Origin of the sequence: Actinomadura chibensis NBRC 106107, assembly GCF_001552135.1 — a bacterium.
GTDB classification, from domain to species: domain Bacteria; phylum Actinomycetota; class Actinomycetes; order Streptosporangiales; family Streptosporangiaceae; genus Spirillospora; species Spirillospora chibensis.
This window is the reverse complement of the sequence record NZ_BCQP01000072.1, coordinates 1-55,658: the sequence shown is the minus strand read 5'-3', so window position 1 is coordinate 55,658 and position 55,658 is coordinate 1. Positions and strand designations below refer to the sequence as shown.

General features: G+C 72.6%; 57 protein-coding genes and 1 tRNA gene (1 of these 58 running past the window's edge). 29 read left to right on the top strand and 29 right to left on the bottom strand.

The window, feature by feature from the left end:
• On the top strand, positions 1-597 hold the 3' portion of the coding sequence (locus tag ACH01S_RS36225) for a sulfurtransferase (protein WP_067903005.1). 234 nt of this gene lie to the left of the window's left edge; only the last 597 of its 831 coding nucleotides appear in the window; its start codon lies off the left edge, out of view; its stop codon occupies positions 595-597.
• A 68-nt stretch (positions 598-665) separates the two neighbouring features.
• On the opposite strand, the gene ACH01S_RS36220 is transcribed toward ACH01S_RS36225, so the two are convergent.
• From ACH01S_RS36220 to ACH01S_RS36205, 4 genes are read right to left on the bottom strand one after another with little or no spacing between them, the layout of a single operon-like run.
• Entirely contained in the window at positions 666-3,197 is a 2,532-nt protein-coding gene (locus ACH01S_RS36220) for a CHAT domain-containing protein (protein ID WP_246237233.1), read from the bottom strand.
• Entirely contained in the window at positions 3,194-3,649 is a 456-nt protein-coding gene (locus tag ACH01S_RS36215; RefSeq protein ID WP_067903002.1) for a hypothetical protein, read from the bottom strand. Before ACH01S_RS36215 ends, ACH01S_RS36220 begins: the two co-directional genes overlap by 4 nt.
• A complete protein-coding gene (locus ACH01S_RS36210; RefSeq protein WP_067902999.1) occupies positions 3,646-4,173 on the bottom strand; it encodes an RNA polymerase sigma factor in 528 nt (175 codons plus the stop codon). The genes ACH01S_RS36215 and ACH01S_RS36210 overlap by 4 nt, the downstream gene beginning before the upstream one ends.
• Before the next feature lie 52 nt (positions 4,174-4,225).
• A complete protein-coding gene (locus ACH01S_RS36205) occupies positions 4,226-5,485 on the bottom strand; it encodes a S8 family peptidase (protein WP_067902996.1) in 1,260 nt (419 codons plus the stop codon).
• A 318-nt stretch (positions 5,486-5,803) separates the two neighbouring features.
• Between ACH01S_RS36205 and ACH01S_RS36200 the strand changes: the two genes are divergently transcribed.
• A complete protein-coding gene (locus tag ACH01S_RS36200) occupies positions 5,804-6,298 on the top strand; it encodes a DUF3145 domain-containing protein (RefSeq protein ID WP_067902992.1) in 495 nt (164 codons plus the stop codon).
• A gap of 181 nt (positions 6,299-6,479) precedes the next feature.
• On the opposite strand, the gene ACH01S_RS36195 is transcribed toward ACH01S_RS36200, so the two are convergent.
• The 11 genes from ACH01S_RS36195 to ACH01S_RS36145 all read right to left on the bottom strand — a co-directional run bounded on the left by ACH01S_RS36195 (position 6,480) and on the right by ACH01S_RS36145 (position 17,535).
• Positions 6,480-7,787: a beta-ketoacyl-[acyl-carrier-protein] synthase family protein gene (locus ACH01S_RS36195; RefSeq protein WP_067902988.1), complete on the bottom strand. Its 1,308-nt coding sequence runs from the start codon at positions 7,785-7,787 to the stop codon at positions 6,480-6,482.
• Positions 7,788-7,893: 106 nt separating this feature from the next.
• Positions 7,894-8,163 (bottom strand): acyl carrier protein, encoded by a 270-nt coding sequence (locus ACH01S_RS36190; RefSeq protein ID WP_067902982.1) that lies wholly within the window; start codon positions 8,161-8,163, stop codon positions 7,894-7,896.
• A gap of 56 nt (positions 8,164-8,219) precedes the next feature.
• Positions 8,220-9,194, bottom strand: coding sequence for a beta-ketoacyl-ACP synthase III (locus tag ACH01S_RS36185; RefSeq protein ID WP_067902977.1), 975 nt, complete (start codon positions 9,192-9,194; stop codon positions 8,220-8,222).
• A 73-nt stretch (positions 9,195-9,267) separates the two neighbouring features.
• A complete protein-coding gene (locus ACH01S_RS36180) occupies positions 9,268-10,185 on the bottom strand; it encodes an ACP S-malonyltransferase (protein ID WP_067902971.1) in 918 nt (305 codons plus the stop codon).
• Between the two features lie 168 nt (positions 10,186-10,353).
• Positions 10,354-11,463, bottom strand: coding sequence for a PucR family transcriptional regulator (locus tag ACH01S_RS36175; protein WP_370671600.1), 1,110 nt, complete (start codon positions 11,461-11,463; stop codon positions 10,354-10,356).
• A 114-nt stretch (positions 11,464-11,577) separates the two neighbouring features.
• Entirely contained in the window at positions 11,578-12,585 is a 1,008-nt protein-coding gene (locus ACH01S_RS36170; RefSeq protein WP_246237234.1) for an alpha/beta hydrolase, read from the bottom strand.
• A 219-nt stretch (positions 12,586-12,804) separates the two neighbouring features.
• Positions 12,805-13,743 carry an alpha/beta hydrolase gene (locus ACH01S_RS36165; protein WP_067902961.1) on the bottom strand — a complete coding sequence of 313 codons (939 nt, stop codon included), beginning with the start codon at positions 13,741-13,743 and terminating at the stop codon, positions 12,805-12,807.
• 160 nt (positions 13,744-13,903) lie between these two features.
• Positions 13,904-14,569 carry a response regulator gene (locus ACH01S_RS36160; RefSeq protein WP_083981542.1) on the bottom strand — a complete coding sequence of 222 codons (666 nt, stop codon included), beginning with the start codon at positions 14,567-14,569 and terminating at the stop codon, positions 13,904-13,906.
• Positions 14,566-15,864, bottom strand: a complete 1,299-nt coding sequence (locus tag ACH01S_RS36155) for a sensor histidine kinase (RefSeq protein ID WP_067902955.1) — start codon at positions 15,862-15,864, stop codon at positions 14,566-14,568. The genes ACH01S_RS36160 and ACH01S_RS36155 overlap by 4 nt, the downstream gene beginning before the upstream one ends.
• Before the next feature lie 91 nt (positions 15,865-15,955).
• On the bottom strand, positions 15,956-17,167 hold the full coding sequence (locus ACH01S_RS36150) for an RNA polymerase sigma factor (RefSeq protein ID WP_067902952.1): 1,212 nt from the start codon (positions 17,165-17,167) through the stop codon (positions 15,956-15,958).
• Complete coding sequence (locus ACH01S_RS36145; protein WP_067902948.1) at positions 17,164-17,535, bottom strand: YciI family protein; 372 nt, start codon at positions 17,533-17,535, stop codon at positions 17,164-17,166. Before ACH01S_RS36145 ends, ACH01S_RS36150 begins: the two co-directional genes overlap by 4 nt.
• 214 nt (positions 17,536-17,749) lie before the next feature.
• Between ACH01S_RS36145 and ACH01S_RS36140 the strand changes: the two genes are divergently transcribed.
• From ACH01S_RS36140 to ACH01S_RS36115, 6 genes are all read left to right on the top strand, one after another.
• Complete coding sequence (locus ACH01S_RS36140; protein WP_067902945.1) at positions 17,750-19,246, top strand: MFS transporter; 1,497 nt, start codon at positions 17,750-17,752, stop codon at positions 19,244-19,246.
• Between the two features lie 25 nt (positions 19,247-19,271).
• Positions 19,272-20,300, top strand: coding sequence for a PHP domain-containing protein (locus ACH01S_RS36135; RefSeq protein ID WP_067902942.1), 1,029 nt, complete (start codon positions 19,272-19,274; stop codon positions 20,298-20,300).
• Positions 20,301-20,621: 321 nt separating this feature from the next.
• Positions 20,622-21,710 (top strand): TraB/GumN family protein, encoded by a 1,089-nt coding sequence (locus tag ACH01S_RS36130; protein ID WP_148344830.1) that lies wholly within the window; start codon positions 20,622-20,624, stop codon positions 21,708-21,710.
• 55 nt (positions 21,711-21,765) lie between these two features.
• Positions 21,766-22,482, top strand: a complete 717-nt coding sequence (locus tag ACH01S_RS36125; protein ID WP_067902936.1) for a helix-turn-helix transcriptional regulator — start codon at positions 21,766-21,768, stop codon at positions 22,480-22,482.
• Positions 22,483-22,642: 160 nt separating this feature from the next.
• Positions 22,643-23,044, top strand: a complete 402-nt coding sequence (locus ACH01S_RS36120) for a hypothetical protein (protein WP_067902933.1) — start codon at positions 22,643-22,645, stop codon at positions 23,042-23,044.
• Positions 23,045-23,247: 203 nt separating this feature from the next.
• Complete coding sequence (locus ACH01S_RS36115; RefSeq protein WP_067902930.1) at positions 23,248-23,886, top strand: DUF4360 domain-containing protein; 639 nt, start codon at positions 23,248-23,250, stop codon at positions 23,884-23,886.
• Here the strand turns inward: ACH01S_RS36115 and ACH01S_RS42925 are convergent.
• Genes ACH01S_RS42925 through ACH01S_RS36105 form a run of 3 tightly spaced genes read right to left on the bottom strand, consistent with a single transcriptional unit; the run spans position 23,864 to position 25,073 of the window.
• Entirely contained in the window at positions 23,864-24,067 is a 204-nt protein-coding gene (locus ACH01S_RS42925; RefSeq protein WP_083981541.1) for a DUF397 domain-containing protein, read from the bottom strand. The two genes, ACH01S_RS36115 and ACH01S_RS42925, sit on opposite strands and share 23 nt — an antisense overlap.
• Entirely contained in the window at positions 24,064-24,261 is a 198-nt protein-coding gene (locus tag ACH01S_RS36110) for a DUF397 domain-containing protein (RefSeq protein ID WP_067902927.1), read from the bottom strand. The genes ACH01S_RS42925 and ACH01S_RS36110 overlap by 4 nt, the downstream gene beginning before the upstream one ends.
• A complete protein-coding gene (locus tag ACH01S_RS36105) occupies positions 24,258-25,073 on the bottom strand; it encodes a Scr1 family TA system antitoxin-like transcriptional regulator (protein WP_255220375.1) in 816 nt (271 codons plus the stop codon). The genes ACH01S_RS36110 and ACH01S_RS36105 overlap by 4 nt, the downstream gene beginning before the upstream one ends.
• Before the next feature lie 269 nt (positions 25,074-25,342).
• On the opposite strand from ACH01S_RS36105, the gene ACH01S_RS36100 reads away from it, so the two are divergent.
• Positions 25,343-25,837, top strand: a complete 495-nt coding sequence (locus ACH01S_RS36100; RefSeq protein ID WP_148344831.1) for an ATP-binding protein — start codon at positions 25,343-25,345, stop codon at positions 25,835-25,837.
• The gene (locus ACH01S_RS36095; protein WP_067902918.1) at positions 25,834-26,202 is read left to right on the top strand and encodes a VOC family protein; all 369 of its coding nucleotides are present in this window, start codon (positions 25,834-25,836) and stop codon (positions 26,200-26,202) included. The genes ACH01S_RS36100 and ACH01S_RS36095 overlap by 4 nt, the downstream gene beginning before the upstream one ends.
• Before the next feature lie 264 nt (positions 26,203-26,466).
• On the opposite strand, the gene aceE is transcribed toward ACH01S_RS36095, so the two are convergent.
• A complete protein-coding gene (aceE, locus tag ACH01S_RS36090) occupies positions 26,467-29,256 on the bottom strand; it encodes a pyruvate dehydrogenase (acetyl-transferring), homodimeric type (RefSeq protein WP_067902914.1) in 2,790 nt (929 codons plus the stop codon).
• A gap of 310 nt (positions 29,257-29,566) precedes the next feature.
• Between aceE and ACH01S_RS36085 the strand changes: the two genes are divergently transcribed.
• The 9 genes from ACH01S_RS36085 (at position 29,567) to ACH01S_RS36045 (ending at position 36,222) form a co-directional block, all read left to right on the top strand.
• Complete coding sequence (locus ACH01S_RS36085; protein WP_067902912.1) at positions 29,567-29,764, top strand: DUF1918 domain-containing protein; 198 nt, start codon at positions 29,567-29,569, stop codon at positions 29,762-29,764.
• Between the two features lie 29 nt (positions 29,765-29,793).
• Positions 29,794-30,201 (top strand): YjbQ family protein, encoded by a 408-nt coding sequence (locus ACH01S_RS36080; protein WP_067902909.1) that lies wholly within the window; start codon positions 29,794-29,796, stop codon positions 30,199-30,201.
• A gap of 206 nt (positions 30,202-30,407) precedes the next feature.
• Entirely contained in the window at positions 30,408-30,836 is a 429-nt protein-coding gene (locus ACH01S_RS36075; RefSeq protein ID WP_067902905.1) for a DUF3052 domain-containing protein, read from the top strand.
• A 112-nt stretch (positions 30,837-30,948) separates the two neighbouring features.
• Positions 30,949-31,410, top strand: coding sequence for a peroxiredoxin (locus ACH01S_RS36070; protein WP_067902902.1), 462 nt, complete (start codon positions 30,949-30,951; stop codon positions 31,408-31,410).
• Between the two features lie 89 nt (positions 31,411-31,499).
• Complete coding sequence (locus ACH01S_RS36065; RefSeq protein ID WP_067902899.1) at positions 31,500-31,841, top strand: hypothetical protein; 342 nt, start codon at positions 31,500-31,502, stop codon at positions 31,839-31,841.
• Between the two features lie 116 nt (positions 31,842-31,957).
• The gene (locus ACH01S_RS36060) at positions 31,958-33,019 is read left to right on the top strand and encodes a potassium channel family protein (RefSeq protein WP_067902895.1); all 1,062 of its coding nucleotides are present in this window, start codon (positions 31,958-31,960) and stop codon (positions 33,017-33,019) included.
• Positions 33,020-33,143: 124 nt separating this feature from the next.
• The gene (locus ACH01S_RS36055) at positions 33,144-34,424 is read left to right on the top strand and encodes an ABC transporter substrate-binding protein (protein WP_067902891.1); all 1,281 of its coding nucleotides are present in this window, start codon (positions 33,144-33,146) and stop codon (positions 34,422-34,424) included.
• Complete coding sequence (locus tag ACH01S_RS36050; RefSeq protein WP_067902888.1) at positions 34,421-35,362, top strand: carbohydrate ABC transporter permease; 942 nt, start codon at positions 34,421-34,423, stop codon at positions 35,360-35,362. Before ACH01S_RS36055 ends, ACH01S_RS36050 begins: the two co-directional genes overlap by 4 nt.
• Entirely contained in the window at positions 35,359-36,222 is an 864-nt protein-coding gene (locus tag ACH01S_RS36045; RefSeq protein WP_067902884.1) for a carbohydrate ABC transporter permease, read from the top strand. Before ACH01S_RS36050 ends, ACH01S_RS36045 begins: the two co-directional genes overlap by 4 nt.
• An 18-nt stretch (positions 36,223-36,240) precedes the next feature.
• On the opposite strand, the gene ACH01S_RS36040 is transcribed toward ACH01S_RS36045, so the two are convergent.
• The 5 genes from ACH01S_RS36040 to ACH01S_RS36020 form a co-directional block, all read right to left on the bottom strand.
• Positions 36,241-37,266, bottom strand: a complete 1,026-nt coding sequence (locus ACH01S_RS36040; protein ID WP_067902879.1) for an amidohydrolase family protein — start codon at positions 37,264-37,266, stop codon at positions 36,241-36,243.
• 10 nt (positions 37,267-37,276) lie between these two features.
• Entirely contained in the window at positions 37,277-38,575 is a 1,299-nt protein-coding gene (locus tag ACH01S_RS44105) for an alpha-glucosidase/alpha-galactosidase (RefSeq protein ID WP_067902874.1), read from the bottom strand.
• 12 nt (positions 38,576-38,587) lie between these two features.
• Complete coding sequence (locus ACH01S_RS44100; protein WP_067902869.1) at positions 38,588-39,346, bottom strand: SDR family NAD(P)-dependent oxidoreductase; 759 nt, start codon at positions 39,344-39,346, stop codon at positions 38,588-38,590.
• A gap of 62 nt (positions 39,347-39,408) precedes the next feature.
• Positions 39,409-40,257 (bottom strand): MBL fold metallo-hydrolase, encoded by an 849-nt coding sequence (locus ACH01S_RS36025; protein WP_067902867.1) that lies wholly within the window; start codon positions 40,255-40,257, stop codon positions 39,409-39,411.
• A gap of 22 nt (positions 40,258-40,279) precedes the next feature.
• The gene (locus ACH01S_RS36020) at positions 40,280-41,215 is read right to left on the bottom strand and encodes a zinc-binding dehydrogenase (protein WP_067903027.1); all 936 of its coding nucleotides are present in this window, start codon (positions 41,213-41,215) and stop codon (positions 40,280-40,282) included.
• A 74-nt stretch (positions 41,216-41,289) separates the two neighbouring features.
• Here ACH01S_RS36020 and ACH01S_RS36015 point away from each other — a divergent pair, with 74 nt between their 5' ends.
• Positions 41,290-42,060: an IclR family transcriptional regulator gene (locus tag ACH01S_RS36015; RefSeq protein WP_067902863.1), complete on the top strand. Its 771-nt coding sequence runs from the start codon at positions 41,290-41,292 to the stop codon at positions 42,058-42,060.
• Between the two features lie 59 nt (positions 42,061-42,119).
• Positions 42,120-43,475: an FAD-binding oxidoreductase gene (locus ACH01S_RS36010; RefSeq protein ID WP_067902860.1), complete on the top strand. Its 1,356-nt coding sequence runs from the start codon at positions 42,120-42,122 to the stop codon at positions 43,473-43,475.
• 3 nt (positions 43,476-43,478) lie between these two features.
• Here ACH01S_RS36010 and ACH01S_RS36005 read toward each other — a convergent pair whose 3' ends face one another.
• Positions 43,479-44,675, bottom strand: a complete 1,197-nt coding sequence (locus ACH01S_RS36005; RefSeq protein ID WP_067902858.1) for a saccharopine dehydrogenase family protein — start codon at positions 44,673-44,675, stop codon at positions 43,479-43,481.
• Positions 44,676-44,835: 160 nt separating this feature from the next.
• On the opposite strand from ACH01S_RS36005, the gene ACH01S_RS44095 reads away from it, so the two are divergent.
• The 8 genes from ACH01S_RS44095 (at position 44,836) to ACH01S_RS35970 (ending at position 51,098) form a co-directional block, all read left to right on the top strand.
• Complete coding sequence (locus ACH01S_RS44095) at positions 44,836-45,012, top strand: hypothetical protein (RefSeq protein WP_157406351.1); 177 nt, start codon at positions 44,836-44,838, stop codon at positions 45,010-45,012.
• 254 nt (positions 45,013-45,266) lie between these two features.
• A complete protein-coding gene (locus ACH01S_RS36000) occupies positions 45,267-46,202 on the top strand; it encodes a proteasome assembly chaperone family protein (protein WP_370671599.1) in 936 nt (311 codons plus the stop codon).
• A gap of 83 nt (positions 46,203-46,285) precedes the next feature.
• Positions 46,286-46,705, top strand: coding sequence for a CBS domain-containing protein (locus tag ACH01S_RS35995; RefSeq protein ID WP_067902855.1), 420 nt, complete (start codon positions 46,286-46,288; stop codon positions 46,703-46,705).
• Between the two features lie 25 nt (positions 46,706-46,730).
• A complete protein-coding gene (locus ACH01S_RS35990; RefSeq protein ID WP_067902852.1) occupies positions 46,731-47,900 on the top strand; it encodes a geranylgeranyl reductase family protein in 1,170 nt (389 codons plus the stop codon).
• Positions 47,901-47,992: 92 nt separating this feature from the next.
• On the top strand, positions 47,993-48,388 hold the full coding sequence (locus ACH01S_RS35985; protein ID WP_067902849.1) for a nuclear transport factor 2 family protein: 396 nt from the start codon (positions 47,993-47,995) through the stop codon (positions 48,386-48,388).
• 85 nt (positions 48,389-48,473) lie between these two features.
• Positions 48,474-49,430: an AraC-like ligand-binding domain-containing protein gene (locus ACH01S_RS35980; RefSeq protein WP_083981538.1), complete on the top strand. Its 957-nt coding sequence runs from the start codon at positions 48,474-48,476 to the stop codon at positions 49,428-49,430.
• A gap of 99 nt (positions 49,431-49,529) precedes the next feature.
• On the top strand, positions 49,530-50,963 hold the full coding sequence (locus ACH01S_RS35975; protein WP_067902846.1) for an aldehyde dehydrogenase family protein: 1,434 nt from the start codon (positions 49,530-49,532) through the stop codon (positions 50,961-50,963).
• Between the two features lie 63 nt (positions 50,964-51,026).
• Positions 51,027-51,098: transfer RNA gene (locus ACH01S_RS35970), tRNA-Val, on the top strand.
• A 69-nt stretch (positions 51,099-51,167) separates the two neighbouring features.
• Here the strand turns inward: ACH01S_RS35970 and ACH01S_RS35965 are convergent.
• The 4 genes from ACH01S_RS35965 to ACH01S_RS35950 all read right to left on the bottom strand — a co-directional run.
• Entirely contained in the window at positions 51,168-52,436 is a 1,269-nt protein-coding gene (locus ACH01S_RS35965; protein ID WP_067902843.1) for a tyrosine-type recombinase/integrase, read from the bottom strand.
• A 190-nt stretch (positions 52,437-52,626) separates the two neighbouring features.
• Positions 52,627-54,612 carry a DUF3987 domain-containing protein gene (locus tag ACH01S_RS35960; RefSeq protein ID WP_083981537.1) on the bottom strand — a complete coding sequence of 662 codons (1,986 nt, stop codon included), beginning with the start codon at positions 54,610-54,612 and terminating at the stop codon, positions 52,627-52,629.
• Between the two features lie 167 nt (positions 54,613-54,779).
• Complete coding sequence (locus ACH01S_RS35955) at positions 54,780-55,178, bottom strand: hypothetical protein (RefSeq protein WP_067902841.1); 399 nt, start codon at positions 55,176-55,178, stop codon at positions 54,780-54,782.
• Between the two features lie 71 nt (positions 55,179-55,249).
• The coding region (locus ACH01S_RS35950) for a DNA translocase FtsK (protein ID WP_303621479.1) at positions 55,250-55,658 on the bottom strand (409 nt) is incomplete at its 5' end.

The following is a 55,658-nucleotide window of genomic DNA, read 5'->3' as shown; positions in this document are numbered from 1 at the left end:
CGCGCCGGGGTGTCGGGCGACAGCCTCGTCGTGGTCTACGACGACGCCGACTCCACGTCGGCGGCGCGGGTGTGGTGGTCGCTGCGCTATTTCGGGCACGAGCGCGTCCGGGTCCTGGACGGCGGCTACCGCGCCTGGACGGAGGCGGGCCTCCCGGTGAGCACGGCGGAGCCGGAGGCCAAGCCGGGCGACTTCGTCGCGAGCCCGGGGCGGCTGCCCGTCCTGGACGCCGAGGGCGCCGCGGAGCTCGCGACGGCCGGGGTGCTGCTCGACGCCCGCGCCGCCGAGCGGTACCGCGGCGAGCTGGAGCCCGTCGACCCGGTCGCCGGGCACATCCCGGGGGCTCGGAACGCGCCCACGTCCGGCAACGTCGGCGTGGACGGCCGGTTCCTGCCCCCCGAGCTGCTGCGCGAGCGGTTCGCGCAGCTCGGCGCCACGGACGCGCTCGACGTCGGCGCCTACTGCGGCTCCGGCGTGACGGCCGCGCACGAGATCCTCGCGCTGAACCTCGCGGGCATCCCGGCCGCCCTCTACGTGGGCTCCTGGTCGAACTGGGTGACCGACCCGTCCAACCCCATCGCCACCGGCGACTGCTGACCGCCCGCCCCGAACGGTCGCCGCTGGCTGAGCCTGTGCCTGCGGCGGCCGGTCGGCCTCGTGTGGGGTCAGCCTGCGCCCAGGCAGAGGAAGCCCGCCAGCTCCGGGGGACGGGGGAGTGCGGCGAGGGCTCGCGACGGCGGGTCCCCGGCGGACAGGCGGGCGTGGAACGCGGCCATGAAGGCGGGCGTCGCCTCGTCCCGGACGGGCGCGACGCTGGCGATCACGGTCGCGGCGCCGAGCGCGAGCAGGACGCCCGCCATGCCGAGCGCCGCGTCGCCCCCGTCGGCCCGTCCGATGTCGCAGGCGGACAGCACGACGACGCGCGGCGGGACGGACAGCTCGTCCAGGTCGTGGACCATCAGCGGCCCGCCCGCGAGCCGCAGCCGCGAGAACAGGGCGTTGCCCTCGCGGAACTCGCCGTGCGCGGCGACGTGCGCGAGGGCCGCGCCGTCCAGGGCGTCGCGGACGGCCTCGGGACGCGCGTCCGGGCCGTCCAGGACGGTGGCGTGCGGGTGCAGCCGCCGCAGCGCGCCGATCTCCCGCCGCGCGTGCCGGAGCCCGGGGCCCGCGACGAGGACGGTGCGCCCGCCCCCGCGCGACGGTTCGCGGGCGCGCACCCACGCGCACGCGGACGGCACGACCGTGAACGCCCGCCCCTCCAGCGACGGCAGCACCGCCCACGGCAGCCCGTGCAGCGTGCCCGTCGGCGCGACGACCAGCTCGCGGTCGCCGACGACCCGCGCCAGCGGGACGAGCAGCCGCCGGTCGAGGCGCCCGGCCGTGTCGGTGAGGGCGGCGAGGGCGCGCGGGTCGTCCCGCTCGGCGAGGCGCCGGACGGCGTAGCGCAGCAGGCCGGTGTCGCGGACGGCCGGGTCGGCCGCGCCCAGCCGGTGGCGGTGGGCCTGACCGGCGACGACGGTCACCGCGTGCAGCTCGCGGCCGACCGCGACCAGCTCGACGAGCGCCCGGTCGCCGAGCGCGGCGGCGACCGCCGCGAAGCCGGGGGAGTGCCCGCCGGACGCGCCGGACGGGCGGTGCCGCGTCCGCGCGCGGACCGTCGCCTCCAGGGCGGCCATGTCGGCCGGGACCGGGGTTCCGGTCCCGCCGCGCGCCGTGTCGCCGGTCCGCTCGACGCTGAACGCGCGCAGCCTGGCCAGCGCCGCCGCCCGCTCCGGGTCCTTCGGCGGGCGGACCCGGACCGGCCGCGCGATCGCCCGCCGCCGCTCCTCGACCGCGAGCAGCTCCCGCGCCGACCGGGCCAGCGCGAGCCCGAGGTCGGCCAGCTCGGTGACGAGCCCGGTCGCCCGCGCGCGGAGGTCGAGCGCGTCGAGCGCCTCCGCGTACTGCTCCGTCACCCTGAGCCCGGACCGGACGGCGGCCACCGCGCCCGCGTGGTCGGCCCGCGCGGAGCGTTCGAGCGCGACGGCGTGCCAGGCGGCGATCTGGGCGGACGCGGGCCCGCGCGCACGCCCGACCCCGGAGAGCAGGTGCCCGGCCGGACGGCCCAGCGACAGCGCGACCCGCGCGGCGGCGATCCGGGCCTCGTCGGCGGCGTCGGCCCACCCGCCCGCCGCCAGCCGGTCCGCCGTCGCCATGGCCGTGCGCAGCAGCACGCCCGACCGCTCGCCGGACGTCCACCGCGCCTTCACGAGGACGTGCTCGGCGAGCAGCATCCACCCGGTGCGCTCCTGCTCGGCGAACGCGGCGCGGGCGCGTTCGGCGGCGTCGGTGCACCGTTCGGGGTTGCCGTCGGCCAGTTCCGCGTGGGCGAGGAGGAGGAAACCGTCCGCGATGTCGCACGCGTAGCCGTTCGCCGTAGCGGCGTCCAAGGCCGCGTGGAGAAGAGGACGCGCCTCGCCCGGCAGACCCACCGAGATGAGGGTCTCCGCCTGGTCGAACCGGCACTGCGCCAGGCGTTCGCCGGACAGGTGGGCTTCGGCCTCGGCGAAGAGGCGAAGCGCGCGCGGGACGTCCCCACGCCGCGACAACGCGAACGCCAGGTTCCCCTTGGACATCGCCGTCTGGTGCCGCAGCCCGGCGGCCTCGCTGACGGTGACGGCCTCGTCCAGCGCGGCCTCCGCCGCCGCGAAGTCGCCGCGTAGCGCGCAGGCGAGGCCGAGGTTGCCGAGCAGGCCGCCGAGCGTCACCGGGTCGTCCGCCTCGCGGAGGCGGGGCAGGGCCTCCGCGGCCACGTCGTGCGCCTCGTCCAGGCGTCCGGCGCGCGCGAGGGCGCAGGCCCGGTTGGCGGCGAGGCGGTCCGCGTCGGGGCCGTGCAGGTGGGGCGCCGCCTCGTCCGCGTGGGCCAGCGCCTCGCCGATGTCGCCGGCCGCGGTGAGCAGCCCGACGAGACTCATCCTGATCTGCGCCGCCGCGTACCCGTCCGCGAGGGCGAGGGCCCGGCGGAGGTAGGCGAGGCCCTCGTCGAGGAGCCCCAGCTCCTTGGCGGCGAGCCCGGCCGCCCGCAGCACGGCCACGCCGCCACCGTCGCCCTCGCCGCCGCCGTCTTCGAGCAGGGCCCGCGCCCGGCCGAGCGCGGCGGCCGGGTCGGCGGCGGCGAGGCGCAGCAGGGCGCGCTCGTCCGGGCGGGCGCGCGTCACAACCGGACCCAGCTCGTCACGATCGACGTGCCGTCGTCCAGGTGGAACACCAGGCTTGCCAGACCGGCGGGCACGCTCGGCACGCAGAACAGCCCGGCGGGCTCCGCGCGGGCCGTGATCCCGTCCGGCGGGAGCTCCAGGTGCCGGACCCGGACCAGCGCCGCGGACGGCGGGACGATCCGCCCGGTCAGCTCGCGGTTCCCGCCGTGCGCCGCCACCTCCACCTCGACCTCCACCGTCCCGCCGGGGCAGGTGAACGTCAGGACGCGTCCCGCCGTGCCGCGCACCCCGGCCGCCGTCCGCCCGGCCCGGTCGTGCGACAGCTCCGCCAGCGTCGCGGACGGCACGCGCAGCGCGATCGCCGCGCGTGCCGCCGCGAGGACGGCGGCGGGCACCGGGTCGAGCGTCTCGAACGCGCCGCGCACGCCCGCCATCAGCTCGTCGTCGTTCACGGGACGAGCCTCCGCAGCGCGTCCAGGCACCGGGCCCTGGTCGGCCCGACGCTGCCGAGCGGGATGCCGAGCGCGGCGGCGAGCTCGGCGTGGCTGGACGCGACCGCGAACAGCCGCAGCAGCGTCCGGCAGCGCCGCGGCAGCGCCTCCAGGGCCGCGCCGACCAGGCCGAGCCGCTCGCGGCTCAGCGCCACCCGGTCCGGGCCGGGCTCCGGCGCCCGCGGCGCGGGCACGAGCGGCAGGTCGCGGCCGCGCAGCCGGACGAGCCGCAGGCTCTCGTTCCGCGCGGTCGTGGCGAGCCAGCACCCCGTGGCGGCCGGGTCGCGCAACCCGTCGATCCGCTCCACGAGGCGCAGCCAGGTGGTCTGCACCACGTCGCCGGAGTCGGCGTCGTTCAAACCGTGCGAGCGGGCGATCGACCACAGCAGACCGCTGTGGCGCTCCACGAGCCGGGCCCACGCGGCGCCGTCGCCGCCGCGGGCCCGGACCACCAGCTCGTCCGTACCGTCGTTCTTGTGGGCCACCGAAGTCTCCTCCCGAGGCCCCCCGCGCCGTTCACCCTACGACATCGGCGGCTCACTCCGCGTGGACGACTCCGGCCATCTCCGGCGCACCCGCCCCGGCCGTCCCGGGCGCGTCCGCCGCCGCCGTGCCGACGATCACGCCGAGGTCCGGGAGGGAGGGGTGCGCGGACGGGTCGAGCACGCGGTCCGCCGCCGCGACCGCGGACACCCCGTCCGCCGCGGCGACGGCGGCGATCCGGCCCGCGACGACGGGCGCGGCGAACGACGTCCCGCTCCACGTCGCGTACCCCTGGAACAGGTCGGGGTCGAGCCCGCGCACGGGCGGACGCGTCCCGTCGAACCGCACGAACGCGCCCGCCACGTCCACGCCCTGCGCGCACGCGTCCACCCACCAGCCGTGGTTGGAGAACGCGGCCCGGTCGGCGCCGTCCAGCGCCGCGACCGCGACCACGGGCTTCATCGCGGCGGGCCAGAACGGACGGTCGGTCGCCGCGTTCCCGGCGCACGCCACGACGACCGTCCGGCGGCCGAGCGCCGCGATCGCCCGCGCCAGCACCGGGGACGGGCGGTCGTCGTAGGTGTGGCAGCCGAGCGAGACGTTGACCACGTCCACGCCGCCGCGCTCGGCGATCCACGCCAGCGCCCGGATCACGTCGAGCTCGTCGCCGACCCCGTCGCCGCCGATCACCCGGCGGGCCCGCAGCCGCGCCGACGGCGCCTGCCCCAGCACGACGCCCGCGACGAACGTGCCGTGCCCGGCCTGCGCGTCGAGGTCGTAGTCGAGGTCGGCGTCCAGCACCTCGGCCACCTCGTCGCGCTGCTCGCGGAACCAGTCCGCGTCCTCCCACCAGGGGTGCGGCGACAGGCCCGTGTCCAGGACGGCGACCGTCACCTCCCGGCGCGCCGCCGCCCCCGGCCGGGGCGCGGGCACCGGCGCGGCGGGACGCGGCCGGTCCGCGGGACCGCTCCACCACATCGGCTGCCCGACCACGAGGTGGTTCGGCGCCGCGCTCAGCCGCCGCCGCGCGGCGCCCGCCGCGGCGGTGCGGACGCCGTCCGAGCACAGCCGGGACGCGAGCTCGCACACGTCCACCTTCGCCGCCGGGCGCAGCCGCAACCGGGTCACGCCGCGCTCGTCGCGCCGCCCGTCGTGCCAGCGCCGCACCGTCGACTCGGCCGCGGCGGCGTCCGGCCCGGCCACCAGGATCTCGTCCCGCCGGATCAGGGCCGGACGCCCCGGCAGCGGTTCCACCACGACCGCGTCGCGGTGCCGCGCCAGTACCCGCTCCAGCCGTGCCTGCTGATCGAACATCGGTCCTCGCTCTCGTCGCTCGACTCCGGCACTCATCGTGTCGGATCGGGGACCAAGAGTGACCGGAAACGGACATGCGACCACGACCGGACCCGGTCCCGCCGGTTGCCGGGCTTTCCCCACACGGCGGCCCAGCACGCCCTAACCTGTCGTGGAGGCCCGTGAACCCTGTGCATCCTGTCCTCCACCGTTCAACAAACGACGGACTCACGGTGGTGCGACACGTGCCGATGATGCACAATGAGGGACGCGGACGCCGACTTGGGACGTACGAGGCCGTAGGGGAAGACGAGCCTCGGTACAGATCCAGGAGGTCCGGTGACCGCACGTGGCGTTTTCTACGTCCACTCCGCGCCGCCTGCGCTGAGCCCGCACATCGAGTGGGCCGCCGCAGGTGTTCTCGGTGTGCCCGTTTCCCTTGAGTGGACCGATCAGGCGGCCGCACCGGGAACGCTGCGCGCCGAGCTGCATTGGGAGGGGAGGCCGGGCACCGCCGCGGGCATCACCTCCGCGCTACGCGCCTGGAAGCTGGTGCGCTTCGAGGCCACCGAGGACCCGACCCCGGGCACCGACGGCGTCCGCTTCAGCTTCACCCCGTCCCTCGGGGTGTTCACCGGCGTCATCGGGGCCAGCGGGGACATCATGATCCCCGAGGACCGGCTGCGCTCCGTCATGGCGAACGCCGCGGTCGGCAAGATCACCCTGGAGCACGAGCTGGAGCGGCTCCTCGGCACCCCGTGGGACAACGAGCTCGAACCGTTCCGGCGCGCCGGGGACGGCGCGCCCGTCCGCTGGCTGCACGCCGCCGTGTGACGGCCGGGCGTCGGCCCGGCGCCGCCCCGTGGAGCGTGCCCGTCCCGCGGCTCGCGCGCCCCGCCCGGCGAACGTCCGGCGCGGGGCGCCCGCCGCACTGACGGCGCGGCCGCCGAAACACGCGAAACGGCCCGGCGAGGTCTCCCTCGCCGGGCCGTTCGGCGTGCTGTGCGCGCTCGGGTCAGAGGGCGCGTTCGAAGGCGACCGAGACGTTGTGGCCGCCGAACCCGAACGAGTTGTTGAGCGCCGCGGCCGGACCGTCCGGGAGCTTGCGCGGCTCGTCGCGGACGATGTCGAGGTCGACCTCGTCGTCCAGGTCCTCCAGGTTCGCCACGAACGGGACGAGACCCTCCCGCAGCGCCAGGATCGTGAAGATCGACTCCAGCGCGCCCGCGCCGCCGAGCAGGTGCCCGGTCATCGACTTGGTCGCGGTGATGACGGTCTGCCGGGCGACGTCCTCGCCGAGCCCCGCCTTGATGGACGCGAGCTCCGCCACGTCCCCCGCCGGGGTCGAGGTGGCGTGCGCGTTGATGTGGATGATGTCGGCGGGCTCCAGGCCCGCGTCGGCGAGGGCCCGCTGCATCGCCTTGGCCTGCCCGCGCCCGCTCGGGTCCGGCAGGACGATGTCGTAGGCGTCGTTGGAGTACCCGGCCCCGGACGCGTACCCGTTGATCTTCGCGCCGCGCCGCCTGGCGTGCTCCTCCGACTCCAGGATCATGACCGCGGCGCCCTCGCCGAGCACGAACCCGTCGCGGTTCTTGTCGTAGGGCCGGGACGCGCGCGACGGCTCCTCGTTGCGCGTCGACATCGCCCGCATGATCCCGAAGGACGCCATCTGCAGCGGGTGGATGCACGCCTCGGTGCCGCCGCAGACGATCACGTCGGCGCGGCCCGCGCGGATCATGTCGATCGCGTAGCCGACCGCCTCACCGCTGGACGCGCACGCGCTGACCAGGGCGTGCGACCCGGCCGTCGCGCCGAACTCGATGCCGACGTGCCCGGACGCGCCGTTCGGCATCAGCATCGGGACGGTGAACGGCGAGACCCGCGACCAGCCCTTCTCCCGGTACACGTCGTAACTGTTCAGGGCGGTGTGCAGGCCGCCGATGCCGCTGGACAGCACGACGCCGACCCGGTCGAGGTCGACGACGAACCCGCCCTCGACGCCGGCCTTCTCCATGCCCTTCTGCGGCTTGCCGCCGGGGGACGGGGCGAACCCGGCGTCCGCCCACGCCTCGCGCGCGGCGATCAGCGCGATCGCCTGGTTGCGGTCGAGGCGGCGCAGCGCCTGCCGCGGCATCACCTCGTCCGGCGGCACCTTCAGCGTCGCGGCGAAGCGGACCGGCAGGTCCTCGACGCCCTCCCACTCCAGTGTGCGGATCCCGGACTCTCCGGCGAGCAGGGCGGACCAGGTCGACGGCAGGTCTCCACCGAGTGGGGTCGTTGCACCGAGACCCGTCACGACGACTCTGGTCTGGCTCTTGCTCATGTGGATGCTCCTTGCGGGCTGTGAGGGGCGGTCGCAGCTACCCGGACGGCCCGCGGGCCGCCGCCGTGGCGGGGTCCCGCGGGCCGGCGCGTGCCGTCCCCGCGTGCTAGCTCTTGACCGGGGCCTTCTGCAGGTTCTGGACGAAGTCGATGACGTCCTTCACCGTCTTGAGGTTGCGCAGCTCGTCGTCGGGGATCTCGACGCCGAACTGGTCCTGCGCGGCCACCGCGATCTCGACCATCGACAGCGAGTCGATGTCCAGGTCGTCGATGAAGTTCTTCTCCGGGGTCACCTCGGACTTGTCGATGCCGACGATGTCGTCGATGATCTCGGCGAGGCCGGCCAGGATCTGCTGTTCGGTGGCGACTTCTGCCATGGTCTGCGTTTCTCCTTCGGTGGGTTGGTCCAGAGCCTGCGAGCAGGTGTGACGGCCTACGGGATCTGGATGACTTGGGCAGCGTAGGACAGCCCGGCGCCGAACCCGACCAGCAGGGCCGGGGCGCCGGACGGCACGTCGCCGCGTTCGATCATGCGGGACAGGGCGAGCGGGATGGACGCTCCGGACGTGTTGCCGGAGTGGACGATGTCGTCGGCCACGACGGCGTTGTCGGCCTTCACCTTGCGGGCGATGGCCTCGATGATCCGAAGGTTGGCCTGGTGGGGGACGATCGCGGCGAGGTCGGCCGGGCTGATCCCGGCGCGCTCGCACGCCTCGACGGCGACGGGCGCGATGGCGGTGGTCGCCCAGCGGAACACCGCCTGCCCCTCCTGCCGGATGAACGAGTGCCGGTCATCGATGATGATCTTGTCGTACTTGTCGCCGGCGCTGCCCCACACGACCGGGCCGATGCCGGGCGCCTCGCTGGGGGCGACGACCGCGGCGCCCGCGCCGTCCGCGAAGATGATGCAGGTGGAGCGGTCGGTCCAGTCGATCCACTGGGACATCTTCTCCGAGCCGATCACCAGCACGTTGCGGGCGCTTCCGGCGCGGACGGCGGCGCTGGCGGTGCCGAGCGCGTAGCAGAACCCGGCGCACGCGGCGTTCAGGTCGAACGCGCCGGGCGCGTCGATGCCGAGCCGGTGCGCGATCTGCGCGGCGTGCCCCGGCATCGGCGACTCCGCCGAGCACGTGGCGAGGATCACGAGGTCGATGTCGGACGGGGCGAGCCCGCTGCCCGCGAGCGCCTTGCCGCCCGCGTGCACGCCGAGCTCGACGATGCCCTCGTCGTCGCCCGCGATGCGCCGCTCCGCGATGCCGACCCGGCTGCGGATCCACGCGTCGTCGGTCTCGACGGTCTTGGCGAGGTCGTCATTGGTGACGATGCGCGCCGGCCGATAATCCCCGAACGCCAGGATCCGAGCCCCCGGCGCAGCCTCAGGAATCCGAAGCCCCCCCGCTCCGGTCACGACGCACTTCCCTTCCGGGGGGCGACCCCCGGGCCCCCGGAGGCTCGGCGCCGTGATCCTCGCTCCGCTCCGGTCACGACGCCTCCGCCTCGATGAGAGCGCGGGCTTTGTCGAGGTCTGCGGGGGATTTCAGGGCGACCAGTTCGACGCCCTTCAGTTCGCGGCGGGCGAGCCCGGCGAGGGTGCCCGCGGGCGGCAGCTCGATGATGCCGGTGACGCCCAGCTCGGTCATGGTCGCCATGCACGCGTCCCAGCGGACGGGCGCGCTGACCTGGTCGACGAGCCGCTCCACGAACTCGGGGCCGGACGCGACGACGGCGCCGTCGCGGTTCTGCAGCAGCCGCGTCCGCGGGTCGGCGACGGGCGCGCCGGACGCGACGCGGCGGAGCGCGTCGACGGCGGGCGCCATGTGCTCGGTGTGGAACGCCCCCGCCACCGACAGCGGGCGGAGCCGGGCCTTCGCGGGCGGCTCGTCGGCGAACCGGGCGAGCTGCTCCAGCGTCCCGGCGGCGACGACCTGCCCCGCGCCGTTCACGTTCGCGGGGGTGAGCCCGTGCTTGTCGATCGAGGCGAGGACCTCGTCGGGGTCGCCGCCGAGCACGGCGGTCATCCCGGTCTCGGTGACGGCGGCGGCCTCGGCCATCGCGCGTCCCCGCTCCCGGACCAGCACCAACGCCGTCTCGGGGCTCAGCACACCGGCGATCGACGCCGCGGCGAGCTCGCCGACGCTGTGCCCGGCCACCGCGCCGGGGACGGCGCCGTCCCCGTACAGGACGTCGTAGGCCGCCAGCGCGGCGGCGACGAGCAGCGGCTGCGCGACGGCGGTGTCACGGATCTCCTCGGCGTCCGCGACCGTCCCGTAGCGGACCAGGTCGAGCCCGGTGACCGCGGACCACCAGGCCAGGCGATCGGCGACTCCGGGTATCTCTAGCCATGGCTGCAAGAAGCCTGGGGTCTGGGCGCCCTGGCCGGGCGATGCGAGGAGAATCACTCGACCAGCCTGCCGCCAACGCCCCTCCCATCACGATGCCTGACGGCACAACTTTGCCCAGGGCCCTTTGTACGACCCCTACAACCCTGGTCGCCTAGGGGACGACCCCCTAGCCGAGCAGCGACAAGACCCGTGACGTGCGTCTCAGCGAAACCGCCCGGGGACGTGTCAGCGGGATTGGAAGCGTCCCAGAACCAGCGCGATGCGCAGCGTGAACGCGTTGCGCCCGTCGGTCGGGGCGAGGCCGGTGAGTTCGGTGACGCGCCGGAGCCGGTACCGCACCGTGTTCGGGTGGACGAACAGCAGGCGCGCCGTCGCCTCCAGCGACGAGCCTTGTTCGAGGTAGGTGGTCAGCGTGTCGAGCAGCGGGGCGCCCGCGGCGAGCATCGGGTTGTAGACGCTCTCGACCAGGTAGCGGCGCGCCTCGTCGTCGCCGTCGAGGGCGCGCTCGGGGAGCAGCTCGGTCGCCTGGACGGGACGGGGCGCGTCCGGCCACCCGGCGGCGGCGCGGAGCCCGGCGACGGCGGCCTGCGCGGACAGCGTCGAGTCGTAGAGGTCGGGGACCCGCGGCCCGACGACCACCGGCCCGGGCCCGCACTTGGCGGCGATCGGACGGGCCGCGTCCATCGGGTCGGTGTCGCCGCCGACGATGACGATGACCCGGTGCCCTTGGACGCCCGCCAGCACGTCGGCGCGCGCGCGGCGGGCGGCGAGCTGCATCTGGTCGATGGTGACCTCGGGCTCTTCGTCCTCCGGGGTGAACCCGGCGATGACGGTGACGGGCTTGGACGTCCAGCCGAGCGCGGCCGCCCAGGAGTGCATGCCGTCGTCGACCTCCCCTTGGAGGACGGCGTTGACGACGAGGGCCTCCAGCCGCGCGTCCCACGCGGCGCGCGTCTCGGCGGCGCGCGCGTACACCTGCGCGGCGCCGAACGCCACGTCGCGCGTGTAGCGCAGGATCGCCTCGCGGAGCTGGGCCTCGCCACCGGGCGCGGCCAGCTCGTCCAACCGGGTCTCGACCACGTCGATGATGACGCGGACCATGTCGATGGTGTGCTGGAGCTTGATGGCGCGCAGCAGCTCGCGGGGCGCGGTGCCGAACACCTCCCCGGCGATGGCCGGGCGGGTCCGCTCGTTGTTCTTGAACCACTCGACGAACGCGGCGATGCCGGCCTGGGCGACGAGCCCGATCCAGGACCGCTGGTCGGCGGGCATCCGCCGGAACCAGGGGAGCTGTTCCTCCATGCGGGTCAGGGCCGCGGTGCCGAACGTCCCCATCGCCTTCTCCAGGCGCCGGGTCGTCTGCTCGCGGATTTCGGCGTCGTTCGCGGTGTCCACCACCCCAGGGTGCCACCCCCGACGAGGTGAACCGGCCCGAAGCGCGCCCCGCGGTCAGCCGGAGGTGACCTCGCCGGGGCGTCCGAGGGCGATCGCGGCGAGGTTGCGGAGGGACGCGGAGCCCGGTGCGAGGTAGTCGCTGTGCCCGCCGTTCCCGGCGTCGAAGACCCGCGCGCCGAACGAGTCGGACACGGGGTCGGGCCCCAGGCCGAGGCCCAGGAAGCGGACGTGCGGGACGTCCTCCATCCAGTCCGTCGCGCCGCGCCCGGACCAGACCCGCGTGCCGCCCCGGCCGAGTTCGGCGGCGGACCACGCCGTGGTGCCCGGGCTGCCGTACAGAGCGATGTCGGTGACCTGCCGCCACGCCGCGTCCTCGGGGCCGTCCTTCGCGGCGCGGCCGCAGAGCACCGACCCGTAGCTGTGGCAGAGCAACCCGACCCGCGCGGACGGATTGACCCTGTGGACGTCTCGCAGGAACCGCCGCAACCGCACGGCGCCCTCACCGGCCCGCTCATCGGTGATGACGTCCCTGCTGAACGTCCGGGGCGCCGCGTACCCCAGCCAGGCCACCACGGCCAACCCCGACCCCACCGACGTCCGCCCCATCCGCGTGTCGACGGGTTGGGGTTGGAGGGTCTCGGTGTGGAGGGCCTCGGCGCGGAGGGCCTGGGTGTAGACGGCGCGGGCGCCGCCGCTCGGGGTGGACCAGGGTTTGGCGCCTCGGGTGTCGAAGGCGGTGAGCGTGGTGTCGGCGCCGGGGACGAGTACCGCCACGCGCCGCGCGGTGGCGATGTCGCCGATGACCTCGATGGCCCGCCCGTTGCCGCGTGGGTCGAAGTAGAGGAAGCGGCGGCCCGGACGGAGGAACGCGCCGAACGCCCGGACCCGGTCGGCGTCGCCGACGTCGCGGGCCGTGGCCAGGGCGGTCTCGATGGCGTGGCGCTCGGCGGCGTACCGGGTGTCCAGGGTTGAGGGCGCCAGCGGTGGAACGGCGGCGGGCGGGGCGTAGGGGTCGGCGTGGCCGGTTCCCGCGGTGGTGAGCATGACCACCGCGATGGACACGGCGCAGGCCAAGGCTCTGCGGAGCCGCCGGGTACGCGGCGGTGTCGGCGTGCGTGGCGGCATCCTCGCCTTTCTACCATCAGAGCTCGTCGTGCGGCGGCCGCCTCCCCGAAGGCGAACAGCGCCGCCACCCCGGCGACCATCACTCGAGCCACCCCACGACACTCTCCGGGGCGTGTGGGTGGTGGGGGGCTGGTCGGGGAAGTTGGTTGGGCACGGTTACCTCGGGGGGCGGGCCAGGGCTATCAGGGCCAGGTTCTGGAGGGCGCGGGAGCCTGGGGTCAGGTAGCCGCTGTGCGGGCCGGTTCCGGCGTCGAAGGGGAGGGCGCCGAAGCTGGACGAGACCGGGTCGGGGCCGAAGCCGAGCCCGGCCAGGCGGACGTTCGGCACGTAGCGCATCCAGTCGCCCTTGGCGCGGCCCGCCCAGATGCGCGCGGACGTTCCGAGGTCGGCGGCGTGTCGCGCCGTGGTGCCGGGGCTGCCGAACAACGCGATGTCGTCCACCGGCAGGGGCGCGAGGCGTGGGGCGGCCTTGGCGCAGACCACCGAGCCGTAGCTGTGGCAGAGGAGCGCGAACCGGGTGCGCCGGTTCACGCGGTGGACGTCCGCTAAGAGAGCGCGGAGGGTGCGGGCGCCGGATTCGGCGCGTCCGCCGGTCAGGACGGCGGTGCTCCGGGTGGACGGCGAGTCGTACCCCAGCCAGGCGATCACCGCCACCCGCGCGCCCGGGGCGTCCGCGCGGACCTGCCGGTAGAGCGCGCGGCTGCCGCCGCCGACGAACTTGGGGGAGTCGTAATTGGCCAGCGTGGTGTCGGCCCCGGGCACGACGACGGCGACCCGGTCGGCGTGCCGCAGGTCGCCGAGGACCTCGACGGCCCGTCCGTCGCCGCGCGCGTCGAACGACAGGAAGCCGCGGCCGTTCGAGAGGAACGCGGGCAGCACTCGTAGCCGGGTCTTGTCGTGGACGCGCCGTGCGGTCGCCAGCGCGCGGCCGATCTCCCGGTCGGCGGCCTGGTAGCGGGCGTCCAGGGTCGCCGCCGTCAGTTCGGGCGGCGGCGCGGGCGCGCCGTAGACCTCGGCGTGGGCGGTCGCGGCGGTGGTGGAGCCGGTCGCCGCCAGGACCGACAGCACCGCCGCGCCCGTGCGGATCCTGGGCATCCGGGCCGTCCCTCTCGGTGAGTCGAAGCACTGAGAAGGAAGTTAGGAATCCGGCCCCCGAACGCGGATCAACCGCCGGAGCGGTCTTTCGGGATGCGACCCCGGTAGCACCGCTACCACCCCGGTATGGTCCCGCCGCCGACGCCGTCGCTCCGGGGTATCAGTCGCCGGGCCTGACCAGGCCGATCTCGTAGGCGTAGACGATCGCCTGCGGACGGTCCCGGAGTTCGAGCTTCATCAGGATCCGCCCGAAATGGGTCTTGACGGTCTGCTCGGCGACGACGAGCCGTTCGGCGATCTCCCCGTTGGACAGCCCCCGCGCGACCAGCGCGAGGACCTCGGTCTCCCGTCCGGTCAGCTCGTCCAGCCGGGCGCGGGTCGGCGCGCGCGGGCCGCCGAGCCGGGAGAACTCCGCGATCAGCCGCCGGGTGATCGACGGGGACAGCAGCGCGTCGCCCGCCGCGACGACCCGCACCGCGTCCGCCAGTTCGGTCGCGGACGCGTCCTTCAGCAGGAAGCCGCTGGCCCCGGCGCGCAGCGCCGCGTAGACGTAGTCGTCGAGGTCGAAGGTGGTGAGCATGAGGATCTTCGGCGCGTCCTCGGCGGGGTCGGCGAGGATCCGGCGGGTCGCCTCCAGGCCGTCCATCACGGGCATGCGGACGTCCATCAGCACCACGTCGGGGCGCAGCGCCGCGACCCGCCGCACGCCCTCCTCGCCGTTCACGGCCTCGCCGACGACCTCGATGTCGGGCTGGGCGTTCAGCAGCACGCCGAACCCGCTGCGCACCATCCCCTGGTCGTCGACGATCACGACCCGTACGGTCACGTGGCGTCCCGCGCCGGCACGGGCAGGTTGGCGGTCACGGCGAATCCTCCCTCGGGGGTGTGCCGCGCGGTCAGGGCGCCGCCGAGCGCGGCGGCCCGCTCGCGCATCCCGACGAGGCCGTGGCCGCCGCCCCGGATGCCCGGATCGGGGGACCGGCCGTCGCCGGGCGGTCCGTTGACGACGCCGAGCCACACTACGCCGTCGTCGTGGGTCACCTCGACCAGTACGTGCGAACCGGGCGCGTGCCGCATCGCGTTGCTCAGCGCCTCCTGCAGAATGCGGAACGCGGTGAGCCCGACGCCCGGCGGGAGCCCGGCGAGGTCGCCCTCCACGCGCGTCTCCACCGTCAGCCCGGCGGCCCGCGCGTTGCCGACCAGCTCGCCCAGCCGGTCGAGGCCCGGCTGCGGGGCGGTCTCGGCGCCGTCCTCGCCGCGCAGGACGCCGAGGACGCGGCGCAGCTCGGTCAGCGCGTCGAGCGCGGTCGCGCGGATCTCGGCGAGGTCGCCGCGGGTCTCGGCGGGCAGCGCCTCGACCCGGTAGGGCGCGGCCTCCGCCTGGATCGCGATCATCGACATGTGGTGGGCGACGACGTCGTGCAGCTCGCGCGCGATCCGCTGCCGCTCGGTGAGCACGGCCTCGGCCTCCCGGTGCCGCCGCTCCTCCGCGGCGAGCCGCCGCTCCCGCTCGGCGAGCTGGCGCCGGGACGTCTGCCGGAGCCGGACGGCCGCGCCCACCGCCAGCGGCAGCAGGAGCAGCACCATCGCGTTCGGCGCCGTCTCGGCGTCCTTGATCCACACGCCGCCGAGCGACAGCAGCCCGACGCCGAGCGTGACGTCGCGCGGGCAGCGCACCGCCACCGTGTAGAGCGCGGCGACCCCGGCGATCGCGCCCGCCGGGACGTACGGCATGCCCACCCAGTCGCGGACGTCGACCAGCGCCGTCACCGCGAAGCTCCACCGCCACGCGCCGAGCGGCCAGCGGTCGCGCAGCGCGAGCGGCGCGGCGACCGCCACCGCGATGAACAGCTTCGTCGCGCCGGACAGCAGGACGCCCCGCTCGACCGCCTCGTCCGACAGCAGCGAGACCGTCGCGCCGGTCATCACGACGGCCAGGGCCGTGCCGAGCATGTTGACGACGTATCCGAACGGCAGCCGCCCGACGCCGACGAACCGCGTCCAGCGCATCGGCCGGGGCCAGGGCCGGTCGAGGGGCGCGGGATCGGCGCGTCCGGTGACCGCCGCGGCCAGCAGCACGTCCCGCAGGACGTACCGCGGGACGTTGGTCTCGGCGGCCATGGGCCCAGGCTAGAGAACGCCCGCCGTCATCCGGATGACACCGTGGTAGGACACGTGCCGTCATACCTGACGGTTACGAAGCCCGGCCAGCCTATTTTTTCAGCCGAGCCGCCCGGGACTCCAGGTAGCGCTGCTCGGCGATGCTGGCAGTGGCCTTGGCGGCGCGCCGGTAATGCTCGTACGCCCCGGCCGTGTCGCCGGTCTTCTCCAGCAGGTGCGCCCGGACGGCCGGCAGCCGGTGATGCCCGGCCATCCGCGCGTCGTCGTCCAGCGTGGACAGCAGGGCGAGCCCCGCCCGCGGCCCCTCGGTCTCGGCGAGCGCGACCGCCCGGTTGAGGGTGACCATCGGGTTGGGCGCGATCCGCTCCAGGATCAGGTAGAGGGCGTGCACCTGCGCCCAGTCGGTCTCCGCGGCCGTGGGCGCGTCGGCGTGCGTGGCGGCGATGGCGGCCTGCAACTGGTACGGCCCGAGCGCCGGGCCCGCCAGCGACGCCTTGATCAGCTCGGTGCCCTCGTCGATCAGCCCGCGGTCCCACTTCGTGCGGTCCTGCTCGTCCAGCGGTACGAGGTCCCCGGTGGCCGTCGTCCGGGCGTTCCGGCGGGCGTGGGTCAGCAGCATCAGCGCGAGCAGCCCGGTCACCTCGCCGTCCTCGGGAAGCTGCGCGTGCACCATCCTGGTCAGCCGGATCGCCTCGCGCGCGAGGTCGGCGCGGTGCAGCTCGCCGCCCGACGACGCGGTGTACCCCTCGTTGAAGATCAGGTAGAGCACGTGCAGGACGACCCGGAGCCGCTCCTCCCGCTCCGCGCCCTCCGGCAGGGTGAACGAGCTGCCCGCGGCCTTGATCCGCTGCTTGGCCCGGCTGATCCTGGCCGCCATCGTCGCCTCCGGCACGAGGAACGCCCGGGCGATCTCGGCGGTGGTCAGACCGCCCACCGCCCGCAGCGTCAGGGCGGTCTGGGACGCCGGGGTGAGCGTCGGATGGCAGCACAGGAACAGCAGGACGAGCGTGTCGTCGGTGTCCGGCACGTCCTCGGGGACCACCTCGGCGGCCGTCGCCGACTCCCGCTCGCGCCGCGCGTGGTCGCTGCGGAGCTGGTCGACGAGCCGCCGGGACGCGACGGTCACGAGCCAGCCGCGCGGGTTGTCCGGCACCCTCTCGTCCGGCCACTGGACACTGGCGGCGAGGACGGCCTCCTGCACGGCGTCCTCACACCCCTCGAAGCGGCCGTACCGGCGTACCAACGTGCCGAGGACCTGCGGCGTGAGCTCACGCAGCAGGTCCTCGATGGCTGGGCTGGTCATGCCTCCAATTGTCCGTCAGCGAACATGACCTGCCGTACCTCGATCCCCAGTCCCTCGATCGCGGCGTCCGGGATCCGCGCCGCGAGCTCGATCGCGCGCTCCTTGTCCTCGCAGTCGATCAGGTAGAAGCCGCCCAGGTACTCCTTGGCCTCCAGGAAGGGGCCGTCGGTCACCACCGGCTGGCCGCCCCGCACGGCCACCACGGCGGCCTGCGACGGGTCGGCGAGCGCCTGCGTGGTGATCAGCTCCCCGGACTCCTTCAGCTCCTCGATGAACCGGCCGTGGCCCTCGCCGATCGCCGCCCGCTCGGCGTCGGTCAGCGCGTCCAGCACGGCCGGGTTGATGTGCATGCTGATCAGGAACTTCATCTCGTACCCCTCGTGGTTTCGCGGGCCCCGGCTGGGCCCCGTTCCGCGGGCCCGGCTGGGCTCCGTCGACCGTTGGTCGGAGCCGCCCCCGCCGCCTTGACGTCCCCCGCCAAGAATTTCCGATGGATTCTTCCCGGTCTGCCCGGCCCCGATGTCGAGAACCGCTCGGCCGCTCCGACCAACCGTCGAAACGTCGAGAGAAAGGACGCCCTAAATGCGAACCGACCGGGCATGGCTCGGAGCCGCCCTCCTCATGCTGCCGACCTTCGTCGTCGCGATGGACGCGACGGCGCTGCTCCTCGCGCTCCCGAAGCTGAGCGCCGACCTCGGCGCGAGCGGCGTCGAGCAGTTGTGGATCAGCGACGGCTACGGGTTCCTGGTGGCCGGCATGGTCATCACGATGGGCACGCTCGCCGACCGGATCGGCCGCCGCCGACTCCTGATCATCGGTGCGGCGGCGTTCGCGGCGCTGTCGGTCGTGGCCGCGTTCGCGGTCGACCCGCTGATGCTGATCGCCGCGCGGGCGCTGCTCGGCGTCGCGGGCGCGACCCTCGCGCCGTGCACGCTCGCCCTGCTCACCAACATCTTCCGCGATGAGCGGCGGCGCGGGAAGGCCATCGCCGTCTGGGCGACCTGCCAGTTCACCGGCGGCGCGCTCGGACCGGTGCTCGCCGGTCTCCTGCTCCAGCACTTCTGGTGGGGATCGGTGTTCCTCGCCGCCGTCCCGGTGATGCTGCTGCTGGTGCTCGCCGGGCCCGTCCTGCTTCCGGAGTTCCGCGGCGACCACGCCGGGCGGCTGGACCCGGCCAGCGTCGGGCTGTCCCTGGCGGCGGTGCTCCTGATGGTCTACGGGATCAAGCAGGCGGCCGTGGAGAGCGCGCGGGCCGTGCCGCTGGCGGCCATCGCCGTCGGCGCGGCCATCGGGGTCGTGTTCGTCCGCCGCCAACTGCGGCTGGAGACGCCGCTGCTGGACCTGCGGCTGTTCCGCAACCGCCCGTTCACGGCGGTGATCGTCGCGCTGGTCCTCGCCGGGATCGCCATGGCCGGGACGGGCCTGCTCGTGACCCAGTACCTGCAGAGCGTGCTCGGCTACTCGCCGGTCGCGGCGGCGGCGCTGTTCGCGCCGATGGGCCTCGGCGTGGCGGCCGGCACCATGGCCGCGCCGACGCTGGTCAAGCGGATGAAGCAGACGACCGCGATCGCCGGTGGGCTGGGCGTGTCCGCGCTCGGCAGCCTGCTGCTCGTCGGCGTCGGCGGCGCGGGCACCCTGCCCCTGGCGATGATCGGCATCGCCGTCCTGGCGCTCGGCACCGGTCCGCTGTTCGCGCTCGGCACCGGGCTCGTCGTCGGGTCCGTCCCGCCGGAGCGCGCCGGGTCGGCGGCGTCGATGTCGGAGACCGGCAACTTCTTCGGCGGCTCGCTCGGCTTCGCGCTGCTCGGCGTGGTGGCCGCCGCTGTCTACCGCGACCGGATGGACGGCGGCTCCGACTCCCTGGCCGGGGCGGTGGCCTCCGCCAGGGCCCTCCCCGCCGACCAGGGCGCGACCCTGCTGGACGCCGCCCGGGAGGCGTTCACCGCCAGCCTGCACGTCACCGGCGTCGTCGCGGCGGCCGTCTTCGTCGGGGCGGCCGTGCTCGTCCTGACCATGCGCCGCCCGGCGGCCCCGCCCGCCCCGGCCGAACTCCCCGAGTACACGGCGACCCGCTCATAGAACCGCCCGAGGTACCGTGCGAGGCGTGGAGCCCGTCGAAGCCCTGCGCCGCATCGCGTTCCTGCTGGAGCGCGCCCACGAGCCGACCTACCGCGTGCGGGCCTTCCGCGCGGCCGCCGACCTGGTCGGGCGGACGCCTCCCGGCGAGCTGGCGGCCCGCGCCCGCGAGGGCACGCTGACCGCGCTGCCCGGCATCGGCAAGGTCACCGCCCTCGTGATCGAGGAGGCGCTGCGCGGCGAGACCCCCGTCTACCTGCGCCGACTGGAGGCCACCGAGGGACAGCCGCTGGACGAGGCGACGGCCGCCCTCCGCGCGGCGCTGAAGGGCGACCTGCACACGCACAGCGACTGGTCGGACGGCGGTTCCCCGATCCTGGAGATGGCCGAGACGGCACGCGGGCTCGGCCACGAATACCTCGCGCTCACCGACCATTCGCCGCGCCTGAAGGTCGCCAACGGCCTGTCCGCCGACCGGCTCCGCGAACAGCTCGACCTCGTCGCCGAACTCAACGAGCGGCTCGCGCCGTTCCGCATTCTGACCGGTATCGAGGTCGACATCCTGGAGGACGGCACCCTCGACCAGGACGCCGACCTCCTCGGCCGCCTCGACGTGGTGGTCGCCAGCGTCCATTCCAAACTGCGCATGGACCGCGTGGCGATGACCAAACGCATGGTGACGGCGATCTCTAATCCGCGCGTGAACGTCCTCGGCCATTGCACCGGACGAATTGTCAAGGCCGGAGGCAAGCGCGGCGGGCTGCGTCCCGAATCCGAATTCGACGCGGCCCTCGTCTTCGACGCCTGCGCCGCCTATGACGTGGCCGTGGAGATCAATTCCCGTCCCGAGCGCCTCGACCCGCCGAAACGGCTGCTGCGCGTCGCCGTCGAGGCGGGCTGCCGGTTCGCCATCGACTCCGACGCGCACGCCCCGGGCCAGCTCGACTGGCAGCCGTTCGGCTGCGAGCGCGCCGCACGCTGCGCCGTCCCGCGGTCCCAGGTGGTCAACACCCTCCCGGCCGACGACCTCCTCTCCTGGACGCGCTCGAAACTCTGACCCCGAGCGAGGGCCGAAAGGGCAACCCGCCTGCACCCGAGCCTGCCCGTCCGGACGTACCGCCGGGCGGCGCGGCGCGGTGACACTGGACGTTCCCAGGCCCGTGTTCCAGAGAGGGACGCACGCATGCGAGCGCAGAAACCCGGTGAGGAGCAGCGGAGGGAAACGCAACGCCCGGGAAGAGCCGCGCCCGCGCCGCAGACTTCGTCCGGCGCCGGAACGACGGCGGAGTCGATACTGCGACTCCAGCGCCTTGCCGGAAACGCGGCGGTGTCCCGCATCATGGGGCGGCGGCACGCGCGCGCGACCCCCGTCCAGCGCATGGATCAGGAAGAGCTGCATCAGAACCCCCAGGGCCCCTCGCTGCGGATACGGGGTCCCCGCCGCTCCCTCGCGAGCGACCGCACCCCGAACGCGCTGACACGGGAGCAATGGGAGAGCCTGCCGCAGGACACCCGGAACGCCAGCTACAAGGAACGCGTGGAATCCGACGAGGATCCGAACACCATCCAGGACACCGATTGGCCGCTCTATTTCCAACTGGGCGGCATGCGCGAACTGACGCCGACGATTCCCGACATGGCCGGGCGCAACCAGGTACTGGAGGCCCTCGGCCGCAACGACCCGGTGACGCGCGGCTACTGGAACCGCCAGGACGCACGCGACAGGCAACTCGGCCGCGACGCGCGAGCCACGCTCAATGCGTACACGGGGACTCCCGAGAGTCGGCAGCAGCGTCACCAGACCGTGGAGCAGGCCCTGGCCGACGACAACTCCCAGGACGCGATGGACGACCTGCGCACATTGCTGGCGAGATACGAAGGCGTGGCCATCGGCGGTTCCCACTCCGGGGCGGCGATCTGGGAGTTCCTGTGCACGCACATGAGAGAGATCCGGCAGGCCGGGGTGAGCACCCTCTATCTGGAGAGCATCCGGGACGACGCCTACCAGGCGCACGTCGACGCCTACCTCGCGAGCGGGACGATGAGTCCCGAGCTGCGGGCGTTCGTCGGCCGCTACGACAGCGGCCACAACCTGGGCTCGACCGGGATGAGAGCCATGCTGGAGGCCGCCCAGCGGCACGGTATGCGGGTCAAGGGCCTGGACGGCCGCCCGGCCCGCCGTCCCACGATGCAGGCGCACATTCTCTACCATCGGGCCGTCGCCATGAACACCTACGCCAGTCAGGTCGTCACCAACGACCGGCGCCGCCCGTCGGCGGCGGGCGCCTACCTCATGGAGCTGGGCACCGCGCACACCGGCATGCACCCGGGCCCGGGGCAGAACATGACGGTGTACGGAACGCCGTTCCAGGCGGACGAGGAGTTCCCCGGCGTCGACGACCTGCTGGACATCCCGGCGGTCTCCATCCAGGAGGACGGCCGCCTCCGCCGCCTGTCCAACTCCTGACCGCGGCGGAGCCCGTTCTCGCCGAACTGTCGGACGCACCGCGTACGGTCGCCGTGTGAACCGCACCGACCGCTTGTACGCCCTGGTGGAGGAGCTGCGCGCCTGCGCGCCGCGCCGGGTCAGCGCACGGGAGCTGGCCGCGCGGTACGAGGTGAGCGTCCGCACGATCGAGCGCGACATCGGCGCGCTCCAGCAGGGCGGTGTCCCGATCTTCGCGGACGTCGGCCGGGGCGGCGGCTACACGCTCGACAAGAGCCGCACGCTGCCGCCGCTGAACTTCAGCCCCGCCGAGGCGGTGGCCGTCGCGATCACGCTGGCCCGCGCGACCGGCTCGCCGTACACCCGGTCCGCGCGCACCGCGCTGCACAAGATCGTCACGGCGATGTCGGCGGCCGACAGCGCCTCCGCCCGCGAACTGGCCGACCGCATCCGGTTCCTCGGCCCGGCCGACGGCGACGACCCCGCGTCGGTGCCGTCCGTCCCGTCCGTGCTGGAGGAGGCGATCGTGACGCGCAGGGTGGTCCGCCTCACCTACGTCGACCGGCAGGGCGCCGAGACCGAACGCGACGTGGAGCCCGTCGCGTTCACGGCGTCCCCCAACGGCTGGTACCTGACCGCCTGGTGCCGGATGCGCGGCGGCTGCCGGATCTTCCGCACCGACCGCGTCCGCCGCGCCGTCCTCCTGGAGGAGACCGCCCCAGAACGAGCCCCTGACGCCATGCACAAGGACGCCCCGCCCGACTACGTCGTCCGCCCCCTCGAATTCGTCTGATCCGCCCTCCCCGCGGGAGCCATTGTCAACTCCCCAAATCTCGGGATGTCGCGTTCCGTCGCCGCGTCGCATAGTCGGGGCATGCCTTCGGCGATGGACAGAGGCGTCGGGGAATATCACGGGAGGGTGAGAAGTGAAAAAGTCAGCACGGTTTCTCGTCATGGCGGGGGCGTCCGCGGTCATCGCCGGTGGCGCTTTCGCGGTCGTGGGGACGGCGGCCGACGCCGGGACGGCGGGTCGGACCAACCAGCGCGTCGCCGCGACCACGCTGTGGGCCAAGGTCGCCGCGAACGGCGCGTTGCTCGACGCGTCGGGCATCGGCGGCGTCACTCACTCCCCTGGGCGCTACAACCTCACCACAAGCGTCGACATCATCAGGTGCGCGCTGATCGGGACGATCAACACCAATGGCGGCGACGACCCCGGGCCGGGGAGCGCGTCGATCCTGGTCGGCGCGCTCAACAGACACACACTGTTCGTCCGCACCGCCACGCCGTCGGCCCCGGGCAACCCGAAGATCGTCGACGACGACCGGCCGTTCTCCGTGACGGTCACCTGCTAGCCCACCGGAGGAAGGCCCGGAAATGCGATCCCAAATCGCGTTTCCGGGTCTGACCGTCCCGCTGGTGAGAGCCTCGCGAAAAGTGAAAATTGAAAGATCAGAACATTTTCACGTCGATTGAAAGTGAATAGCGTGAAAGTTAACCTCCTGGTGCACTGCAGTCGCCACTGAAGGTGGTGTCCGCTCCCAGCGAAGGGAATCGCATGCGCAGGAGTATCGCCTTATCCGCCATTGTCGCCGCGTTGACCGTGGCCGCGGCGTCGGTCAGCCCGGCAGCGGCGAGTCCGCGCCCCGTCCGTGGTTCCTACGGGCTCACCGTCGAGATAGTGAGCGTCAACGGCTCCGGCTGCCCGCGCGGCACGGTCATGGCGTCCGTCAGGGAGAAGATGGACGCGTTCGTCGTCGGCTACAGCGAGTTCATGGCTCAGGCGGGCGGCTCGTCCAAACCCGTCGACTCTCGCAAGCTGTGCCAAGTCGCGTTGAAGTTGGGGGGCGTTCCGAAGGGTTTCACCTTCGCCATTTCCAGGACGGACCACTACGGCTTCGCTTCCCTGGAAGAGGACGCGACGGCCACTTACCGGACCAGCACCTACTTCTCGGGCCAACCGACGCGCGTCGAGATCGAGCACGCCCTCTCCGGCCCCTACGACCGCCCTTGGCAGTTCACGGACCTGACGCTGCCCGACCAACTCGTCTTCAAGCCGTGCGACGCAGACCCGAACTTCAACATCAATTCCGAAGTGCGGGTCTACGAGGGATCAGATCCGTCGAAGGTCAGCTTCCTCGCCGTGGGTGAGGAAGCCCAGCCCACCTACCGCCTCACCTTGAAGACCTGCCCGTAGCCGCCCCCAGCCGAACGACAAGAGCAGCAAAGCTCTGGCGAGTGAGGTTCAGGTGGCCGCTGTCGGGGGCCATGCTGTCGCGGATGCCGATGTGACTGTTCAGGTCGGCGACCTCGACACAATTGTTCTCGACCGCGCCGCTGTGGGTGCTCTTGCGCCAGCTTGCTTTGCGTGTGGTCATGGTTGGGAAGTCAGGTGATTGAGGAGAGCGGCGAAGCTCTGGCGAGTGAGGGCCAGGTGGCCGGCGGTGGGAGCCTTGCTGTCGCGGATGGCGATGCGGTCGCTGAGGTCGGCGATTTCGACGCAATTGCCTTCGTCGCCGCCGCTGTGCGTGCTCTTGCGCCAACGGGCCTGGGAGGGGACGGGGGTGCTCATGATTGGGACGCTATCCCGTCAATGAGCTTCAGTGAAGCGATTCTGTTCAGCGTTACTGACTGCAACAGCCGGAAGGTTGCCTCGTGAAACGCGACCTTGTCCTCATCTTCGATGAAGATGCTCTGGGAGAACTGGTCGAGCACGGAAACAGTCAGCCGCCCTGGTGGACGCAAAGAGATGAGGACGTACGGGCTGGCCCGCCAGATGTACTCGCTGGCCGTACTCGGGAGAACACGCAAGTCTACGTGTTCGAGTTGGGCGGCCTCGGATAGCCGCCGTAGCTGGGCACGCAGGATAGCGGGATCACCTCCGACCCGGTTGTGGAGGACTGCCTCCGCGATGATCGCTGCATAGCGGGGTGGATCGGGACGACTCAGGACCTTCTGGCGAGACATTCGGAACTCGATCAGGGTCTTGACGTTGTGCGGGTGATTCGCGGGGCCTCCCGCGATGAGGCTTCGGGTGTAGTCCGGAATCTGGAGAAGTCCGGGGACGATGCTGGGTTCGAAGTTGCGAATCTCGGCAGCATCCTCTTCCAGGCTGGCCAGGTCGAGTGCGGCGGCTGAGATGCGACCCTCTCGTTCGCGTACCCACTTGCCGGGTTTGTGGGTGGCGAGGTGGAGGAGGGACTCGCGGAGCGGGCCGTCCGAGATGTCGTAGAAGTTGAGAAGGGCGCCCAGTTCCTCCGGGGCGATGGTGTGGAGGCCGTTCTCGACCATGCTCAGCCAGCCCTGGGAGCGGCCGAAGCGACCGGCGGCCGTCCCGACCGTCAGGTTGTGGTGTTCGCGGGCCTTGCGGAGCGCCGAGCCGATCCGGCGCTGGCGGACGGTTGGAGCGTTACCGAAAGACAGCCTTCAAGAATGTCACTGAGTGTGGCCGATTGTGTGCGAACGGCGCGTGGCTGAACGTTCAGCGGCTAAACGTTCAGGCGGGCGTGCGCGAGGGGTTCGGGCGGCGAATGTAGGCGGCGACTCCGAAAGGAAAGGAGGCGCGCCATGGAAGCGCCCAAGACGAGGACGCAGGGACCGGCGACGCGGAAGGAGGGTTCCGAGTCCGCCGTGCGGCGGCGGCGCGGAGTGTCGTGGATCGCGTCGTGATCGGTTGCGGCGGGCAGGACGTGGTGGGCGCGATCACGTTGCCGGGTGTCCGGCGGTCCGTCCGGTACGCGCGGCTGTTCCTGCGGGACATGCTGCCGCCAGGCCACCCGCTGCTGGACGACCTGGTCACGGTCGGGAGCGAGACCGTGTGCAACGCCATCACCCACACGGCGTCCGGTGACGGCGGACGGGTGACGATCAGCCTGCTGACCGGTCCCGGCCTGTACCGCCTGGAGGTCGCCGACGACGGGGCGGGCGGCAGGCGCCCGTACGTCAAGCCGGAGTGCGGCGACGAGAGCGGGCGCGGGATGCGGGTCGTCGAGACGCTGTCGGAGCGGTGGGGTTTCCGGGTGGACGGCCACCGCACCGTCGTCTGGGCGGAGTTCGGATTCGGGAACTCGCGGGAAAACTCCGACAGAGGGTTGTCGCCGTGTCCTCCCAGGCTGGTCTCGACAGCGTGCAAGGAGGAAAACGGATGAGTGTTCCCGCGTTCAATACGGTGACGTGGTTCCAGGTCGGCACCGACGCGCCGGAGGAGGCCCGCCGCTTCTACGGCGACATGTTCGGGTGGCAGTTCACGCTCGACCCGGACGAAGACGGCTACGACCTCATCACCTACCCGGGCGGCGAGCGTCCGAGCGGCGGGATCGCGCACAGCGCCGACCCGTCCGAGAACCACGCGATGTTCCTCGTGATGGTGGAGGACGTCGACGCGACCTGCGCGCGGACGGAGAAGAACGGCGGCAAGGTGGCGGTCCCGGCCGTGACGACCGTGAGCGGCCTGCGCTTCGCCTACCTGGAGGACCCGTCCGGCAACCGCTTCGGCGTGTTCAAGCCCGCCTGACCCGCGGAAACGAGAGGGCCCCGAGGCGAACCTCGGGGCCCTTTCACCGTGATCGCGGCCTACACCTCCGCGATCACCGGACCTAGGCCACCGCCACGGGTCGGGCGGCCGGAGGGCGCCCAGCGCCCGGAGGCCGCACGGCCCGCCGAGCCGGTCGACCGCAGCGGCACGACACGACCCCGCACGGTCCCGCCGACCCGCACCGTGCCGTGAGGATCGACCGGCTCGCGACGGGGGTTCCAGGGGGTCGCCCCCCTGGGTAAATCACGCGTCACCGCCGGTGTTGCTTTCGGGACTGCTGACGCCGCCCGCGAAGACGTCGGAGACGTCGGCGTTCAGGCGGTACTTCTCGATCGCCTGCTGGAGGGTCTCCGGCTTGATCTCGCCGTTGCGGGCGAGGCGGGTGAGCACGGCGAGGACGATCGACGCCGCGTCCACGTGGAAGAACCGGCGGGCGGCGGCGCGGGTGTCGGAGAACCCGAAGCCGTCGGTGCCGAGCGCGGTGAAGTCGGAGTGGACCCACGGCGCGATCTGGTCGGGGACGGCGCGCATGAAGTCCGACACGGCGACGATCGGCCCGGCGACGTTGTCGAGCCGCCTGGTCACGTACGGGACGCGCTGCTCGGCGTCCGGGTTCAGCAGGTTCCACTCGTCGCAGTCGCGGGCCTCGCGGGCCAGTTCGTTCCAGGACGTGGCCGACCAGACGTCGGCGGCGACGCCCCAGTCCTCGGCGAGGAGGCGCTGCGCGGCGAGCGCCCACCGGCCGCCGACGCCGGACGCGAGGATCTGCGCCCGCGGCGTCTCGCCGTTGCCGGACGTGACCTCCGACGCCGCCTGGTACAGGTAGAGCCCCTTAAGCAGGCCGTCGACGTCGAGGTTCTCGGGTTCGACGGGCTGCTGGTAGGGCTCGTTGTAGACGGTGAGGTAGTAGAAGACGTCCTCGCCGTTCGGGTGGGCCTCGGACGTCCCGTACATGCGGCGCAGCGCGTCCTGGACGATGTGGGCCAGCTCGAACGCCCACGTCGGGTCGTAGTGGACGCACGCCGGGTTCGACGCGGCGAGCAGCGGCGAGTGCCCGTCGGCGTGCTGGAGGCCCTCACCGGTCAGGGTGGTGCGCCCGGCGGTGGCGCCGAGCAGGAACCCGCGGCCCATCTGGTCGCCGAGCGCCCACATCTGGTCGCCGGTCCGCTGGAACCCGAACATCGAGTAGAAGATGTAGACGGGGATCATGTGCTCGCCGTGCGTGGCGTACGCCGTGCCCGCCGCGATCGTCGAGGCCATCGACCCGGCCTCGCTGATGCCCTCGTGCAGCATCTGCCCGCTCTCCGACTCCTTGTAGGAGAGCAGGAGCTTGCGGTCCACGGCGTCGTAGGTCTGCCCGTGCGGCGAGTAGATCTTGGACGTGGGGAACAGCGAGTCCATCCCGAAGGTGCGGTACTCGTCCGGGGCGATCGGGACGAACCGCGCGCCGATGTTCTCGTCCTTGATCAGGTCCTTGAGCAGCCGGACGAACGCCATGGTCGTCGCGACGTTCTGCTTGCCGGAGCCCTTCTTCAGCTCGCTGTACACCGGGTCGCCGGGCAGCTTGAGCGGCTTCGCCCGTACTACGCGTTTCGGCAGGAACCCGCCGAGGGCGGCGCGGCGCTCGCGCATGTACTGGATCTCGTCGGAGTCCTCGCCCGGGTGGTAGTAGGGCGGGAGCGGCGCCTCCAGCGCGGAGTCGGGGATGTCGAGGTAGAGCCGGTCGCGGAACTCCTTCAACTCGGCCTTGGTCAGCTTCTTCATCTGGTGCGTGGCGTTGCGGGCCTCGAAGTCGGAGCCGAGCGTCCAGCCCTTGATGGTGTGGGCGAGGATCACGGTCGGCTGCCCGACGTGCTCGCGGGCCGACTTGAACGCCGCGTACACCTTGCGGTAGTCGTGCCCGCCGCGCGACAGCTTGCGCAGCTCGTCGTCCGACAGGTGCTGGACGATCTTGCGCAGCCGCGGGTCGGCGCCGAAGAACTTCTCCCGGATGTAGGCGCCGGACTCGACGCTGAACGTCTGGAACTGGCCGTCCGGGGTGGTGTTCATCTGGTTGACCAGGACGCCGTCGACGTCCTGGGCGAGCAGCGGGTCCCAGTCGCGGCCCCAGATGACCTTGATGACGTTCCAACCCGCGCCGCGGAAGAACGACTCCAGCTCCTGGATGATCTTGCCGTTGCCGCGGACCGGTCCGTCCAGCTGCTGGAGGTTGCAGTTGACGACGAAGGTCAGGTTGTCGAGCTCCTCGCGGGCGGCGAGCCCGATCGCGCCGAGCGACTCCGGCTCGGACATCTCGCCGTCGCCGAGGAACGCCCACACGTGCGAGCGGGACGTGTCCTTGATCTTGCGGTTGTAGAGGTAGCGGTTGAACCGGGCCTGGTAGACCGAGTCGATGGCGGTCAGCCCCATCGACACGGTGGGGAACTCCCAGAAGTCCGGCATGAGCCGCGGGTGCGGGTAGGACGACAGCCCCCCGCCCGGGTGCGAGTGCTCCTGCCGGAACCCGTCGAGCTTGTCGCCGGGGAGGCGTCCCTCCAGGTAGGCGCGGGCGTAGATGCCGGGGGACGCGTGCCCCTGGATGAACACCTGGTCGCCGGACTCGCCGTGGTCCTTGCCGCGGAAGAAGTGGTTGAAGCCGACCTCGTAGAGCGAGGCGGCGGAGGCGTACGTGGCGATGTGCCCGCCGACGCCGATGTCGGGCCGGTTGGCCCGCGACACCATGATCGCCGCGTTCCACCGGATGTAGGCGCGGATGCGCCGCTCCACGTGCTCGTCGCCGGGGAACCAGGGTTCGTGCTCCGGCGGGATCGTGTTGATGAAGTCCGTGCTGCGCAGGCCGGGCACCCCGACCTGGAGCTCGCGGGCCCGTTCCAGCAGCCTGAGCATCACGTAGCGGGCCCGGCCCCGGCCCTCGGTCTTGATGACCGTGTCCAGCGACTCCAGCCACTCCCGGGTCTCGTCCGGGTCGATGTCGGGCAACTGGCTCGGCAGGCCGTCGCTGATGATCGAAAAGCGTTGACGTCCGGAAGCCACGGGGTCCCCTCTGTCCTTACCGTCCTTGCTGGTGAGACCGCCGCCGCCGTATCGGCGGCCGGCGGTCCCCGGCTGACTGTTCGTCGCCTCGGTACGTGATCCATCGTCGCCGTTTATGACGGCTAACGCATCTCTACCAACCGGTAACCATCATCCCCGGTCAGGCCCGGGGCAGACCCCGGGCAAGCCTGTTTTTCCTTGGATCGGAGGGTGATTCCCCTCGACTGGGGGCGGGGAACGTATGAGGCTGGAAGTGCACATGCCCGGCACCGTCCGTCCGGGTGGCGGACGTGCGAGCTTGGGGGGAGCGATGAACGGACGAGTCGGAGACCGGCTGCTCGTGCACGGCAACGTCGTGGGCCAGGCGGACCGGGCGGGGGAGATCGTCGAGGTGCGCGGACCGGACGGCGGCCCGCCCTACCTGGTGCGGTTCGAGGACGGCCACGAGACCCTCGTCTACCCCGGCCCGGACGCGGTGATCGAGTCCCGCGAGGAGATCCCGCGCTAACCGGCGCCCGGATCGGGTAGACCGGGGGCATGGAGAGCACCGTGGTCAGGGTCGTCACCGGCGGGCGCGAGGCCGTGCACGACATCACGGGCGAGTGCGAGCGGTTCGCCGCGGCGGCGGGCGGCGACGGGCTGCTGCACGTCTTCGTCCCGCACGCCACCGCCGGCGTGGCGATCATCGAGCTCGGGTCCGGCAGCGACGACGACCTGCTCGCGGCCCTGCGCGACCTGCTGCCCGCCGACGACCGCTGGCGGCACGCGCACGGGTCCCGCGGGCACGGGCGCTCGCACGTGCTGCCCGCGCTCGTCCCGCCGTTCGCGACGCTGCCCGTCGTGGGCGGCCGGCTGGCGCTCGGGACGTGGCAGTCGGTGGCCCTCGTCGACCTCAACGTCGACAACCCGGACCGTCAAGTCCGCTTGTCTTTTCTCAAAGGATGAGCGAAAGCGAACCCGGGGCGCCGGCCCGGAGAACTCCGAGATCGGACCAATGAGGCCACCAAAAGCCGGGAAGACACTTGCGCTAGGGGCCCTCACTTGTGTGGACTGTCCCGCAAACACCGCACAGGTGTGGGCGGGCCACCCGGCCCGGGGGCCGGAATGACAAGCACGGCACCGTGCGGAATGGCGACAATGGGAGGACTTTCGTGAGCGCGACCGCGGGTCAGGCGCAGTCTGAGCGCAGCCTGGCCGAACGGCTCGGCCTGAAGGCGGGCCAGGTGGTGCAGGAGATCGGCTTCGACGACGACGTCGACGAGGGGCTCCGCGAATCCGTCGAGGCCGTCACGGGGAACGAGCTGGTCGACGAGGACTACGACGACGTGGTCGACGTCGTGCTGCTGTGGTGGCGCGAGGAGGACGGCGACCTGTTCGAGGGCCTGACCGACGCGATGATCCCGCTCACCGGAGGCGGCGACATCTGGCTGCTGACCCCGAAGGCGGGCCGGGACGGGCACGTCGAGCCGAGCGACATCGGCGAGGCCGCGCAGACGGCCGGCCTGTCGCAGACCAGCAGCGTCAGCGCGGCCAAGGAATGGTCCGGCACGCGGCTGGTCGCGCCCAAGGTTCGCAAGTAACCCCGGTGCCCGTGCCCGCGGGCGCGGGCGGGGTGCCAGACTGGTCCCGTCCTCCACGCCCGTGGGGGGCGGGCGCATCCCGCCGCGCGCGGGACGGATCACGGGAGCTGCATTGGCGGTAGAGGTGGGCGACGTCGCCCCCGACTTCGAACTGAAGGACCAGCACGGCACTCCGGTGAAGCTGTCGGACTACCGGGGCCGCAAGAAGGTCGTCCTGATCTTCTACCCGCTGGCGTTCAGCGGGGTCTGCACGGGCGAGCTGTGCGAGGTCCGCGACGAGCTGCCCTCCCTGGGCGACGCGGACGACGTGCAGGTCCTCGCCGTGTCGGTCGACTCGATGTTCGCCCTGCGCGCCTGGGCCGACCAGGAGAACTACCAGTTCCCGCTGCTGGCCGACTTCTGGCCGCACGGCGGGACGGCGCAGCGCTACGGCGTGTTCGACGAGAGCAAGGGGCTCGCCGTGCGCGGCACCTTCGTCATCGACACCGAGGGCGTGGTCCGCTGGAAGGTCGTGAACGCGATCCCGGACGCACGCGACATCGGCGAGTACCGCAAGGCGCTCGCCGAGATCTGAGCGAATCGGACCGGACCAGCGTGGCGGGACGTCCCCCCACGGCCCCGGAAGGGGTGGCCGGAACCGGTCCCCGCACCGCTGGAGGTGTGATGCCCTGCTTCCGTTGCGGGGCGCGGCAGACGGACCCCGTCCGGGGCGCGAGCCCCTGGAAGCGCGGGGTCCGCGCCGACCGGCAGGTCCTGATCTGCCCCGGCTGCCAGGCCGCCCGCGACTGGGCGGACGGGCTCGACCGCTGCGCGGAGTGCGGCTCGGCCGCGCTCGTGTGCCGGTTGGGCGAGGTCGAGTGCCGCGACTGCGGCCTCACCCGCGACGCCGTCCCCGGCGACCTGGTGCGCTCGGGAGCGGCGCCCGCCCCGTCCGGTGACGGCGACCTGTCCGAAGAGGTGGCGGCGGCGCTCAGCCGCGTCCTGCGCGGCGGCCCCGCCCGCTAGCCCGCCTGCCCAACCCGCCCCGCTGGCCCCGCGCCGCCGGGCTGACCGCGTCCGGCCGGGCTGACCACGGCATTTCAGGCTTGACGCGACATTTCGCACGCTGGCACGCTGCGCGGATGCCGATCGTGCTGATGCGCCTGGTCAACCGGATCACCGGGCGGTCCTGGCGCGCGCCCGCGCTCGTGCTCCTCGCGGCGTTCCTTGCGGGCTGGCTGCTGATCGCGGTGTTCGAGCCGTCCGGCGCCGACATCAAGCGCCCGGACGAGTACGTCTGGTACTTCCTCGTCAGCGGCACCACCACGGGCTACGGCGACCTGTCCCCGCAGACGACCGGCGGGCGGATCGGCGGCGTGCTGATCATCGTGGCGGGGCTGACCGCGGGGCTCGTGATGTTCGCCGAGCTGACGCTCTGGATGGGGAAGGGACGCACGATGAGGGCGACCGGGCAGGCGCGGCTCCACAAGCGCGGGCACATCGTGGTGGTCGGCTACGACCGGGACGGGCTGCGGGCCATCATCGGCCAGCTCCGCGCCGACCCCGAGTTCGCGCGCACCCCGGTCGTGACGATCTTCTGGCCGGGCGAGCTGACCGGGGAGAACCCCGACCCCGGCCTGTACGACGTGGTCGCGTTCGACGAGTCCGCCTACCAGCGCGCCTGCCTGGAGACGGCGCGGACGGTCGTGGTCGTGGGCCGCAGTGACGACGAGACCGTCCGGGTGACGCTCGGCGTGTCGGCCTACCTGCGGCGGAACGGGGAGCCGCCGGTCCACCTGCTGGCCGGGGTGCACGACGGCGGCAGCCGCGCGGAGATCACCGAGGCGCTCGCGCTGATCGGCCCGGACATCGAGCCGGTCGACATCGACGACCCGGCCGTGGTCGCGGTCGCGATCCGCAACCCGGGCGTCGCCGCGATCTACCACAACCTCGCCAGCACGCTCGACACCGATGGAACGCTCTACCGGGTGGACGTCCCCGCCGACGCGGGCGAGTGGTCCCGCCTGGACGTGGCGGTCTTCCTGCTGCGCCGCGGCAGCACGCTGCTCGCGGTGGGCGAGTCGCACCGTCCGAACGCCCGGTTCCGGCTGACGGCCGCGCCGGACGAGATGGTGCGCGGCGGCCAGTCCCTCGCGGTGGTGGCGCCGTCCCGTCCCGAGATCCCCTGGCACGAAGTCGGCTAGCGAAGAGCCGGACCGGCGGCGCCGCCGCCTTTGACGAGCCTTGACCCGCCTCGAAGACCCCTGCTAGCTTGTGCCGCAATCTGGAATAGCTTTCCGTATCACGGAAATCTATGGAGGTGCTCCGGTGCACAAGCTCATCCCGGTCCTCGTCGCGGCGGTGGTCGGCGTCGCCGCATGCTCATCGTCCGGGGACGGAGACTCCTCCGGCCCGGTCGAGCTGATGGTCTGGCACGGCCAGGACGACGCCGCGGCGCGGTCGATCGAGAAGCTCGTCGAGTCGTTCAACGCCTCCCATCCCGGGATCAGGGTGAAGACCGACTCCGGCGGCACCACCGCCGACGCGATGCTGCCCAAGGTCACGGCCGGGTTCGCGGCGGGCACCTACCCCGACATCGCCTACATGTACGGGTCGTGGGGGGCGGCGCTCGCGCGCAGCCCGAAGGTCCCCGACCTGAAGAAGTACCTCGGCCCGGCGACGAACTGGGACGACTTCTGGCCCAACACCCGGCAGACCGCCACGGTCAACGGCAAGGTGATCGGGTTCCCGGCCGTCGTCGACGACCTGACCGTCCTCTACAACAAGAAGATGCTCCACGACGCCGGGCTGAAGCCGCCCGCGCCGACGTGGACCTGGGACGACTTCCGCGCCATGGCGAAGAAGCTCACCGACGCCAAGAACAAGAACTACGGCACCACGTGGGCGGTCAGCGGCGGCGAGGAGACGACCTGGACGCTGTGGCCGCTCGTCTGGCAGCGCGGTGGAGCGATCCTGTCGAAGGACGGCAAGAAGGCCGCGTTCAACGCGCCGCCGGGGGTGGAGGCGCTCACGTTCCTCCAGCAGATGGCGACGCAGGACAAGTCCGTCTACATCGACTCCAGCCCGGCCGAGAAGGGCCAGAAGCTGTTCGAGTCGGGACGGCTCGGGCTGTTCCTGTCCGGCCCGTGGGTGCTGCCGGACGTGCAGACCGCGAAGATCGACTACGGGATCGCGCCGCTGCCCGGGACCAACGGCGACCACCAGACCGTCTCCGGGCCCGACAACTGGGCCGTCTTCGACCACGGCAAGCGGCGCGTCAAGGCGGCGGTCGAGTTCCTCACCTGGCTGACGAAGCCTGAGCAGCAGCTCGTCTGGATGAAGGACACCGGCCAGCTCCCGACCCGCCAGTCCATCACCAAGCTCCCCGGCTACCAGGAGTTCGTGAAGAAGTACCCGGGCATCGACGTCGTCACCGAGAACCTCGCGAACGCCAAGCAGATCAGGCCGGTGAACTCCAAGTACCCGCGGGTGTCGTCGTTCGTCGCGAACGCGATCGCCGCGGTCCTGCTCGGCCGGTCCGACCCGAAGAGCGCCCTGGACGACGCGGCCCGCAAGTCCGACGCGCTGCTCGCGGTGCCCGGCCAATGAGCACGGCGGTCACGACGGAGAAGGACGACCGGCGGGCGGCCCCGCCCCGTCCGGAGCGCAAGGGCGGGCGCAGGCTCGGCGACCAGGCCGCCGGGTGGTCGTTCGCCGCGCCGTCCACGCTGCTCGTGCTCGGCTTCTCGCTGCTGCCGATGGGCTGGGCGTTCCGGCTGTCGCTCACCGACTCCGACCTCGTCAGCGAGGGGCAGGGCGTCGGCTTCGCCAACTACAGGACGCTCGCCGACGACCCCGTGTTCTGGAAGGCGATCCGCAACACGCTGGAGCTGACCGGCATCTACATCCCGGTGTCGCTGCTGCTCGGGCTCGGGGTCGCGCTGCTGCTGAACAAGCCGATCCGGGGGATCGGGTTCTACCGGGCGTGCTTCCTCGTCCCGTTCGTCGCCTCGGCCGCCGCCGAGGGGCTGCTGATGGCGTTCGTGTTCGACAAGGACTTCGGCGTCGTCAACGGGCTGGTCACCCGCGCCGGGCTGCCCGCGCAGGGGTTCCTGGACGACCCGTCCCAGGCCCTGCTCGTGATCAGCGGGATCTTCGTCTGGACGCAGTTCGGCTTCAACGTCGTCATCTACCTCGCCGCGCTGCAGGAGATCCCGAAGGAGGTGCTGGAGGCCGCCGCCATCGACGGCGCGGGGGCGTGGCGGACGTTCCGGCACATCATCGTCCCGTCCGTCCGGCCGATCTCGCTGTTCCTCGCCGTCTGGGGGCTGATCGACTGCCTCCAGTTCTTCGACCTGCTGTTCACGACCACCAAGGGCGGGCCCGTCAACTCGACGATCACGATCGTCTACTACGTCTGGCAGCTCGCCTTCGAGTTCTTCACCGCCGGGTACGGCGCCGCCGTCGCGTACGCGCTGTTCGCGGGGAGCCTGCTCGCGATCGTGGTCGGCCTGGTGTTCGGCCGCAAGAAGGGGTTCCTGCTATGACGACCGCGCCGCTCTCCCGCCTCCGGCTCCGGCCGCGCCTTCGTCTCACCGGGCGCCTGCCCGCCGCCCGGCACCTCGTGCTGCTGCCGCTGTCGCTGCTGATGGTGGTGCCGTTCGTCTACATGCTCGGCGCGTCGGTCATGACGAGAGCGCAGCTCAACCGGTTCCCGCCGCCGCTCGTCCCGCCGGGCATCGACCTCACCGGCTACCGGGGGCTGCTGACGGACTCGCAGTTCCCGCGCTGGTTCCTCAACAGCGTGATCGTCGCCGGGGTGATCGTCCTGTCGCAGATGCTGCTGTGCAGCATGGCGGGCTACGCCTTCGCGCGGATGCGGTTCGTCGGGCGGAAGGTCGCGCTGGTGCTGGTGATCGCGACGACGCTGATCCCGTTCCAGCTCACCGTGATCCCGACGTTCCTGATCTTCAACAAGCTGCATCTGATCAACACGCTCGGCGCGCTGATCGTGCCGCAGCTCGCGTCCGCGCTCGGCGTCTACCTGATGACGTCGTTCTTCCAGAACTTCCCGCGCGAGCTGGAGGAGGCGGCGCGGATCGACGGCTGCTCGCGGTTCGGCGTGTTCTTCCGCGTCGTCCTGCCGGTCGCGCGGCCCGCGCTCGCGGCGCTCGCCGTGATCACGTTCATCTACGCGTGGAACGATCTGTTCTGGCCGATGGTGGCGATCTCGTCCCAGGAGAACTACACGGTGCAGGCGGGGCTCGCCACGTTCCAGGGGCAGCACCGCGCGGACTGGCCGCAGATCATGGCCGGGACGGTGCTGACGACCGTCCCGGTCCTCGTGGTGTTCCTGATCGGGCAGCGGCGGTTCGTGCAGGCCCTCGCGGGCGCCGTGAAGGGGTGACGGGTCAGGGGCCCGCCGTCACGGGCACAGGCCGAGCAGGCGGGCGGCGTTGTCCGCGTAGACGCAGGACAGGACGTTGGAGGAGAGCCCGAGGCCGCTGATGTGCCACCGGCCCATCAGCGGCGGGTCCTCCGCCGAGTGCGGGAAGTACTCGTCCTTCGTCTCCAGGAAGCGGAAATGCGTCGTGTAGGTCGCGCGGTTCGGCGGGAACTCGTCCGTGCCGAACAGGACGCGGCCGGGGAAGCGGGTGATCAGGTCGAGCGTCGCGCGCGGCTGCCGGCCGAGCTCGGCGATCCGCGCGGCGATGTCGATGTGCAGGTTCGGGTAGGCGGCGAGCATCCGGCCGACGCGGCCGAGGTCCTCGGCCTGGCAGCCCGCGTGGACGGCGACGAACACCGTCCGCGGGTGCGCGGCGACGAGGTCCTCCAGGGCGTCCATGAGCCGGTCGAAGCGCGGGAACCGGCTCGGGTCGGCGAACGACCAGTCGGGGTGGGCGAGGAGCTGCTCGTACCGCTCGTTGCGCTCGTCGACGGGGTCGAAGAACGCGATCGGGTCGGCGGTGTGGATCGCGACCGGGACCCGCAGCTCGGCGGCCGCCTCCCACAGCTCGCCGAGGCGCGGGTCGTCGGGCAGGACGAGCTGCCCGGCGGAGTCGCGGACGTGCAGGCCGAGGTCCTTCCACACCTTCAGCCCGCGGGCGCCCGCGGCGACCGAGCGCCGCAGGCTGTCCGCGAGGGCGCCCTCGCGGCCGATGTCGTCCCAGTCGACGTGGCAGTAGGTGTAGAAGCGGCCCGGATGGGCGCGGTCGTAGCGGTCGAGGTTGGCCTCCAGCTCGTCGCCCCAGCGCCCGTCCAGGTTCACGATCGTCCGGACGTTGCACGAGTCCATGAGGGCGAGTAACGCCCCCACGTCCTGGACGGCCCAGCCGCCGGTCAGCCAGCGGCCGAGGTGGTTGTGCGCGTCGATCGCCGGGACGGCGGCGCGCGGCACGGACGTCTCCGGCACGCGCAGCCGCGGGACCGGCCGGTATTCGCTCAGCTTCATCGGAGTCTCCTCAGCGCGCGCGGCGGATGCCGTCGGGGAGCGCGTCGCCGTGCGCCTCGATCATGTCGTCGACGAGGTCGTGGATCTGGGCGAGGGTCAGGGTGGCGGCGGCGTTCGGGTCGAGCATCGCCGCGTGGTACACGTGCTCGCGGCTGCCCTCCAGCGCGGCGCGGACGGTCAGCTCGCCCACGTTCAGGAACGTCCGGTTCAGCGCGGCGAGCTGCGGCGGCATCGCGCCGATCCGCGTCGGCTGGACGCCCGCCCGGTCCACCACGCACGGCACCTCCACGCACGCGTCCGCGGGCAGGTTCGCGATCAGCCCGTCGTTGCGGACGTTGCCGTGCACGATCCGCCGCTCGCCCGTCTCGATCGAGTGGATGATCTCCGAGGCCAGCTCCGACATCGGCTCGATCTCCACGTCCTCGCCCGCCGCCAGCCTGCGGCGCGTCTCCTCGTAGGACGCGAGGTTCTCCTTCGACCACTCCAGGTAGGCCCCGACGTGGATGCCGAACTTCTCGACCTGGTCGTCGTGCCGCAGGAACCACGGCAGGTACTCCGAGCCGTGCACGCTCGACTCGGTCGGGAAGTGGCCGAACCGCGTGAAGACCTCGGCCCGGACCGTGTTCCGCAGCTTCGGATCGGCCGCGACCACCTCGGCAAGGCGCGGGTACATGTCGCGCCCCTCGTGCTCGAACTTCAGCACGAACGCCTGGTGGTTGACCCCGGCGGTGACGAACGCCGTCTCGTCCACGGGGACGCCGACCAGCTCGGCGAGCCGCGCCTGCGTGTCGCGCACCGAATGGCAGATGCCGACGACGTTGCGGAACGGCGTCCCCTCCCACACCGCCCTCGGGATCATCGTCATCGGGTTGGTGTAGTTGAGGAGCAGGGCGTCCGGGGCCAGCTCGGCGAGGTCGTCGCCGAGCGCCGTCATGACCGGGATCGTGCGCAGCGCGCGGAAGATGCCCCCGATGCCGAGCGTGTCGGCGATCGTCTGGCGCAGCCCGTGCCGGGCCGGGACCTCGAAGTCGATCCGGGTCGCCGCGAACCCGCCGACCGCGATCTCGTTGATCACGTAGTCCGCGCCCGCGACCGCGGCGCGCCGGTCGGCGTGCGCCTCGACCTTGGCGGGCAGCCCGAGCTTCGCGACCATGCCGTGCGCCATCGCCTCGGCCGTCGCGAGCCGCTCGGCGTCGATGTCGTGCAGGACGAGCGTCGAGCCGCCGAGGCCGGGCAGCGTCAGGATGTCGGACAGGACGTTCTTGGTGAACTCGACGCTTCCGGCGCCGATGAAGACGATGCGTGCCACTGGCTGCTTCCCTTACATGATCGCGAGCTGGCCGCCGTCGACGACCAGCTCGGCTCCGTGGACGAAGGACGCCTCGTCCGAGGCGAGGAACGCGTAGGCGGACGCGACCTCCGCGGCCTGCCCGGCGCGGCCGAGCGGGATGTGGTCGCGCTGGTAGGCGGCCACGAACCCGGGGTCGAGGCTCGCCTCGATCGACGCGTTCAGCGGGGTGCGGATGTAGCCGGGGCAGACCGCGTTGACGCGGATGCCGTACCGGCCGAGCTCGACCGCCATCGTCCGCGTGAGCTGGAGGACCCCGCCCTTGGACGCGTTGTAGTGCGCGTAGTCCTCTTCGCCGCCGAGCGCGTTCGTGGACGCCATGTTGACGATCGAGCCGCGCGTGCCGCGCTCGACCATGTGCCTGCTGACCGCCTGCCCGACGAGGAACATCCCGCGCAGGTTCACCGCGATGATCGTGTCCCAGTGCGCCGGGGTGATCTTCAGGAACGGCTCGCGCCAGGACGTCCCGGCGTTGTTGAGCAGGACGTCGATCCCGCCGAGCGCCGCGTCGGCCTCGGCGACCAGGCGCGCGACGTCGTCCTCGCGGGAGACGTCGCAGACCGTGCCGGAGATCTCGCCGAGGGCCCCGAGCTCGGCGACGACCTCCTCGACCCGGTCGAGCCCGCAGACGAAGACCCGGGCGCCCTCCTGGAGGAACCGCTGCGCGGCGGCCTCCCCGATCCCGCTGGTGCCGCCCGTGATCAGGACGTTCTTGCCGATCAGCCCGCGCATGGCCGCCACCTCCCGCGGCCGCCGGTCGGGGTGGACGTGGACGTGTGCATGACGGACCTCTCTCAGACTCCGAGCACGACCGGCCGGCCGACCTTCGGCACGAGGTACTCCTGGTCGGGGAACCGGCGGTCGAGCGTGTCGACGAACGTGGTGACGGACTCGGCGTTGACGGCGAACAGGTCGTGGTGGCTCGGGACGAGCCAGCGCGCGTCGGCCGCCGCCGCCAGGTGCGCCGCCTCCCGGACGGTCAGGTTCCCGACGATGCCGAGCTCCTCGCGGATCCGGTCGCGGCCGTTCACCGGCAGCAGCGCGACGCGCGGGCGCAGGCCGTCCAGCGCCCGGTCGATCTCCGGATGCAGGACGGTGTCGCCCGCGTGGTACACCGACACGCCCTCCTGCAGCTCGATGACGTAGCCGAGGAAGCGGTGCGCGCCGTCCTGGACCATCACGTCGTAGCACTCCGGGCCGGTGTACTCGGGGGAGTGGGCCGCCGGGATCGGATGCACGCGGATGCCGCCCAGGTCGAGCGGCCGCCCGGCGTGCGCGGGCTCGAAGGAGGCGCCGAGCGCGGCGACCTCTTCTTGGAGGACGGGCGGCGCCACCACCGTGAACCGGTTGCGCGCGAGCGCGGGCCCGAGCGTGTGCGGGTCGAAGTGGTCGGCGTGCTCGTGCGTGACGAGGACGACGTCGGCGTCCAGTTCGCCCGGCGGGAACGGGGGCGGGAACCTGCGCGCCCACCGCCCCGGCGGGCCGAACTCCGAGTCCTCGGCCAGCCGGTCGGACAGGTAGGGGTCGACGGCGACGACCGTCCCGTCCGCGCCCTTGATCAGGAACCCGGCCTGGCCCAGGGCGCAGACGCCGACCATGCCGGACGGCACGCCCAGCTCGCGGAACCCCGCGCTGACGTTCATGACCGTCTCCTTTCTCGCCTCTCTAGGGGGTGAGGAGCGCCTTGACGGGCTCCATGCCGCCGTTCATCAGCTCGGTGAAGACCCGGGCCCCGTCCGCGAGGGGGAACGTGTCCACCCAGCTCAGGTCGCATTCGGCGGCGATGCCGGTGGCGGCGGCGAACTCGGCGGCGGTGTAGCCGAACGAGCCGAGCAGCCGCTTCTCCGCCCGGACCAGGTCGGCGGCGTCGAAGCCGGGGTCGGCGCTCGCCAGCCCGAGCGCGACCGCGGTCCCGCCGGGCCGCAGCCGGGCGAGCGCGGCGGCCCGCGTCGCCGGCAGGCCCACCGCGTCGAAGACGACGTCGAACTCGCCGGTCAGCGCGGGGCCCGCGGCGTCCGCGCCGAGCCGTCCGGCGATCGCCGCGCGCGCCGGCGACACGTCCGCCGCGACGACCGACGCGGCGCCGCGCAGCCGCGCGAGCTGGACGCACAGCAGCCCGATCGTGCCGCAGCCGAGCACGCCGACCCGCGCGCCGTCCGGGCCCCCGGCGACGTTCCAGCTGTGCAGGGCGTAGGCGATCGGCTCGATCAGGCCGGCGGCCGTCCACGGCATGCCGTCCGGCAGCGGGTGGACGGCCGACGCCGGCACCGCGACCCGCTCGGCGAACCCGCCGGGCCGGTGCACGCCGATCAGCGCGCGCTCGCGGCAGAGCTGGCGCTGCCCCCGCCCGCACAGGTCGCAGACCCCGCAGGACAGGATCGGGTTGACCACCACGCGGCGGCCGTCCGGCAGGGTGCCCGCGAACTCGTGTCCCATGACGAGCGGCGGCGTGCGGAACCCGGGTGTTCGGACGCCGTGCAGCTCGCTGCCGCAGATCCCGGCGGCGGCCACCGCGACGAGGGTCTCCCCGGATCGCACGAACGGCTCGTCGATGTCCTGGAGTTCCACCACACTCGGTGCGGTGAATACGAGTGCCTTCATCACGCGGCGAATGTAGCAGGGCATCCGTATTGTGGGCTATCATTCCGTATCACGGAAATCCGGAAGAGGGGCGTATGGGTACCAAAGAGTCGCCGGTCGGCAGCGTCGACCGGGCGCTGCGCATCATCCAGCTGCTCTCCGAGAGCGGGCGCGGCGTGACCCTGGAGGATCTCGCGGTCCGCTCCGGCATCCCGCGCAGCTCCCTGCACCGGCTCCTCGGCGCGCTGCGGCACCGCGGCTTCGCCGCGCAGCCGGAGCCGAACGGCCCGTACTTCCTCGGCACGGAGCTGCTCGCGGCGGCCTTCCGCTTCTACGACCGGATCGACCTGCGCTCGCTCGTCCACCCCGTGCTGCTGCGGCTGCGCGAGGAGCTGAACGAGACCACGCACATGGCCGTCCTGGACGGCGCCGAGATCGTCTACGTCGACAAGGTCGAGGCCATCCACCCCATCACGATGACCTCGGTCATCGGCGGGCGGAACCCCGCGCACTGCACCGGCGTCGGCAAGGCGCTGCTCGCCTGGACCTACCCCACCGACGAGGCGATCAAGCTGTGGGCCTCCACCCAGGAGCTGCGGGCGGTCACCCGCAACACGATCACCTCCCCGGCCCGGCTGGCCGAGGAGATGGCCGCGATCCGCGAACGCGGCTACGCCCTCGACATGGAGGAGAACGAGGAGGGCGTGCGGTGCGCGGCCGTCCCGGTGTTCCTCGGCCGGGGCGTCCCGTCGGCGGGCGTCAGCGTGACCGCGCCGAAGGACCGCTTCCCCAAGGGGCGGCTGACCGAGGTGGCGGTGCGGCTGCAGGCCGTCCTCGCCGAGGAGCTGGACCGGCCCGCGAGCTGAACCCGGGCAGAGTCTATAATGCGAAATAGCCTTCCATAATACGGAAAGGAACTCGCTGGATGGACGCTGTCGCCGCGCTCGCCGACCGGCTCCCGTCCGGCCGGGTCATCGCCGACCCGGACGCGATGGAGGCCCACCGCCGCGACCAGACCTACGCGGCGCCGGGCGCGCCGCTCGCCGTGGTGCTCGCCCGCGACACCTCCGACGTGGTCACGGCCGTGCGCTGGGCGGCCGAGCACCGCGTCCCCATCGTGCCACGCGGCGGCGGGACGGGCCTCGCGGGCGGCGCCACCGCGACCGACGGCTGCCTGGTCCTGTCGCTCGCCCGGATGACCGCGATCCGCGAGCTGGCGCCGGCGGACCAGCTGGCCGTCGTCGAGCCCGGCGTGATCACCGCCGACCTCGACCGGGCCGCCCGCGAGCACGGCCTGATGTACGCGCCGGACCCGTCCAGCCACGAGATCTCCACCATCGGCGGGAACCTCGCGACCAACGCGGGCGGGCTGCGCTGCGTGAAGTACGGCGTCACGCGCGACTCGGCGCTCGGCCTTGAGGTCGTCCTCGCGGACGGGCGGGTGATCCGGACCGGCGGGCGGACGGTCAAGCGCGTCACCGGCTACGACCTCACCGGCCTGTTCGTCGGCTCGGAGGGGACGCTCGGGGTGATCACCTCGGCGACCGTCCGGCTGCGCCCGGCGCCGGTGAGCCCGCCGGTGACCGTCCTCGCCACGTTCGGGTCGGTGTCCGCGGCGGGCACCGCCGCCGCGTCGATCATGGGCGCGGGCCTGCGGCCGAGCCTGCTGGAGCTGATCGACCGGGCGATGCTGCGCGCGATCGACGACTGGCGCGACATCGACCTCGACACCGACACCGCCGCCATGATCATCACGCAGACGGACGGGCCCGAGTGCCCGGCCGAGGAGCTGCTGCGCCACTGCGAGGACGCGGGCGCCGACTTCGCGGCGATGTCCACCGACGAGGCCGAGGCCGCCGCGCTGCTGGAGATCCGGCGGCTTGCCCACCCGTCCGCCGAGCGGCTCGGGAACTGCCTGGTCGAGGACGTGTGCGTGCCCCGCTCCCGGCTCCCGGAGATGGTCGGCCGCGTCGAGCGCGCCGCCGAGCGGCACGGCGTCACGATCCTCACGGTCGCGCACGCGGGCGACGGCAACCTCCACCCGGTGTTCATCTTCGAGCGCGGGCTGACCGAGCCGCCGCCCGACGTCCAGGCCGCCGCGGACGAGGTGTTCACCGCCGCGATCGAGCTCGGCGGCACGCTGACCGGCGAGCACGGCGTCGGCGTGCTGAAGCGGCCGTGGCTGGACGGCGAGCTGGAGCCCGGCGTCCGGGACGTCCAGCGCCAGATCAAGCAGGCTCTCGACCCGCACGGGCTGATGAACCCGGGCAAGGCGATCTGACTCCTATCCGTCCTCCAGGACGCGGAAGGCGATGCCCGCCCCGACCAGCCGGTCGACGAGCGCGTCGCCCATCGCGGTCGCGGTCGTGACCTGCCCGGACGTGGCGGGGAGGTCGTCGTGGGCGAGGCACAGCGCCGACTCCGCGAGCATCTTGGCCGTCTCGCCGTAGCCGGGGTCGCCGCCCGCGACCTCGGTGACGACGCGCGCGCCGCCGCCCTCGCCGACGAACGTCACGCTGAACCAGCTCCGCTCCCGCTCCGCCGCGGACGGCCCGTCGCCCGGGGCGCGCAGCCGCCGCAGCAGCGACCGGGTCGGCGGGAGCTGCGCGAGCGCGACCAGGACCGGCGCCCCGGCGGCGATCGCCGCCGCGCCCGCCAGCCGCTTCACGGCGACGTAGTGGCCGTACTCGAAGTCGGGCCCGTACCGGTCGAGCGCGGCGGCCGACCGGACGACGATCTGCGGGTCCAGCGTCGGCATCGGCAGCGTCCAGCCGCCGCCGACGCGGGTGCGCGGGATCGGCCGGCGGGAGATCCGCACCGTCCGGCCCTTGGGCTTCTCCTCGATCCGGGCGCGCTCCTTCTCCGCGCGGCGCATGCCCGCCATGTCGGCGAAGACGTCGATGGCCGAGTGCAGCGTGCCGCCGGACGGCGAGACGCGCCCCCGGACGAACCCCTCCACACGCAGCGGGACGCCCTCGGGCAGGTGCTTGACCGTGAAATAGGCGCCGAGGTCGTGCGGGATCGAGTCGAACCCGCAGGCGTGGACGATCCGCGCGCCGCTGCGCACCGCCTTCTCGTGGTACTTCACGTACATGCGGTCGACGAACGTGGGCTCGCCGGTGAGGTCGACGTAGTCGGTCCCGGCGCGCGCGCACGCCGCGACCAAGGGCTCGCCGTACTTCGAGTACGGCCCGACTGTTGTGATGACGACCCGCGCCGCGTCCGCGAGCCTCTCGATCGACGCCGGGTCGGCGACGTCGGCGCGCAGCAGGGGCAGGTCGGCGCAGGCGGGGTTCAGCTCGGCCAGCCGGTCGCGGACGGCCGCGAGCCTGGCCTCGTCGCGTCCGGCCAGGGCCCAGCGCGTCCCCGGACCGGCGCGCCCGGCGAGGTACTCGGCGGTCAGGGCGCCGGTGAAGCCGGTCGCGCCGAACAGCACGACGTCGTACGGGCGCCCGGGACGGGACGGTCGGTCGGCGGTCATGGGTGCTCCCTTCCGCGATTCCGAATCCGATTCTGTCGTGTCGGGGCCGGGCGGCGCACGCCGACGCGGCGCGGAGCCGCCGTTCGTGATCGCGGTGAGGCGGCCGTGCGGGCGACCGCACTCGTCTAGGGTTTGCACGGACGAGGGGGAGGGTGGTGCCGTGACCGCGCTCGCAGTGGCGATGGACGTCGTCGCGGCGGGCTTCCTCGCGTGCTTCGCCTTCCTCCTGGCGCGGGGGCGGGGCGTCCCCGGCGGCGAGGGCGGGCGCTCGACCGCGATGCTGCTCATCGCCGTCAGCCTCGGGCTGCTGTCGGTGTCGCTGTGGAGCCTCCCCTAGACGGCCCCTGGACGGCTCCTGGACGGCCTGCCGGGTGTGGCCGTGAGGCAATCGAAGTCCTCCTCCAGGTAATGGAGAACAGACGGGTCGGTTCGGCCGCCGTCCGCGCCCCTCGCCGCCCCTCCGCGTGGAAGCTTTCGGACCGGCCGCGTGTTATCCGACACCCTTGACCACTGGGCTTCGCGGCATGCCCGCGGAGCCGGGCCGGACGGTCCCCGGGCCCGACGGCGACGGGCCCGCAATGAGTACTGTGGATGTTGGACACGGAGATGGGGGAGACGTTGCTTAACCCTGAGGATCTGTACGAGCTCGACACCGACCTGCCAGAGCTGACGGGTCCGGTGCTGCTGCACAGCCTCGACGGCTTCGTGGACGCCGGGTCCACCGGGCAGCTCGTGCGCGAGCACCTCCTGGAGGCGCTGGAGCACCGCGTCGTCGCCCGCTTCGACGTCGACTCGCTGATCGACTACCGGGCCCGCCGCCCGCTGATGACCTTCGACCGCGACCACTGGGCGTCCTACGAGGCGCCGGAGCTGGTCGTCCGGCTGCTCCGGGACGAGGCGGGCAGCCCGTTCCTGATGCTGTCCGGGCCGGAGCCCGACCGGCTGTGGGAGGGGTTCACCTCGTCCGTCCTGCACCTGGTGGAGCGGCTCGGCGTGGGGCTGGTCGTCGGGTTCCACGGCATCCCGATGGGCGTCCCGCACACCCGCCCGGTCGGCGTCACCGCGCACGCGACGCGGCCCGAACTGGTCACCCGGAACTCCTGGTTCGACAAGGTGCAGGTGCCGGGCAGCGCCGCCGGGCTGCTCGAACTGCGGCTCGGCGAGGCCGGGCACGACGCGGTGGGGCTCGCGGTGCACGTCCCGCACTACCTCGCGCAGTCGGCCTACCCGGCCGCCGCCGTCGCGGCGCTGGAGGGGGTCATCGACGCGACCGGGCTGGCCCTGCCGGTCGAGCGGCTCCGCGAGGCGGCCACCGCGACGGACGCCGACATCGCCGAGCAGGTGGACGGCAACGACGAGGTGGAGAAGGTCGTCCGGGCGCTGGAGCAGCAGTACGACGCCTTCGCCGGGGCCGCCGCGCGCGACAGCCTGCTCGCCGAGTCGCAGGACATGCCCACCGCCGACGAGCTCGGCGCCCAGTTCGAGCGCTTCCTCGCCGAGCAGGACGGCCCCGACTCCCAGGGCTAGCCCCCGCCCCCGAACGCCCGCGCCGGACGGACATATCCGGCCCGCCGCTGGGTAGGCGAGGCCCCGAGAGGGGAGGCTCGCTCATGCCCCAGAAGGTCAACGAGGTGATGACCCCGGTGCCCGTGGCGGTGCCGCCGGACACGTCCCTGACCCGGGCCGGGGACCTCATGCGGCAGCACGGGATCGGCGACGTCCTGGTCGTCCACGAGGGGCGGCTGCGCGGCATGGTCACCGACCGCGACATCGTCGTCCGCGCCGTCGCCGTCGAGCGCGACGTGTCCGCCACGACCGTCGCGGACATCTGCAGCACCGACATCGTCACGATCGCGCCGGACGCCGACGCCGACGCCGCCGTCACGCTGATGCGGCGGCACGCCGTCCGCCGCGTCCCCGTCGTGGAGGGCGACCACCCGATCGGGATGGTGTCGATCGGGGACCTCGCCGTCCAGCGCGACGAGCGCTCGGCCCTCGCCGACATCAGCGCCGAACCGCCGAACCGGTGACCCCGCGCGTTCATCGCGAGGCGTGATGCGGGACGTCATCGTCGTCGGCGCCGGTCCCGCCGGATCCGCCGTCGCCCGCCACCTCGCGGGATCCGGGCTGGACGTGCTCGTCCTGGAGAAGTCGTCCTTCCCGCGCGAGAAGGTCTGCGGGGACGGGCTCACGCCGCGCGCCGTCCACGAACTGCGCGCCCTCGGCGTCGACCTCGCCGGGCCGGGCTGGTTCCCCAACAAGGGCATCCGGCTCGTCGGCGCGGGCCGCCGCGTGGAGATCCCCTGGCCGGACGGCCACGGCCTCACCCGCACCCGCGCGGGCCTCGACGAGCTGCTCGCCCGGCACGCCGCCGCCGCGGGCGCGACGCTGCGCGAGAACACCAAGGTCACCGGCCCGGTCCAGGCGGACGGCAGGGTGACCGGCGTCCGGACCGCGGACGGCGTCGAGCACGCCCGGCTGGTGATCGCGGCGGACGGCGCGCCGTCCCGGCTGTCCGTGGCGCTCGGCGTGCGGGCGCGCCGGGACCGTCCGATCGGCATCGCGGGCCGCCGCTACTACCGCAGCCCCCGCCACGACGACGACCACCTCGAAATCCGGCTCGACCTGGCCCCCGCCGGGTACGGCTGGATGTTCGGCATGGGCGACGGCACCTGCAACGTCGGCGTGGCCCTGCTGCGCGGCGAGCACCCCGACTACCACGGGCTCTTCGCCCGCTGGCTCGCGACGCTCCCGCGCGACTGGGGCTTCACCGAGGACGGCGCCACCGGCCCGCTGCGCGGCGCGGCCCTGCCGATGGGCTTCAGCCGCCAGCCGCACTACCTGCCGGGGCTGCTGCTCGTCGGCGACTCGGGCGGGATGGTCAACCCGTCCAACGGCGAGGGCATCGCCTACGCGCTCGAAGCCGCCCGCATCGCCGCCGAGGTCGTCGCCGAGGCGTCCTCCGCGCCGTTCCCGGAACGGGTCCTGCGGACGTATCCGGCCGCGCTGAAACGCGCCAACGGCGGCCCGTTCACGCTCGGACGCGCCTTCACCCGCGCCATCGACGACCCGCGCGTGATGCGCATAGCGACCCGGCAGGGGCTCTCCCACCCGTGGCTCATGCGGTTCGCCCTCAAGGTCGTCGGCGGGCTGCCCGCCGCCGCCAGGCCCACCGCCGCCGACCGCCTCGCCGACGCCCTGACGCGCCTCACCCCCGCGTCCTAGTGTGCTCGCACAGACAAGGACTGTTCGGACACAGCCAAGATCCCCGGCCCGGCGAGCCGCTGGACTTGGCCGGACACGGGAGGGATGCACATATGAGCAGCGAGGCGTACGACGTCGTCAAGGCCCACTACGGGGCGTCCGACCGCGGCGACCTGGACGGCATGGTCGCGGACTTCGCCGACGACATCGCCTGGACGGAGATGGACGGCTTCCCCTACGCGGGCACCTACGTCGGCGTCGACGCGATCAAGGCCGGGGTCTTCGGCCGGCTCGGCAAGGACTGGAAGAACTTCCGCGCCGACCCCGACGAACTCGTCGACGGCGGAGACGGGACGGTCGTCGCGATCGGCCACTACTCCGGGACGTACCGGGCGACCGGAAAGGCGATGCGCGTGCGGTTCGTCCACGCGTGGCGGGTGAAGGACGGTAAGGTCACCGGCTTCGAGCAGTTCACCGACACTCATCTCGTCCGCGCGGCGATGGAGTGAGCACGGTTGCCACTGGCGCGACCCCGGTCCGCGGGTGCACCATGTGAACGACGGAGCAAGCGGGGCTTCACCTGGGGAAACGCGCATGTCCATGGTCATCAGGACAGCCGATCTGCCCGCCGCCGAGCGGTTCGACTTCTGGCGCAGCTCGGTGTCGGAGACGTTCGTGCCGCTCCGGGCGGAGACGACCCGCCCGGAGCTCTTCGAGGGCCGCATCCGCGGCCGTGAGCTCGGGGCGCTCAAGGTCACCGAGGTCGCGTCGACGCCGAGCGTCGTCCGGCGCACCGGCGCGCTGATCGCGCGCTCCGACCCGGGGCACTACAAGATCGGCGTCCAGCTCAACGGGTACTGCCTGCTCACCCAGGACGGGCGGGAGGCGGCGCTCGTCCCCGGCGACTTCACCATCTACGACACGACGCGCCCGTACACGCTCGCGTTCGACGACTCCTACCGGCAGCTCGTCCTGATGGTGCCGCGCCGCCTGCTGCACCTGCCCGAGGACGCCATCGCCCGGGTCACCGCCACCCGCATCTCCGGGCGGCAGGGCGTCGGGGCGCTGCTGTCGGCGTTCCTCGTCCAGCTCGCCGAGCAGCTCGACGAGCTGGACGACCACGGCGGCGTCCGGCTCGGCGACAACATCGCCGACCTGCTCGTCACGCTGTTCGCCGAGCACATGGACATGTCCGCGCCGACCCCCGAGTCGCGCCGCCGGGCGCTGCTGCTGCGCGTCCGCGCCTACATCGAACGTCATCTGGACGACCCCGACCTGTCCCCGGACGACATCGCCGCCGCGCACTTCGTCTCGTCCCGGCACCTGTACAACCTGTTCCGCGAGGAGGGCACGACCGTCTCGTCGTGGATCAAGGAGCGGCGGCTGGAGCACTGCCGCCGCGACCTGCGCGACCCGCTCCAGCTGAACCGCCCGGTCAGCGCCATCGCGGCCCGCTGGGGGTTCGTCGACGCCGCGCACTTCAGCCGCCTGTTCAAGGCCGCCTACGGGGCCAGCCCGCGCGAGTACCGGGTGACCGTCTCCGACGACTGATCGATACAGGCTTGGGCAAGGTCCGTACAGGCACAGACAAGACACGCCGGGGGCCGCGGCCGAGACTGGCCTCATTCCGCGACCAGGGGGAGGCCAGCAATGCACACCCGGCTCTACGTCAACGGCGAGTGGGCCGCCGCGGCGGACGGCGCAGAGTTCACGACGACCGATCCCGCCACCGGGAAGCTCCTCGCCACCTGCGCGGAGGCCGGGCCGCAGGACGTCGAGGACGCGGTCGACGCCGCCCGGGCCGCGCTGTACGAGCCGTCCTGGGCCAAGATGCTGCCGAACGAGCGCGCCCGCCTCCTCTGGCGCGTCGCGGAGCTGATCGAGAAGAACGCGGCCGAGCTGGCCGAGCTGGAGACCCGCGACCAGGGCCAGCCGCTCGGCGTCGCGAAGACGGTCAGCGTGGACGGCGCCGCCGAGCACTTCCGCTACTTCGCCGGCTGGGTCACCAAGCTGGAGGGCGCGGTCTCCCCGATCTCGTTCCCGGACACGCTGCACTACGTCCGCCGCGAGCCCGTCGGCGTCTGCGCGCTGATCACCCCGTGGAACTTCCCGCTGATGATCGCGTCCTGGAAGCTCGCCCCGGCCCTCGCCTGCGGGAACACCGTCGTCATCAAGCCCGCCGAGCAGACGCCGCTGACCACCGTCCGGCTGGTCGAGCTGTGCGCCGAGGCGGGCTTCCCGCCCGGCGTGGTCAACCTCCTCACCGGCGGCCCCGCCGTCGGCCGCGCCCTCGTCGCGCACCCCGGCGTCGACAAGATCTCCTTCACCGGCTCCAGCACGGTCGGACGCGAGATCGTCAAGACGTCCGCGAGCAACCTGAAGCGCGTCACCCTCGAACTCGGCGGCAAGGCGCCCTCCATCATCGCCCGCGACGCCGACATCGACGAGGCCGTCGCCGGCAACCTCCAGGGCGCCCTCCTCAACAGCGGCCAGGTCTGCGCCGCCTACACCCGCCTCTACGTCGACCGCCGCCGCGCCGACGAGTTCACCGAGAAGCTCGCCGCCGCCGCGTCCGGCCTGCGCGTCGGCCCCGGCCTCGACCCCGAGACGCAGATCGGCCCCCTCGTCTCCGCCGAGCACCTCGACCGCGTCGACTCCTTCGTCCGGACGGGCGGCAAGCAGGGCGCCGAACTGGTCACCGGCGGCCACCGCGGCGAGGGCCCCGGCAACTTCTACGCCCCCACCGTCTTCGGCGGCGTCACCGACGACATGACGATCGCCCGCGAGGAGATCTTCGGGCCCGTCCTGCCCGTCCTCGCCTACGACGACGTGGAGGAGCTCGCCGTCCGCGCCAACGACACCGAGTTCGGCCTGGCCGCGTCCCTGTGGACCCGCGACCTGTCCACCGCCCACCGCCTCGCCGCCGACATCCGCGCGGGCGCCATCTTCGTCAACATGCTCCCCATCCCCGACGCCGCCGCCCCCTGGGGCGGCTACAAGTCGAGCGGCTGGGGCCGCGAGATGGGCCCCTACGCCCTGGACGCCTACACCGAGGTCAAGGGGGTCTGGATCCACCTCCCGTAACCTCCCCGTCCCAAACCGTTTCGCGATCGCCACCACCGACCGGGTACGCTTTCCCGGCAACGCGGGCGCGTAGCTCAGGGGTAGAGCACTCGCCTTACAAGCGAGGAGTCGGCGGTTCGAAACCGTCCGCGCCCACCCACCTCAAAGGCCATGATCCGCTCGCGCGGATCATGGCCTTGATCTTGTGGGTGACTAACTGAGTGACTACGGGTCCTGGTCCGTTGCGTCGTCGGCGTCGCCAGCGGCCGCGAAGATGCCGTCCATGGCGGTCGCGCCCTTCTCCATGACCGGCCGGATCTGCAGCCGGTAGACGGTCTCGGTGACCGTCGTGCTGCGGTGGCCGACGAGCCGGGAGATGTCCTCGATGGGGATGCCGTGGTCGGACAGCACGGAGACGAAGCTGTGCCGCATCTCCCGCGGCGCCCACCGCGCGCCGTCCAGCTCGGCCTTGTCGAGCACCTTGCGGAAGTCGCGCCGCACGTTGGACGCCGACAGCGGGTTGCCGGTGCGTGTGCAGAACACCAGCCCGCCGCGCTTGGAGGAGGCGTCGTCGGTGGTCTCGTCCTGGTGCTCCTGGAGGCGGCGGAGCGCCTCGACACAGATTTGCGGCAGCTTCAATGTCCGGCGGGACTTCCTGGTCTTGGTGTCGCCCTTCTTGCGGACGGACCGCCAGACGTAAATGGCGTAGGCGCCGTGTTCCCAACCGGCTTCTTGGACGGGGATCCATCGGTCGGCGTCCTTGGCGTAGCCGACGACGTGATCCCACGTCAGCGCACGCAGTTCCTCGGTTCGGGCGCCGGTGGCCAATGAAAGGACGATGTAGGCCGCTATGCGCGGTTCGGACTTGCGTGCTGCATTGAGGACGGCCTTGGCCTGGGCGAGGGTGAGCGCTTTGGACGGCCGCCCTTCGCGCCCTTCGGGGACGTCGCAGAGTTCGACGATGTTGCGCCGGACCTTGTCGCGCGCCATGGCCTTGCGCACCGAGCGGTTCAGGATGGAATGGATCAGCTTGAGAGATCGCGTGCTGAGCGTCTTGGACTTGGCGGCGAGCCACTCGTCCACGTCCTCGGCTGACAACTCGCGGAGCTTGCGGGCGCCCAGGGCCGGGATGACGTGGTTCTCGGCGAACGTCTGGTTCATCTCCACAGTGCGGTCGGATCGTCCGCTGAGGCCGTGCTTCAACCAGTACTCCACCGCTTCGGCGACGGTGTAGTTCGTCGGCTCGGAGGGCAGCCCGTCCTCGTGGTCGCGGAGGACCTTGCGGAGGGCCTGCTTGGCCGCCGTCTTGGTCCGGCCGCTGCCCTTGCGGACGATCCGCTTGCCCTGCGGGGTGTACCCGACGGTCACCGTGGCGATCCAGCGGCGTCGGCTCTTGTCCCAGTGCAGCCCGCCGTCTCCTTGAGGGCGCCGCTTCTTCTCGGGCTCGTTGTCGTCGTCGGGTTCGTCGGGGGTGGTGCCGGTGGTTCTGGGCATGGTGATCTCCTTCGAGCGGTCGTCACGCTGAGTGACGAGGTTGGGAGTGGGGAGCGGAGCCATGCGCCTACATGCCTGCAAGAAATACAGAACAATTGATTTCTCTGTATTTCTTGGTGGCTTGTAGGGCCCCGTCTGCGGTTCGCGCCTCGACAGCGGTCACTGTGTGTAGCGGGGCCGCGGTGCGTGGCTAGGGGGCCTGAGAGCCGTCTTCGAGGGAGTTCGGATGAACCTCGTAGACGGGTGCGCGGGTGCGGCCGGGGCCGCTGGCGCGGGGTGGGGTGGGTAGCCGTCTGACCCAGCCGTGGGCTTCCAGGACTCTCAGGCCCGGCTCGACGTCGGCGACCTTGCGGAAGCGGGCGCGCAGGGCTTGGACGGCGTCGCTGGCGGTGAAGCGGTGGGTGCCGGTGCGGGTGATCCAGTCGCGTAGGGCGCGGGCGTCGGCCAGGTCGGGGTCGGCGCCGATGAGGTCGTAGGCGGCTTGGGCGTGGGTGAGGTAGTAGTCGCCGATGTGGCGGGCGCAGGCGAAGGTGTCGGTGGTGATGGGTTTGTGCCAGGTGCCTTGGTGGTTCGCGGCGAGGTGGAGGAGTCCGGCGATGCGGACGACGGCGCCGGGGTATTTGCCGCCCCAGTCGGGCATGTGGGCCAGGTCGTTGCCGGGCCGGTAGCGCGGTTCGGTGTCGCGCAGCAGCTGCTGGACGGCGCTGAGGGCGGCGTCGGTGAACTGCAGGGTAATCGGTTCGGTGAGGGCGTGCAGTCGGGTGATGAGACCGGTGAGGGTGTCGGCGTAGGTCTGGGCGATGTGGGCGGGGATGAGTTCGGGGCTTGGGTCGCGGTATCCGAGCAGCGAGTGCGGGACGGCGTACAGGATCCGGCCGAGCAGTCCTTGCCCGCGGAATTGCGGGGTGTCGGCGAGGCCGGCCAGGACATCCGGCTGGGTGCAGATGCCGAGGGTGACGTGCGCGGACTCGATGATCTCGGAGGGACGTCCCACGCGGTCGATGCGCATTCCCTCGCCCGCGTGGCCGTGTTTGAGGACGGCGAAGTTCGGCGCTCCGCTGTAGCGCCCGGCGGCGATGGAGAAGATCTCGCCCTCGGGGGACAGGACGGCCATCCGGCCGCCTTGCTGTGCGAGCTGTGAGGTGAGGATTTCGGGGGTGGCGTCGTCGGAGAACAGCCGCGGTTCGGCCGGTATCTGCAGTTCTTGGAGCCGTTCGGCGGCGATCCGCGCGTCTTCGAGGTGTTGCTCGCGGACGATGGCGTCAATGGCGTTGATCGCGGCCTTTTCCGCTTTCTCCATGTCGGCTTCGGCGACGCGGCGTTGGATGGCGATGTCGGTGATGTGGGGTTGGGCTTGGTCGCGGAGCATGCTTTCGGCGGCGCGGATCGGGCCGGTCATCGCCGCGAACACTTCGGATTTGCGGTTGCCGGGGCCGAGGGCGATGACGGTGAACAGGTTGGTGGGTTCGCGCCAGCCGCGGGCTTGGACCCAGACCTTGCCGCCGGCGGCGACCGCCAGCACGGCCAGGGCGAGGCAGCCGGACAGGTCGGCGGGGGTCTGGGTTTGCTCGGCCAGGCGGGCGGCGTATTCGGCGAGCCAGTCCGGCAGCATCGGCAGCGGAAAGACCGGCAATTCCTGGGCGGCTTCCAGTGGAGTGGGTGCGGGCCAGCCGCGGGCGTCGGGTGTGGTGATGTCTTGGACGGCGGCGGTGACGGCGCCGCGCAGGTCGGTGGTGTCGCCGTCGGCGGCCTGGTGGCTGAGCTGGATGAGGTGGGTGCCGGTCATGGCGATGGTGCGGGCGTAGGCCAGTTCGGCGAGCCGGTGGGCGTAGTAGCCGGCCTGGGTGGAGGAAACGGTGTCCTGGATCAGGGTGTGCAGGTAGGGGCCGCCGCCGACCTTGGCGAGGCGACGGGACCCGAGTTCGGCGGCCACGGCCGTGGGTTCACAGGGGTCGCCGCGGTCGGCCAGGCCGCAGATGGCCTGCCAGATCTCCTGGTGGGCGGGCCGGTAGAACTCGCTGCCGTCCAGCAGGGCGCGGGCGTCGGCGACGGCGCGGGTCGAGAGCATCATCGCGCCGAGTACCTGCCGTTCGGCCCCGATGTCGTGGGGGAGTGAGCGGTGCGGGTCCGGGTCGTCGTGGCCGCCGTCCAGCACGCGCAGCGGAGGCTTAGTCATCGGGTGACCGTCCTGAACGCGGCGTGTCGGGTGCGGGCAGTTCTCATCGGGTTCCTCCACGGCGAGGACGAGGCCGTTCGCGAGTAGTGAGAGCGGTGGGCCGGGTGTGATTCGACGGGCCGGAAAGGGCCCGGCCCGCACGTGACGGCGGACCGGGCCCGGGGTGTCTACTCGCGTTCGCCTGCGGGGCGGATTCCGCTGGTGAGGATGGCCAGGGATTCGACGAGGTTGTACACCGCGGCTTGGGCGACGGGCAGGGCGTCGTGGGCGCGGTCGCTGAGCCACTCGTCCAGTTCCATGCTGAACAGGAGGGCGCCGAGTCCGGCGACGGTGTCGTGCAGCAGCGCGACGAAGATCGCCACGTTGGTGCGTCGCAGGTCCAGGGACTGGTCGGTGACCTCCGCCAGCCGGTCGTTGGTGATCTGGTCGGAGATCGCGGCGAGGGTGTCCATCAGCTCGGCGACGGCGGGCGCGTACTCGCCCACCTTTTCGATCACCGTGTGGAGCGCGTCGCCGCGCTCGACCAGGCCGTCCAGGGCGGACGGCAGTTCGAGCAGGTCGGACATGGTTTCTCCTTCGGTTGGGGCGGGGGCCGGTCCAGGGCCCCCGCCGAATTCGGGTTGATCCGGTCGGGTGGTCAGTGGCCGCGTATCTCGGCCAGGACGCGGTCGAGGTCGTGCGGGCCGGTCAGGACCTTGCGGGCTTGGGAGCCTTCGGCCGGGCCGACGACGCCCAGGGCCTGCAGCCGGTCCATCAGCGCGGTGGCCTTGGCGAACCCGACGCGGAGCTTGCGCTGCAGCATCGAGGTGGATCCGAACTGCGTGGACACCACCAGCTCCGCCGCGGCGGCCACCAGCCCGGCGTCGCCGTCGTCCTGGGCGGACCGGCCGTTCCCGTCGTCCCCGTCGTCGGCGGCGGGGAGTTGCCAGCCGCCGGCGGCGGCGGGGCGGGCGCGGCCCTGGTCGACCAGGGCGGCCATGCGCCGGTACACGGTGGGGCGGCTGAGCCCGGTCGCCTCGACCAGCGGCTCCCAGGCCACCGGCTCG

What these genes read in the sequence shown, in the direction of transcription:
- ACH01S_RS36205 (WP_067902996.1), bottom strand. Translation starts at nt 5,485, where the DNA reads ATGTTCGATCAGCAGGCACGGCTGGAGCGGGTACTGGCGCGGCACCGC.
- ACH01S_RS36195 (WP_067902988.1), bottom strand. Translation starts at nt 7,787, where the DNA reads ATGAGCAAGAGCCAGACCAGAGTCGTCGTGACGGGTCTCGGTGCAACG.
- ACH01S_RS36190 (WP_067902982.1), bottom strand. Translation starts at nt 8,163, where the DNA reads ATGGCAGAAGTCGCCACCGAACAGCAGATCCTGGCCGGCCTCGCCGAG.
- ACH01S_RS36175 (WP_370671600.1), bottom strand. Translation starts at nt 11,463, where the DNA reads ATGGGGACGTTCGGCACCGCGGCCCTGACCCGCATGGAGGAACAGCTC.
- ACH01S_RS36165 (WP_067902961.1), bottom strand. Translation starts at nt 13,743, where the DNA reads ATGCCCAGGATCCGCACGGGCGCGGCGGTGCTGTCGGTCCTGGCGGCG.
- ACH01S_RS36155 (WP_067902955.1), bottom strand. Translation starts at nt 15,864, where the DNA reads ATGGCCGCCGAGACCAACGTCCCGCGGTACGTCCTGCGGGACGTGCTG.
- ACH01S_RS36150 (WP_067902952.1), bottom strand. Translation starts at nt 17,167, where the DNA reads ATGACCAGCCCAGCCATCGAGGACCTGCTGCGTGAGCTCACGCCGCAG.
- ACH01S_RS36145 (WP_067902948.1), bottom strand. Translation starts at nt 17,535, where the DNA reads ATGAAGTTCCTGATCAGCATGCACATCAACCCGGCCGTGCTGGACGCG.
- ACH01S_RS36140 (WP_067902945.1), top strand. Translation starts at nt 17,750, where the DNA reads ATGCGAACCGACCGGGCATGGCTCGGAGCCGCCCTCCTCATGCTGCCG.
- ACH01S_RS36130 (WP_148344830.1), top strand. Translation starts at nt 20,622, where the DNA reads ATGGATCAGGAAGAGCTGCATCAGAACCCCCAGGGCCCCTCGCTGCGG.
- ACH01S_RS36120 (WP_067902933.1), top strand. Translation starts at nt 22,643, where the DNA reads ATGGCGGGGGCGTCCGCGGTCATCGCCGGTGGCGCTTTCGCGGTCGTG.
- ACH01S_RS36115 (WP_067902930.1), top strand. Translation starts at nt 23,248, where the DNA reads ATGCGCAGGAGTATCGCCTTATCCGCCATTGTCGCCGCGTTGACCGTG.
- ACH01S_RS42925 (WP_083981541.1), bottom strand. Translation starts at nt 24,067, where the DNA reads ATGACCACACGCAAAGCAAGCTGGCGCAAGAGCACCCACAGCGGCGCG.
- ACH01S_RS36110 (WP_067902927.1), bottom strand. Translation starts at nt 24,261, where the DNA reads ATGAGCACCCCCGTCCCCTCCCAGGCCCGTTGGCGCAAGAGCACGCAC.
- ACH01S_RS36095 (WP_067902918.1), top strand. Translation starts at nt 25,834, where the DNA reads ATGAGTGTTCCCGCGTTCAATACGGTGACGTGGTTCCAGGTCGGCACC.
- ACH01S_RS36085 (WP_067902912.1), top strand. Translation starts at nt 29,567, where the DNA reads ATGAACGGACGAGTCGGAGACCGGCTGCTCGTGCACGGCAACGTCGTG.
- ACH01S_RS36080 (WP_067902909.1), top strand. Translation starts at nt 29,794, where the DNA reads ATGGAGAGCACCGTGGTCAGGGTCGTCACCGGCGGGCGCGAGGCCGTG.
- ACH01S_RS36065 (WP_067902899.1), top strand. Translation starts at nt 31,500, where the DNA reads ATGCCCTGCTTCCGTTGCGGGGCGCGGCAGACGGACCCCGTCCGGGGC.
- ACH01S_RS36060 (WP_067902895.1), top strand. Translation starts at nt 31,958, where the DNA reads ATGCCGATCGTGCTGATGCGCCTGGTCAACCGGATCACCGGGCGGTCC.
- ACH01S_RS36050 (WP_067902888.1), top strand. Translation starts at nt 34,421, where the DNA reads ATGAGCACGGCGGTCACGACGGAGAAGGACGACCGGCGGGCGGCCCCG.
- ACH01S_RS36045 (WP_067902884.1), top strand. Translation starts at nt 35,359, where the DNA reads ATGACGACCGCGCCGCTCTCCCGCCTCCGGCTCCGGCCGCGCCTTCGT.
- ACH01S_RS36040 (WP_067902879.1), bottom strand. Translation starts at nt 37,266, where the DNA reads ATGAAGCTGAGCGAATACCGGCCGGTCCCGCGGCTGCGCGTGCCGGAG.
- ACH01S_RS44100 (WP_067902869.1), bottom strand. Translation starts at nt 39,346, where the DNA reads ATGCGCGGGCTGATCGGCAAGAACGTCCTGATCACGGGCGGCACCAGC.
- ACH01S_RS36025 (WP_067902867.1), bottom strand. Translation starts at nt 40,257, where the DNA reads ATGAACGTCAGCGCGGGGTTCCGCGAGCTGGGCGTGCCGTCCGGCATG.
- ACH01S_RS36020 (WP_067903027.1), bottom strand. Translation starts at nt 41,215, where the DNA reads ATGAAGGCACTCGTATTCACCGCACCGAGTGTGGTGGAACTCCAGGAC.
- ACH01S_RS36015 (WP_067902863.1), top strand. Translation starts at nt 41,290, where the DNA reads ATGGGTACCAAAGAGTCGCCGGTCGGCAGCGTCGACCGGGCGCTGCGC.
- ACH01S_RS36010 (WP_067902860.1), top strand. Translation starts at nt 42,120, where the DNA reads ATGGACGCTGTCGCCGCGCTCGCCGACCGGCTCCCGTCCGGCCGGGTC.
- ACH01S_RS36005 (WP_067902858.1), bottom strand. Translation starts at nt 44,675, where the DNA reads ATGACCGCCGACCGACCGTCCCGTCCCGGGCGCCCGTACGACGTCGTG.
- ACH01S_RS36000 (WP_370671599.1), top strand. Translation starts at nt 45,267, where the DNA reads ATGTTGGACACGGAGATGGGGGAGACGTTGCTTAACCCTGAGGATCTG.
- ACH01S_RS35995 (WP_067902855.1), top strand. Translation starts at nt 46,286, where the DNA reads ATGCCCCAGAAGGTCAACGAGGTGATGACCCCGGTGCCCGTGGCGGTG.
- ACH01S_RS35990 (WP_067902852.1), top strand. Translation starts at nt 46,731, where the DNA reads ATGCGGGACGTCATCGTCGTCGGCGCCGGTCCCGCCGGATCCGCCGTC.
- ACH01S_RS35985 (WP_067902849.1), top strand. Translation starts at nt 47,993, where the DNA reads ATGAGCAGCGAGGCGTACGACGTCGTCAAGGCCCACTACGGGGCGTCC.
- ACH01S_RS35980 (WP_083981538.1), top strand. Translation starts at nt 48,474, where the DNA reads ATGTCCATGGTCATCAGGACAGCCGATCTGCCCGCCGCCGAGCGGTTC.
- ACH01S_RS35975 (WP_067902846.1), top strand. Translation starts at nt 49,530, where the DNA reads ATGCACACCCGGCTCTACGTCAACGGCGAGTGGGCCGCCGCGGCGGAC.
- ACH01S_RS35965 (WP_067902843.1), bottom strand. Translation starts at nt 52,436, where the DNA reads ATGCCCAGAACCACCGGCACCACCCCCGACGAACCCGACGACGACAAC.
- ACH01S_RS35960 (WP_083981537.1), bottom strand. Translation starts at nt 54,612, where the DNA reads ATGACTAAGCCTCCGCTGCGCGTGCTGGACGGCGGCCACGACGACCCG.
- ACH01S_RS35955 (WP_067902841.1), bottom strand. Translation starts at nt 55,178, where the DNA reads ATGTCCGACCTGCTCGAACTGCCGTCCGCCCTGGACGGCCTGGTCGAG.